This is a genomic window from Streptomyces sp. NPDC043176 (assembly GCF_056436715.1).
The window spans coordinates 1-57,671 of sequence record NZ_JBWKCA010000030.1 but is presented as its reverse complement, the minus strand read 5'-3'; the positions used below and the strand labels follow the sequence as shown (position 1 = coordinate 57,671).

The following is a 57,671-nucleotide window of genomic DNA, read 5'->3' as shown; positions in this document are numbered from 1 at the left end:
ATGGCGTCCTGGCTGTCGGCCCGGGTGCCGGCGGAGGTGATGCTGCCGTTCCCGCCGGTCGTGATCCAGTTCATCCGCTTGCTCGGGCCCAGCTGGAGCACCTTGCCGCCCGAGGTGGCGTGCAGCCACATGTGGTTGTCGGCGCGGTAGGGGCCGCGGGGGTCGGCCGTCAGCGCCGGTGCGGCGGGGACGCCGGGGAGCTTGCGCCAGGTGCGGGTGTCCGGGGACCAGACCTCGCCGGCCCTGTCGCCCGTGGCGCCGCTCCAGGATCCGCCGAGGACGAAGGCCTCGCCGGTGGAGAGCAGGGTCATCGCCTGGTAGCCGCGGGCGATGTTCATGCTGGTGGTCGCGGACCAGGCGTCGGTGGCGGGGTCGTAGATGCTCGCCTTCTCGGCGTTGCTGCCACCGGTGACCAGGACCCGGCCGTCGGCGAGCATCGCTATGCCCGGGCAGAACATGTCGTGGCCGGTGTTGTCGATGCGGCGCTGGGTGACCCTGCCCGTCCTCAGGTCCAGGATCGCGGTCTGGGTGTAGCCGTTGCTGCCGCCGAAGCGGTCGACCGCGTACGCCGACCAGGCCAGGAGTTTGTCGCCCGGCAGGACGGCGGTGGCCACCGGCACCAGCGGGAAGCCGGTGATCCGGCTCCACGAGCCGTGGGTGGCGGGGTCGGCCGGTCCGCTCAGGCGTATCTCGGCGGCGGAGGTCCACGGCCCGCGGTTGCCGGCCTCGCCGGTCACGGTCAGGCGTATGTAGCGGGCGCTGACGACGCGGGTGAAGGTGGCGGTCTTGACGGTGTCGTCGTCGCGCCAGGTGCCCGCGGCGACGGGTGCGCCGAAGGTGGCGCCGTCGGTGCTCGTGGTGACGGTGTACGCGCCCGCGCGCCCGTTGATGCCGTCCTTGCGGGGCTGGTAGACCAGGGCGGAGACGGCTGCCGTGCGGTGCATGTCGACGGTGATGCCGTGCGGCAGCGGAGCCGCGGTCCCCGACCACCTGCTGTGCCACAGGGTGGCGGCGTCGCCGTCGAGGACGTTGGCCGCGCGGCCGTTCTCCTTGAGGGTCTCCTCGTCGCTCGCCGTGGCCGTCCATCCGGTCCGGGGCAGGTCGACGGTGGCCGCCGGGGTTCCGGGGTCGCCGAGGAGGTGGAGCTCCGCGGCGGAGCTCCACGGGCCCCGGTTGCCGGCCTCGGTGACGGCGGTGAGCCGGACGAACCGCGCGCCCTGCGGGGCGAATCCGAGGGTCTTGGCGCTGCCGTCGTCGGCGAGGGTGCCGGTGGCGACCGGACTGCCCCAGTTCAGGCCGTCGGCGCTCAGGCTGATCCGGTACTCGCCCACGCGCCCGTTGGCCCCGCTGACCCGGGGCCTGTACACGAGCGCCGAGACCACCGCCGTGCGGTGCATGTCCACGGTGATGCTGTGCGGCAGGGGCGCTGGGGTCCCCGCCCACCTGCTGTGCCAGATGGTGGCCGTGTCACCGTCCAGGACGTTGGCCGCACGCCCGTTCTCGCCGACGGTCTCCTCGTCGCTCGCCGCGGCGGTCCATCCGGTCCGGTCGAGCACGGGCGCCGTCGGCTCCATGGCGTTCGCCGGGGCCACCCCGTGATGCGGCGACCGCTTCGCCGTCTGCCGCTCGAAAGCCCCCGGTGCCGGCCGGTGCGTCGGGCCGTGGCCCCCCGGCCCCGGGCTCGCCATCCCCAGCCAGGGGGTGAGCCCGACGAGCAGCGAACCCAGGGCGAAGGCTATGAGAAGAGGGGAGCGGCGGAACGCCCCGGCGTACGCGCGGACACGTCTGGGCAGCAATCGGGCCTCCTGGGCGAATCGTGAACCACTACGCGCTCCTAGAAGATAGGTCCGGACGATTCAACTCCGGCGACGAACAGACGAGTTGGCGCGAATCCGGCGGTCGGGGCCGCGGTCGCCGGTCCGACGCGGTGGCCTGAGGCGGTTCTGTCGTCGTCCAGCAGCACGACAAGGCCTCGGCCGTCGCGATCCGCCCGGAGCGACTGCCGTACAGGAAGAGGTGATGTCCAGTGACGGCCCCGGGCCGGGCCGCGGCGTCCCCGCGGCCCCTCGGGAGCGGAGACCCTGTGAGGCGACCCCGACGCGTACGGTGAGCACCGGAGGACCTGGCCGCGGGGAGGTGTTACAACTGGGGTTGTGAGCCCGTCTTGTCCCTCGTGGCCGGCGTACCGGTGCGGTCGAGCCTAGGCAGAAGATTCGGAAGCGTCGCCGGGCAGGTCTTCGTCCTTCAGGTGGCGATCGTGGTGCTGCTCGCCGCCGGGGCCCTGCTGGCCCTGGTGTTGCAGTCGCGGCACGACATCGACCGAGAGGCACGCAACCGGTCGGTCTCCGTGGCGCAGACCTTCGCGAAGTCCCCGGACCTACGGGAAGCGCTGAAGACGCCGGACCCGTCCTCGGTTCTGCAGCCTCTCGCCGAGGAGACCCGCAAGGCCGCAGGAGTGGACTTCATCGTGGTGATGGACACCCACGGCATCCGTTACAGCCACCCTCAGCCCGATCGCATCGGCGAGCGGTTCGTCGGCACGATCGAGCCCTCGCTCGCCGGCCGGGTGCACACCGAGAGCGTGCAGGGGCCGCTCGGCAAGGAGATCCAGGCGATCGTGCCGGTCGACTCGCCCGAAGGCGATGTCGTCGCCCTCGTCTCGGCGGGTCTGACGGTGAAGAGCGTGACCGGCATCGCCAACCGACAGCTTCCGGTCATCCTCCTGTCCATCGCCGGCGGCCTGGCACTGGCCACCGTCGGCACGGCACTGATCAGCCGAAGACTCCGCCGCCAGACCCACGGGCTCGGCACGCAGGAGATGACCCGCATGTACGAGCACCACGACGCGGTGCTCCACGCCGTCCGCGAGGGGGTGCTGATCACCGACGGAGAAGGACGACTGCTCCTGGCGAACGACGAGGCCGGAAGGCTGCTCGACCTGCCGGACGACGCCGAAGGACGCCCCGTCGACGAGGTCGGCATGGACCGCCGGATGGCGGACCTGCTGCTGTCCGGCCGGATCGCCACCGACGAGGTGCTGGAGGCCGGGGACCGGCTGCTCGTCGTCAACCAGCGGCCCACCCGACCCGGGGGCCGCCCGCAGGGCTCGGCGGTCACCATCCGCGACTCCACCGAGATGCGGCTCCTGAGCAGCCGGGCGGAAACGGCCCGCAGACGGCTCAAGCTGCTCTACGACGCCGGGGGTGACATCGGCACCACGCTCGACGTGGTGCGGACCGCCGAGGAACTGGCCGCCGTCGCCGTCCCCCGGTTCGCGGACTTCGTGACGGTCGACCTGGCCGACCCGGTGCTGAACGGCGACGAACCCGGCCCGGGCGCCGACATGCGGCGCACGGCGGTCAACGGCATCCGCTCCGATCACCCGCTGTACCCGCTCGGCAGTCTGATCGACTTCCTGCCGTCCACACCGCAGGCCCGCGGTTACGGCACAGGCGCGGTCGAACTCGTACCCGACCTGCGTGACGCGCCGGGCTGGCACGCCCAGGACCCGCGCCGGACATCGGCGATCGTCGACTACGGGATCCACTCGCTCATCGCCGCTCCGCTGAAGGCCAGGGGCGCCGTGCTCGGGGTGGTCAACTTCTGGCGGTCGCAGAAGCCGGAACCGTTCGACGAGGACGACCTGTCCTTGGCGGAGGAGCTCGTCGGCCGCGCCGCGGTCAGCATGGACAACGCCCGCCGCTACACGCGCGAACACCATCTCGCCGTGACGCTCCAGCGCAGCCTGCTGCCACAGGATCTGCCCGAGCAGAGTGCCGTGGACGTCGCGCATTTCTACCAGCCCGCCCAGTCCGGAGTGGGCGGGGACTGGTTCGACGTGATCCCGCTGCCGGGAAGCCGCGTCGGGCTCGTCGTCGGAGACGTCGTCGGGCACGGCCTGCACGCCGCCGCCACCATGGGACGGCTGCGCACGGCCGTGCACAACTTCTCCTCCCTGGACCTTCCGCCCGACGAACTCCTCGCCCGTCTCGACAACCTCATCCAGCGCATGGACCAGGAAGGCGACAGCACCGCCCCCGAGGGCAGCGTCCTGGGAGCGACCTGCCTGTATGCCGTCTACGACCCGGTCTCCCAGAACTGCACCATGGCACGGGCCGGACACATGCCACCGCTCGTGGTCGCCCCGGACGGCACGACGACGATCTCGGAACTGCCGGCCGGCCCCCCGCTGGGGCTGGGAGGCATGCCGTTCGAGACCATGGAACTGCGCCTGGAGGAGGGCAGTCAGCTCGTCCTGTACACCGACGGGCTGGTCGAGGAGCGGAGCCGGGACATCGCAGAGGGCGTGGAGAGGCTGCGTACGGCACTGAGCCACCCCGACCGGGACCCGGACGCCAGCCTCCGCGCCGTACTCGACGCCCTGCTCCCCAGTCAGCCGTCCGACGACATCGCACTGCTCATCGCCCGCACACGCATCCTGGGGCCCGGCCGGGTCGCCCACTGGGACGTTCCGTTCGACCCGAGCGAGGTCGGCGCCATGCGCAGCCGCGCGGCCGAGCAGCTCGAGGAGTGGGGCCTGGAGGAACTCGCCTTCAGCACGGAACTGATCCTCAGCGAGCTCATCACCAACGCCATAAGGTACGGCGCGGCGCCGGTCCACGTGCGTCTTCTGCGCGATCGCACCCTGACCTGCGAGGTGTGGGACAGCAGCAGTACCGCCCCGCACCTGCGGTACGCGGCCGGCATGGACGAGGGAGGCCGCGGACTGTTCCTGGTGGCACAGATCAGCGAGCACTGGGGCACTCGGTACACGCCGGAAGGCAAGGTCATCTGGGCCGAACAGGTCCTGCCCGCCACCGGCCGGACGCACGAAAAGCCGCCCTCTCACGGATGAGAGAACGGCCTCCGACCTGCGTTTCCGCACAGTCGGGACGACAGGATTTGAACCTGCGACCCCTTGACCCCCAGTCAAGTGCGCTACCAAGCTGCGCCACGTCCCGGTGCCCGTCTTCGTGGGGTTTCCCCCGCGTCGGCGTGCAGGGAAGACATTACCTCACTCGCGGGGGTGGGATGACGCACGGGTAGTCACCGGTCGCGCGGGCGGCCGGTCGGCTCCGCAGGTGGCGGCGAGGGCGGCGGCTCGGGCGAGGGTGGCGGGGTGGCCGGTGGCGTGGCCCAGGTCGAGGCGGGCGAGGGCTTCCTCGTAGCGGGAGGGCGAGGCGGCGAGGTGACCGACGGCCCGGGTCAGGAGGCGTGCGGACTCGGGCGGGTCGGAGAGGAGGGCGAGACAGCGGAGGGCCTCGCCGAGCGCGGTGGAGGAGCCGAGCCGTTCCGCGCGGGCGTACGCCTCCGCGGCGATCCGGGCGGCGCGGTCCGGATCCGTGGGGGCGAGGGCGCGGGCCAGGTCGAAGGGCCACGGCGCCCAGACGACGTGGTGCCGGCCCCGGCCGGTCAGGGCCTCGGCTGCCCCTTCGAGCGTGTCGACCGCCTCCTCGCGGCGGCCCTCGGCGAGCAGCAGCCGCCCGAGGACGCTGGGGCCGTCCGGGAGCACGATCGCGCCCGGCCAGGGCGGGCCGAAGGAGTACCGGTCGGCCACGGCCCGCGCCTCCCCGGTGCGGCCGCGCGCGAGGAGGGTGTCGACGAGGAGGCAGGCGGTGTCCCAGTGCACGGGCAGCCCGTCGCCGACGCGGTCGGCGAGGCGCAGCCCCTCCTCCAGGTACCGCTGCGCGCTGACCAGTCGTCCGCGGCGCCGGTGCACCAAGCCCAGGAGGGCGTGGGCGAAGGCCAGGTGGGCGCCGCTCCACCCGGAGATCTCGAAGGCGCGGACGGCCTCGGTGAACAGGGCCTCGCCCCGGTCGGGCCGGTCCGCGAAGACGTACGCGATGCCGGTGAGGGCCGGAATCTCGAAACCCCAGGTCAGGTCGGTCCAGCCGAGCCCGCGGGCGGGTACGCCGTCGACGAGCGCCCGGTCGCAGAGCCGTACGACCTCGGCCGCCGGCTCACCCCGCAGCATCGCGTCGAAGGCCCGCACGGCGACGAGCGCCCGCTCGGAGTCGTCGGCGCCGGTGAATCCCGCGGTGAGATCGGCGAGGCGGCGGGAGCGGGCCGGGCCGTCCTCCTCCGCCGCCTGGAAGCCCTCGTACATGAAGTGCGCCGCCTGGAGCCGCCGCCGCCCGGTCCCGGGCGGTGTGCGGCGTGCTTCGGCCTCCACGGTCCGCGCCGCCTCCTGGAGCCGGTTGTCGTGGGCGAGCGCCTGCGCCAGCCGGTACGTGGCGTCGATCCTCAACGCGTCGTCGAGGCCGGGCAGGTCGAGCGCCGACCGCAGATGACGCACCGTCGCCCCCGGTGACGTCAGCAGCGACGCGCAGCCGAGCTCGTGGAGGACCCGGGCGTACGTCTCCGGTCGCGGCGGTTCCGCGAGCGCGCGCTCCAGACAGCGCCGCGCCGCGTCCGGCGCCCCCACGGCGAGGTACTCCCCCGCGGCGGCCCGCAGCCGCCGCACGACGTCCTCGTCCTCGTCCGGATGCACCTCCAGGAGGTGGCGTGACACCGCGGCGGCCCCCTGCCCCACTCCGTCGAGCGCCCACGCGGCGCGGCCGTGCAGCGCGGTCCGCACGGCCGCCGGCACCGAACCGTAGACGGCGGTCGCGATGAGGGGATGCGCGAACTCCAGGGGAAGGTGCGGGTCTCCATGGTTTCCCTGGTCGCCCTGGTCGCCCTGGTCTGGCCGGTCTGGCCGGTTGGGCCGGCCGCTGAAGACCGCCGGGGACGCAGGAGGTGCCGGGGGCGCCGGGGGTGCCGGGGGTGTCGGGGGTGCCGGGGGTGTCGGGGGTGCCGGGGGTGTCGGGGGTGCCGGGGTGATGATTCTCGCCCGGCGGAGTCGTGCGGTGTGGGCGGTGACCTCGGCGGTCTTCATGCCGGTGAGGGCGGCGAGGAGGGGCGGGGTGCTGTCGGCGCCGAGGACGGCGATCGCCCAGGCGAGGCGGGTGGGGCCGGGGCCGAGGGCTTCGAGGCGGGCGACGAGGCCGCCGCCCCGGGCGCCGGTGCCGAGGTCGCGGAGGAGCGCGGCGGAGCCGGCGACGGGTTCGAGCATCCGGTCGCGGGCCTTGGCGAGGAGTTCGACCGTCTCGTACGGGTTGCCCGAGGTCACGGTCCACAGTTCGCGGCAGAACGGCTCGTCGGCGTGGCCGCCGAGGGTGTCGCGGGCGAGGGCGGCGGTGGCGCCGGGGGTGAGGGCGTGCAGGCCGAAGGTCAGGACGGCGCGGTCGGCGAGGGCCGCCAGGATCGCCGCCGCCTCCGGCCGGTCGGGCTGCGACGCCCCGGGGTGCTGGGGCTTCGGCGCCGGGAGGCGATCGGGCCGCGGCGCCGGCGGGCGGTGGGCGAGGACGACGAGGACCGGCAGTCGCCGGTCCCGCCCGCCCCTGGTGAACGCGTCCAGCCAGGCCAGGGACTCGGCGTCGGCCCAGTGGGCGTCGTCCACGAGCAGCACCGGCGGCCTGTCCCGCAGCCGGTCCGCGAGGCGGCCGAGGAGTCCGGCCAGGCCGTCCCGCACGCCCTGCGGGTCAGGGGGCGCGGCGGAGGGCGAGACCGGTGGGGCGATGCCGAGTGCCGGGGCCAGGAGGTCGCGGTGATCCCCGAGCAGGTCGCCGACGTCTTCGGGGCCGAACCCGTCGAGGGCGGGCTGGAGCAGTTGCCTGGTGAGGTGGAAGGGGACCGAGGCGAGGGTCTCGCCGCCGCGGGCGGTCAGCACGGTGCAGCGGTCCCCGCGGCGCGGTGGACCGCGGCGAGCAGGGCCGTCTTGCCGATGCCCGGTTCGCCCCGGAAGACGAGTATCCCGCCGCGTCCCGGGCCGTCCGCCGCCGCACCGGCGACGAGTGCGTCGACGGCGTGCGCCGCCGCGGCGAGCTCCGGGTCGCGTTCCAGCAGCACGGCCGGCCGCGGCCCGCCGGGGGCGGAGCGGACCGGGCCCGGCCCGGCGATGTCGGTGAACGGCGTTGCGGGCGGCTGTTGTTCGGGTTCCGACGGCACCGGCGACTCACTCCCCCACACGAACGTCCGGCCTGACACGGCCCGCGCGGTCCACGCGGGCCGGTCCCGTTGCTGGACGGACGAGCCTAGCGTTCCTGATCGTCGCGAGGGCCACAATGGAGGGGTGAACCGGACAGCGAGTGACGACGGCAGGGATCGCGACGCGGCGGGGCGGGCCCGGAGCGCCCGCCCCCGCGACGGACTCGGACGACCGCTGCCGTACGGCGCCCAGGGCGTGCCCCGGCAGCCCGAGGGGGTCGTGCGCGGACCGGCGGAGACCCTCCGCGAGGCGCAGCGGCTCCTGGACGCCGGCATGCCGTTCCACGCGCACGAGGTATTCGAGGACGCCTGGAAGTCGGGCCCCGAGACGGAACGCGACCTCTGGCAGGGTCTGGCCCAGCTCGCCGTGGGCCTGACCCACGCCGCCCGGGGGAACACGGCCGGTGGCGCCCGGCTGCTGCGCCGGGGCGCGGCCCGTCTCGCGGACGCGGCTCCGCGGGCCGACGCTTACGGGATCGACACCGGGGGAATCGTGGCGTGGGCAAGGGAGTTGGCGGCCCGCGCCGAGGCCGGCCCGGCGGGCGCCGACGACACGACGGCTGCCGGCACCCCCGTGCAGGGCGGGTCGGCGGCGGACGCCCCCACGGACGGCGCCGAGACCACGGACGGCGCCGAGACCACGACCGGCACCCCGGCCGCGGGCCTCGACCCCGTCGCCGAGGCACCGCGCCTGCTCCGGGACGGCGGCGAGGCCGCCGGTCGGGGACGGGCCTGACTCCCGGGTGACGCGGGGCCCGCCGGACGGCACCGTGCGGCTGCTCGACGGGCCCGCCGGCGGCCGGGCGCCTTCCGGTCGCCTCACGGACCGGATCGAGACGGCGGCGAGAGGGATCCGGGTGGCCGGTCCGCCGTGAGCGCGCCGAACGCGGCCTAATTCCCCGGGTGTTCGAGCTCTCGCCGGAGTACGGAGGTGTGGCTGAGGGTGGGGTCCTTGGCGGCCGTGAGGAGGGTGACGGTCTCGCGGGAGGCGAGGTCCTTCAGACGGTCGAGGGCGAGCGCGGCGTCGGGGGCGGCGAGTTCGGCCTCGTAGCGGCGGCAGAACTCGTCGTACCGGCCGTCGGGGCCGTGGTACCAGTGGCGGAGCCCGGTGGACGGGGTGAGCGCCTTGGGCCATTCGTCGATGTGGGCGTCGGTCTTGCGGAGCCCGCGTGGCCAGAGGCGGTCGACGAGGACGCGTACGCCGTCGTCGGGCGAGGGCGTGTCGTAGATGCGGCGGACGCGGACGGTGGGGGTGCTTGCGGGCATGGCGCCCAGCGTGCCGGACGGCACGCGGACTCAGCCGGCGACGCGCAGCGCCGGAAGGAGGACGGCGTCGACGAAGGTCCGCATGGTGGAGGTGTCGGCGAAGCGGTCCTCGAAGAGGCGCTCGACGCGGAGCATGCCCATGAAGCAGGGCGCGACGAAGCCGATGGCGGGGTTGTCGGCGGCCACCTCGCCGCGCTCGACGGCCCGCGCCATGACGGCGTCGATGGCCGCGACCTCGGGGGCGATGACGGTCTCGCGGAGTGCGGCGCGCAGGTCGGGGTGCTGGATGAAGGCCTGCGCGACGGCCTCCATGAGCTCGGCGTCGCGCTCGCGGTGGGAGGCGGCGATGCGGGCGGCCTCACGCAGGTCGCCGGCGAGGGTGCCGGTGTCGATGCCGGCGAAGACGGTGCAGCGCCGCCGGGCGAGCGCGGCGGTGACCAGCTGCGGCTTGGTGCCCCACTGCCGGTAGAGGGTGGCCTTGCCGCACTTGGTGCGGGCGGCGACGCCCTCCATGGTCACCGAGTCGTAGCCGCCCTCGCGGAGGAGGCAGAGCACGGCGTCGTACAGCTCCGTCTCGCGCTCCGGCGTGATCTTGCTGCGACGGGCTGCGGCGCTCGCGGCCTGTGTGGACATCGATCCCTCCCGGACACCTCTGTCTCTGCACATACGAGAGTAGGGGGTGCACAATCGAGACGCAAACGTATCGAGACGCTTGCGTCTCGATGAAATCGGATCTAGGCTCACTCCGTTTGTTGCCGAATTGACGGATTAGAGGGCCGCGCGATGGCTGCCGGGTTGAGCGGGATACGAGGACCACGTCCTGCAGGACAGGGGATGACACCCACCCCCGGCCCCGCCAGGCACGACCGGACCGAGGACCGGGAGGACGCGGGCGCCGGGGGCCCGGACGGATCCGGCGGGTCGCGCCCCGGGGCAGGCCCCGCCAGACCTCCGCTGCTGCGCGAGCTCCTGCTCGTCACCGCCCTGTTCCTCGTCTACAAGTTCGGCCGGCTCTTCGCCAACGGCCACGAGGCCCGCGCCTTCCGGAACGCCGACCGCGTCTGGGACGCCGAGCGGGCGCTCCACCTGCCGGGCGAGGAGACACTCCAGCAGCTGCTGCTGCACGGCGAGCCGCTGGTCAAGGCAGCCAACACGTACTACGCGGCCGTGCACTTCCCGGCCACCATCGCCTTCCTCGCCTGGCTGTACTGGCGCCGCCCCGCCCACTACCTGTGGTCGCGCCGCGTGCTGGCGCTCCTCACCGGCGCGGCGCTCGCGCTCCACCTGCTCCTGCCGCTCGCCCCGCCGCGCATGCTCGCCGCGTCCGGGCTCGTCGACACCGCCCGGGTCTACGGGCCGTCCGTGTACGGCGCGACGCCGGAGACGGACTCGATGGCGAACCAGTTCGCGGCCATGCCGTCGCTGCACTTCGGCTGGGCGCTGATGGTCGCCATCGGACTGATCGCCGCCACCCGCTCCCGCCTGCGGGTCCTGTGGCTGCTGCACCCGCTGCTCACCCTGTTCGTCATCGTCGGCACCGCCAACCACTACTGGTTCGACGCGCTCGCCGCCGCCGCGCTCCTCGGCCTCGCGCTCCTGGCCGTCCGCGCCCCCGGCCGGCGGAGCACCGCGCCTCCCCCGCCGGTGAACCGCACACTGGGCCAGGCCGCCCTCACGGCGGGAGCACTCCGATGAGCCCCGCCGCCGGCACCGTGGTCGCGGTGCTCCTCTCCCTCGTCTCCGCCGCCGGGTACGCGCTCGCCGCCGTCGCCCAGTCCCGGCTCGCCGCCTCCTCCGCCGACGACGGACGCGGCGCCCTGCGCGCGCTGCTCGCCCGCGGCCAGTGGTGGTGGGCCGTCGGCCTCAACGCCGCCGGCGCGCTCGCGCACGTCGCCGCCCTGCACTACGGGCCGCTGACCCTCGTCCAGCCGCTCGGCGCGCTCACCCTCGTGGCGGCGCTCCCGCTGGGCGCGCACCTCGCCCACCGCCGGGTCACCAGGACCGAGTGGCGCGGCGCGCTGTGGACCCTGGCCGGCCTCGTCGGCCTGGTCGCGGTGACCGGCCCGGCGGAGCCCGGCGAGGCGCTCAGCCTGCGCGAGTCGCTGTCCGTCGCGGGCGCGACCGCGCTCCTGATCGCCACCCTCGCCTCGGGCCGGCTGTCCGCCCGCGGCGCGTCCGGCAGCGGCGGGCGGTCCGGCCTCGGGCACGCCACGGCCTCCGGCATCGCCTCGGGCGTCGCTTCCGCGCTCACCCAGACCCTCACGGCCGCGCTCGCCCGTGAGCTGCCCGGCGACGAGCCCGTCTGGTGGCGGACGGCGCTGCTCGCCGTCCTCATATCGGCCTTCGCCACGAGCGGCCTCCTCCTCTCCCAGGCCGCCTACCGCGGCGGTCTCGCGGCCCCCCTGGCCGTCGTCAACCTCTCCAACCCGGCCGCGGCCGCCGTCATCGGGGTCGCCCTGCTCGGCGAGACCTTCCGGGCCGGCGCCTGGGGCTGGCTCGTCGCGGCCGCCGCCTCGCTCGTCGCGGCACGCGGCGTGGTGCTCCTGACGAAGGGCGGCGCGACGGACGCGGGCCCGGCGGCGGGGACGTCGACCCCGGTCGCCGCGTCCGGAGCGGGGACCCCGCTCGCGGTCGCCCCCGCGACCGCGAACGACCCCGCCACCCTGGTCGCGGCCACCCCCGCGACCACTATCGGCCCCTCCCCCCTGCTCACGGCCGTCCCCCTGACAGCGCTCGTGCCCCCACCCGTACAGGCAGCCGAGCCCGCCGGGACGCCCGGGCCCGGCCCCTCCGTCATCCCCTCGCCCGCCGTCATCCCCTCGCCCACGCCCGTCCCCGCGCAGGCCCGCCCGTCACCCGTGGCGTGCCGCTGACGCGGACACCTCCGCGGGAGTGACGTCGCAGGACGACCGCCGCCTTTCGTCATCTTGACGACAACCACCGGAACCCCCTATCGTCAAAATGACGACAAGGGGGTTCCATGGCTGACATCACCCGGCGGGCCGGCTGGCGCCATCTGCGCTCAGCGCCCACCGCACACATCCGCCACCAGCGCCGGGGGAAGCTCGTCCACGACGGCGAGGGGCTGAGCTTCTGGTTCCGGCCGCTGACCGCGGCGCTGTCCGAGGTGCCGGTGAACGACCGGGAGCTCGCGATGGCGTTCCACGCGCGGACCGCGGACTTCCAGGACGTCAGCGTGCAGGCCACGGTCACGTACCGGATCGGCGACCCGGGGACGGCCGCCGCGCGGCTCGACTTCTCGATCGACCCCGACACGGGCGCCTGGCGGGGCGCGCCGCTGGAGCAGATCGCCACCCTGCTCACCGAGACCGCGCAGCAGCACGCCCTCGACGTCCTCGCCCGCACCGCGCTGGCGGCGGCACTGGTCGACGGCGTCGCGGCGGTGCGGGACCGCATCACGGCCGGGCTGGCGGCCGAGCCGCGCCTCCCGGCCACCGGCATCGAGGTCGTCGCGGTCCGGGTGGTGGCGATCCGCCCCGAGCCGGAGGTCGAGCGCGCGCTGCGCACCCCGGCCCGCGAGCAGATCCAGCAGGAGGCCGACCGGGCCACGTACGAGCGCCGCGCGGTCGCCGTCGAGCGCGAACGCGCCATCGCCGAGAACGAGCTCGCCAGCAAGATCGAGCTCGCCCGGCAGGAGGAGCGGCTCGTCGAGCAGCGCGGCACCAACGCGCGCCGCGAGGCCGAGGAGAACGCCGCCGCCGACGCCGTGCGGGCCGAGGCCGAGGCCGTGCGGAAGGTCAGGCTCGCCCGGGCCGAGGCCGAGGCGGCCCGGGAGGTCGGCGAGGCGCGCGCCGGAGCGCAGTCCGCGTGGCTGCGGGCGCACTCCGAGGCGACACCGGCCACCCTGCGCGCGCTCGCCGTGCACCGCGCCGCCGAGAACCTCCCCCGGATCGAGCACCTCACGCTCTCCCCCGACGTGCTGACCGGGCTGCTCGCCCGGCTCGGCGAGGGCGGCACGGGGGCCGGGGCCGGGTCGTGAGCCTCGCGCCGCGCGCGGTGCTCGTGCACCGCACCACGGAGTACGAGGAGCTGCTCGCCCGGCACGGCACGCACGGCCAGGCCTCGTTCTTCCTCACCGCGCGCGGCCGCTCGGTCGAGGCGGTGCGGGAGCGGCACGAGCGCGCCCGGCGGGCGCTCGCCGAGGTGGCGGGCGCGGTCCCGCTGACATGGCGCCAGACCCGGGTGGAACGCGCCGACCTGGACCGGTTCCTGTTCGGCCCCGAGGACGTCGTCGTCGTGGTCGGCCAGGACGGACTGGTCGCCAACGCGGCCAAGTACCTGACCGGCCAGCCCGTCGTCGGCATCGACGCCGACCCGGGGCGCAACCCCGGCGTCCTGGTGCGGCACCGCTCGGCACAGGCACGGCGGCTGCTGCCGTACGCGGCGGGGGCCGGCGCGGCCGTCGACGAGCTGACGATGGTCGAGGCCGTCACCGACGACGCGCAGCGGCTCCTGGCCCTCAACGAGATCTACGTCGGCCCGGCCGGCCACCAGACCGCCCGCTACACGCTCGGGCTCGACGGCACCGGCCTGCCGCCGGAGTCCCAGGCCTCGTCAGGCGTCCTGGTCGGCACCGGCACCGGGGCCACGGGCTGGCTCCGGTCCCTGTGGGAGCAGCGGTCCAGCGCGCTCGCCCTGCCCGCGCCCTCGGACGCGCGGCTCGCCTGGTTCGTCCGCGAGGCCTGGCCGTCGCCCACCACCGGCACCACTCGCGTCGAGGGCCTCCTCTCCGCCGGCCAGGGCCTGCGCCTCACCGTCGAGTCCGACCGCCTCGTCGCCTTCGGCGACGGCGTCGAGTCCGACGCCCTCGAACTCACCTGGGGCCAGACCGTCCACGTCACCGTCGCCACCCCTCGCCTCCGCCTGGTCTGCTGACCTCGCCACCGCGCCCGTGCCGTGCGCCAGGTCTTCCCGGCCGTACAGGACGGCGGCCCCGGTCGCCGCCACCACGGTGGAGCGGCCGAGCGGCGCGGGGCGGGGCGGCCGGGCGGCGGCCCGTTCGGCGGGCCCTCACCACCCCCGGCCGAAATCGATCGGCGTCCGGCGGACGACCCCGGGAACGGCGCTATGCTCGGCGCGCTTTGGCCCGTCTCCGCACGTCCGACCGCTCCCCGGCCGCCGAAGGGATCCCATGACCCCCGCCTCCACCGGTTCGCTCTCCGTCGCCCCCGCAACGCTGCGGGACTGGGACCTCGTGCGTTCCTGGGCTGCCGAGGAGGGGTGGAATCCGGGCCTGTCGGACGCGCCGGCGTTCTTCGCGCAGGATCCCGGCGGCTTCTTCCTGGGGCGGGTCGACGGGGAGCCGGTGTCGGCCATCTCGGTGGTGAACTACGACGAGGCGTACGCGTTCCTCGGCTTCTATCTCGTACGGCCCGGGTTCCGCGGCCTGGGCCACGGCCTGACCACCTGGCGGACCGCGCTCGCGCACGCCGGCGGGCGGTCGGTCGGGCTCGACGGGGTGCCGGCGCAGCAGGACAACTACCGCCGCTCGGGGTTCACCACGGCGTACCGCACGGCGCGGTACGTGGGCGAGGTCCCGGCGCCGGGCGGTCCGGTGGCCGGGGTCGTCGCCGCCGAGCTGGTCGATCCCGCCGCCCTCGCCGCGTACGACGCCGCCTGTCACCACGCGGACCGCCCGCGGTTCCTCTCCGCGTGGCTCGGGACGCCGGGCCACCGGGCGCTGGTCCGGGTCGTCGACGGGCGTCCGACGGGTTACGGGGTGGTCCGGCCCGCGCAGGACGAGGCCCGGGTCGGGCCGCTGTTCGCCGACACCGCCGACGACGCGGCCGCCCTGCTCGACGCCCTCGCCGCGGCGGCGCGTGACTTCGGCTCCGACCGGATCGCGGTGGACATGCCGGAGGCGAACCCGGCGGCCTCCCGTCTCGCCCTGGAGCGCGGCCTGGAGCCGACCTTCGAGACGGCCCGGATGTACACCGGCCCCGTCCGTCCCGTCCCGCGGGAGCGCGTCTTCGGGGTCACCACCCTCGAACTGGGCTGACTTCACCAGGGGTGAGCCCCCTCCGGAACGCGCCACCCCGGGGGGCGCGCCCCCGGCGGCCGGTTACCGCCGGGAGCATCACCATCTCCCCAGGAATGCGTACGACTTCCAGCGAATCGCGACAAGTCGTCTCAGCTCACATCAGAACAGGCGCGACCACCCGCCGCGCGAACATGCGGCCAACCGGCCCCGCCACACCGGAAAGAGGGCTCCCGCCCTCCAGGGCCCTCCGAATGAGGGGGCGACCCCGCCGTCGAGCCCCTGGAAGGAAGGCCGTATCGTTCGGGGCGGCGGCACTCCGGAATCAGCGGTTCCGTTGTCCGGTCACGTCGGCGCGCGAACCACCGGGCCGACCGCGCACCCTGCCCCGCCGGAAGCCGGGCCGCCTCCCCTCACCGCACCCCCGCAGCCCCGTGAGGGGTGACAAGGGTTTTCCCCGTATCGGGTTCACCCACCCGTTCCCTACTGTCCTCCGCACCGGCAGATATCATCCCCCCACCGCACCCTGACAGGTGCATGCGGAGGGTGATGTCCGCCGGTGACGGCCTTGACCCGGGCCGTCGCGCCGGTGGCGGCGCACGGGCCCCCCAAGCCCAGGGAACCTCGGACGCGACCCCACTTCGCCCCGTGTGACCCGCGCCGCCGCCACTGCTCCGCAGTTACGTCGTACTCGAAAGGGCCACACCTTGAACGGTTCCAGGCGGAGAGTCATATCCGTGGTCGCGAGCGCCGCGATCCTCGGCGCCGCTGCCACGACCGGGGCGATCGCCGCCGTCCCGAGCGCTGCCACCCCGAAGCCGGCTCCGGCTTCGCAGACGATGCGGGCGCTCCCCAGCGCCCCCGTCGAGAAGGTCATCGTGACCTACAAGAGCCAGGCCGCCGAGGCCGGTTCCAACACCGCCGCGAAGAGCGACACGGCCGAGAAGGCCGCGAAGACGGGCGAGAAGCTCTCCTTCGAGCGCCGCCTCGCCGGCGGTGGCGCCCTGGTCGACCTGGGCGACAGCGCGACCAAGCAGGACGTGACGGAGGTCATGGACGCCTTCCGCGCCGACCCGTCCGTCGCCTCGGTCGAGCCCGACATCCGCGCCTACGCGATGGCGGTCACCCCGAACGACACCGACTACGCCAAGCAGTGGGACCTCTTCGAGGCCACCGGCGGCATGAACGTTCCCGCGGCCTGGGACAAGACGACCGGCTCCGGCGTCACCGTCGCCGTCATCGACACCGGCTACGCCGCCCACACCGACCTGGCGTCCAACGTCGTCGCCGGTTACGACTTCATCTCCACGTCCGCCGACGCCCGCGACGGCAACGGCCGCGACGCGGACGCGAAGGACGAGGGCGACTGGAACGCCACCGACGGCGAGTGCGGCACCGGCTCCAAGGCCTCCAACTCCTCCTGGCACGGCACCCACGTGGCCGGCACCATCGCCGCGACCACGAACAACACCAAGGGCATCGCGGGCATCGCGTACAACGCGAAGATCCAGCCCGTGCGCGTGCTCGGCAAGTGCGGTGGTTCGTCCTCCGACATCGCCGACGCCATCACCTGGGCCTCCGGCGGCACCGTGCCGGGCGTCCCGGCCAACGCGAACCCGGCGAAGGTCATCAACCTGAGCCTGGGCGGGGCCAGCTCCACCTGCCCGAGCGTCTACCAGACCGCCATCAGCGGCGCCGTCTCGCGCGGTACCACCGTCGTCGTCGCCGCGGGCAACAGCAACGCCAACGCCTCCGGCTTCACCCCCGCGAACTGCTCCGGCGTCATCACCGTGGCGTCGACCAGCCGTGAGGGCAACCGGTCGTACTACTCCAACTACGGCACCATCGTGGACGTGTCCGCACCCGGCGGCGAGACCCGCCGCTCGACCGACACCCCGGGTACCGTCACCACCCCCGAGAACGGCATCTACTCCACGCTGAACTCGGGCACGACGACCCAGTCGACCGAGAACTACAAGCCCTACCAGGGCACCTCGATGGCGGCCCCGCACATCGCCGGCCTGGCCGCCCTCCTGAAGTCGGCCAAGAGCACCCTCACCCCGGCCGAGATCGAGTCCGCGATCAAGACCAACGCCCGGCCGCTGCCCGGCACCTGCACCGGCGGCTGCGGCACCGGCATCGCCGACACCGCGAAGTCCGTCGACGCGGTCCTCGGCACCACCCCGCCGAGCGGCAACGTCTTCACCAACGCGACCGACGTGACGATCTCCGACAACACCACCGTGTCGTCCTCGATCGCCGTCACCGGCCGCACCGGCAACGCCCCCGCCGCCCTCAAGGTCGGCGTGGACATCAAGCACACCTGGCGCGGGGACCTGGTCATCGACCTGATCGCCCCCGACGGCACGGTGCGCAATCTGAAGGCGTCCTCCTCCTCGGACAGCGCCGACAACGTCCTGACCACGTACACGGTCGACGCGTCGAGCGAGGTCGCCAACGGCACCTGGAAGCTCCAGGTCCGCGATGTGGCCTCGGGTGACACCGGCTACATCGACTCGTGGAGCCTCACCTTCTGATCCACCGGTGACACACCACTGAACCACCCCCCACAACAGCATCCTTGCTGGTCAGCGACGCGCTCGTGGTCTATACCACGGGCGCGTTCTGGCGTGGGGCGAGCGCGTCGCGGCAGAGCCCTCTGTCCGTATGCCGGACAGAGGGCCTGGACTCTCCCCCCGGGCTCCGTATCCTCTGCGCACGGGGCTCATGGGCCGGGACCCGAGGGCCGGAGGTGGTGGACAGTGACGACAGCACCGCACCGCGCTGCCCCGGTGGGGCGCGAGGAACTCCTCGGCCGGCTCGAACGCGCCCTCCACGCACGCGGCCGCGCCCTGCTCACCGGCCCCGCCGGCGTGGGCAAGACCGAACTCGCCCTGGCCGAGGCCGGCCGCGCCGAGGCGCGCGGCGAGACCGTGCTGTGGCTGGCGCCCCTGCCCTCCGACCGGGACATACCCGGCGCCGCGGCCGCCGCGCTCGTCGCCTCCGTCGCCGCGACGGTCACCTCCGCGACGCCCGGGCCCGCGGTACCCGTCCCCGGGATCCTCGCGTCCGGCGTCTTCGACGAACTGCCCGGTCCGCAGCGCACCGCCGTCGCCATGCTGTGCCGCGAGGCACCGATCGAAGCGGGCGGCTGGGACCCCATCGCGCTGCGCCTCGGCATCGCCCGCATCCTGCGCACCCTGACCTGCCACGGCCCCGTCCTGCTCGTCGTCGACGGGGTGCAGCACGTCGACGCGGACAGCGCCGACCTGCTGCGGTTCGCCCTCCACCTGGCACCCCCGGCGCTGCGCGTGGTGGCCGTGGAGACCCCGGAGCCGTACGGCGAGGCCTACGAGCCCTACCGCGAGCCGTACCGCTCCGAGGACCCGCACGCCACGCACCTGTGGGTGCCGTCCGAGGCCGACGTGCTGCTCGTCCCGCCGCTGGCCGCCGACGAGATCGCCGAACTCCTCATCCACCACCGGCTCCCCTCCCGGATGGCCGGCCGCATCCACCGGGCCAGCGGCGGCAATCCGCGCCTCGCGCTCGCCGTCGGGCGGTCCCTCGCCGACGCGCGGACCCCCGTGCACCACGCCGAGGCCCTGACCCTGTCCGGCCGGGCCCGCGACCTCGCCCGCCAACTGCTGGGCTCCGCGCCCGCCGCCGTACGCGAGACGCTGCTGCTCGCCGCGCTGGCGCTGCGCCCCTCGGCGACCCTGGTCCGCCGGGCCGGGCGGCCCAACGCGGAGGCGGACCTCGCGGCGGCCGAGCGGGCCGGCCTGGTGTCGCTGGCCGAGGACGGGTCGGTCCGGTTCACCGCCGGACTGCTGCCCTCCACGCTCGTGCACGACGCCTGCTGGGCCGAACGGAGCGCCGGACACGCGGCCCTCGCCGAGGTCGTGGACGACCCCGTCGAGGCGGTGCGCCACCGGGCGCTGGCCACCGACTGCCCGGACGAGGAGCTCGCCGCCGAGGTCGCGGCCGCCGCCGAGGTCGCCCGGCGACGCGGCAACAGCGCGCTCGCCGCCGAACTCGCGCTGCTGGCCGCCGAGTCGACACCCGGTCGGCACGGCGGCAAGCGGCTCGCGCGGCTCGTCGACGCCGCCGAGGAGGCCGCCCGCGCGGCCCGCGCCGACCTCGCGATGCGGGCCGCCACCGACCTGCTCGCCCGCGACGCCGTGCCCGCCGACCGGGTGCGGGCGCGGCTCGCCGTGCTCGACACGGCCGGCCAGGGGCTGACCGGCCTCGACGAGATGTACGTGCACGCCATGGAGGACTCGGAGGGGAACACCGCGCTGCGGGCCGCTGTGCAGCTGCGGCTCGCCGTCAAGTACGTACTGGCGGACGGCGATCCGGAGCGCTCGCGGACGGCGGCGGTCGAATCCGCCGCGCTGGCCGCCTCGATGGGCGACCCCCGCACGGCGGCGCAGGCGCTGACCGTCCAGGCGCGGATGGAGCGGGCCCTCGGCTCACCGGACGCGGAGGCCGTGCTCGCCCAGGCCCGCGCCCTGGAACTGGCCGAGCGCCCGCTGGGGATCCGCAACGCCGCCCAGATCCTGACGATCCGTCACGCCCTGTTCGACGGGCGCCTCACGGAGGCCCGTGACGAACTGGGCGCCCTGCTCCCGCTGGTGCAGCGGCGCGGCTCCGTCGAGGACGCCATCGAGCTGCTCAGCACGCTCGCCGAGATCGAGTCCCGGATCGGCCCGTGCGGGGCGGCGCTGGCCCACGCCGGGCAGTCGCTCGCGCTCACCCTGGAGGCCGGCCTCTCCCCCGGCCCCGCCTGGTACGCCCTCGCGCTCGCGGAGACGGCGGGCGGCAGTTTCGCCCGGGCCGCCAGCTACGCGCGCCGCAGCGTCCAGGCCTCGGAGGAGGAGGGCGACCGGGTCTTCCTCTCCCGCAGCCGGTACGCGCTCGGCCGGGTCCAGCTGATCAACGGCGACGTGGCCGCCGCCCTGGAGACGCTGCGGCGCGTCCAGGCCGACGAGCGCGCCCAGTCGACCGTGGACCCGTCGATGCTGCGCTGGCACGAGGAGCTGGCGGAGGCGCTGCTGGCCCAGGACGCGGCGGACGAGGCCTTGGCGCTCCTCGCGGAGGTGCGGCCGGTGGCCGAGCGCCTCGGCCGGTCCACGGTCCTGCTCGGCTGCGACCGGGCGTACGCCCTGTGCCTGGCGGCGGAGGGGCGGACGGACGAGGCGGCGGACCTGCTGACCCGGACGGCGGACAGTTTCGGCCGGGCGGCACTGCCGCTGGAGCGCGGGCGGGCGCTGATCGCGCTGGCCCGGGTGGAGCGGCGCAGGCGGCGCCGGTCGGCGGCGCAGAGCGCCCTCCAGGCCGCGGCGGAGGTCTTCGAGCGGGCCGGGGCGGCGCCGTGGCTGGCGCTGGCGAGCGAGACGCCGGCGGCCGGCGCGGGCGACGGGCCCGGTTCCGCCGCGGGCGCCGAGGAGGCGCTGCCCGCCCTGTCCTCGCTGACGGAGGGTGAGCTGCGGCTCGCCCGGCTCGTGTGCCAGGGCGCCAGCAACCAGGAGGCCGCGGCGAAGCTGTACCTCAGCGTGAAGACGGTCGAGGCGCGGCTGACCCGCATCTACCAGAAGCTCGACGTCCGCTCCCGCGCACAGCTGGCGACGGCGCTGCGGCCGTGAGACGGCAGCCTCGACGGACGCCCCGGCGGCTGCGAGAGGCCACCCTCGGACCCCGCTCAGGCCGTGAGAGGGCGCGCCCCAGGGCAGCCCCGTAGCGGCCTCGGGGCATGCCCCGAGGCCGCTACGGGGCCACGGCTTCCGACGGGCGCTCCGGGCTCGGAGCGCGGCGCCTGAAGCGGCGTGTCCGTGCGCCGTGCCCGGAGCGACGGGCCGGTCCGGTGACTTCGGTCCGGTGGGGCCGGTCCGGTGGGGCCGTGGAACGCCGTCAGATCGTGAACGGCCGCTGGCCGAGGAAGGTCTCGTCGGGCGAGCCGGTCAGGTAGAGGTTCGGGCGCTGCCTCCGGGGCAGCTCCCTCTGGACGGCGGCGTGGAACTCTCGGTAACCGCCCTGGAAGGCGCCGTCGTCCCAGGTCTTGAGCACGGCGGCGGTGAAGGCTCCGTTGACGTCGCCGTCGGCGGCGACCTGGTCGTCCTGGCACGCCGAGAGGAGGAGGGCGTCGGGGCCCCGGCCGGCGGCGGCCGCGGACTTCGCGAGCGAGTCGCGCAGCTCCGTGAGGAACTCGCGGTCGCGCTCGTAGAGCTGCCGCTGCTGCGGCTCGGGCATGTACCGGCCGCGGATGTCCTCGTCCGTGCCGCCGGGCACCTCGATGCTGCTGCCGCTGTGGCAGCAGTCGAAGAAGGCGACGATCCGCACGCCGTCGGCGAAGGCCCGGAAGGCCCGCTGGACCTCGTCGTCGAGGAACTGGCGGTCGTACAGGACGAGGGTCTCGTCGAGCGAGTCCGGTTCGTCGTCCGTGCCGGACTCGTCGGGGACCTGACCGCCGTGTCCGGAGTAGCTGAAGAACAGGATGTCACCCGGCACGAGCCGGGCGGCCGCCTCGCCCAGCACGGCCGTGACGTTGGCGACCGTCCCTTCGGGCGTGAGCAGCGTGGTGGTCTCGAATCCGCCGGCCCGTGCGAGCCGTGCCATGTCGTGGGCGTCGTTCTCGCAGGCGACCAGCGTCCCTTCCCAGCCCTCGTACCGGGCCGGGTCGACGCTGTTCAGTCCGACGTGCACAGAGAGTCCGGTGGCCATGGGGTGCCTCCAGGTGAGATGCGGAGGAGATGCCGAGGAGCGTCTGTTCGGGTGGCCCTGCGCCCCGACGCCGATCACGACCCTCTCCACGCGGTACTTCCATCCTATGAACCCTTCGCAGCCTCCGCTCACTCCGTCCGGTTCCGTCGTCGACGGCGACGGCGTCGGCCGGTCCGCCCTCGCCGACCGCACCGGCTACGACGAGGCCTTCCTCGGCCCCGTCGTCCCGCTGCCGCTCCCGACGCGGGAGTCGGTCCCGACCGTGCTCCTGCCGTACACGCACTTCACCGTGGTGTTCCGCCCCGACAGACGGCTCGCGGCCTCGACGGCCGTGTGCATCGAAGGGCGGGAGCTCCTGGAGAACGTCCCCCGGGACGACGTCTGGGAGTTCGACCCGCGGCTGCCCGAGGAGCACCAGGCGGGCGACGACGTGTACCGGAACAACAGCCTCGACCGGGGTCACCTGGTCCGCCGGCTCGACCCGGTCTGGGGGGCTCCGGCCGTCGCCCACCGGGCCAACACCGACACCTTCCACTTCACCAACGCCGCCCCGCAGGCCGATGTCTTCAACCAGGGGAAACAGCTCTGGCAGGGGCTGGAGAACTACCTCCTCGACCACGCCGCCGAGTACGACCGGAAGCTGACGGTCCTCACCGGCCCGGTGCTCCACGACTCCGACCCGCCGTACCGGGGGATCCAGGTGCCGCTGAGGTTCTGGAAGGTGGCCGCCTTCATGCAGGACGGAGCACTGGCCTCCGCCGCGTACGTCCTGGACCAGAGCCCCGATCTGAGCCGGGACGCCGAGCGGGCCCTGGCGGGCGCGAAGGCCGGCGCGCCGCCGCCGCTGGGCCCCTTCCGCACGTACCAGGTGCCGGTCTCGGACGTCGCGGAGATCACCGAGCTGGAGTTCGGCCCGCTGCCGGACGTGGACGTGCTGCCGCCGGCGCGCGGCCCCGAGGAACGGTGGCGGCGGCTGGAGTCGTACGACGACGTCGTGCTGCACGCCTGACGACGCCGCGGCCCCGCCGGGCAGCGATTGCGGGTGGTCCGGGGCGGTGGAACGATGAAAGGGATCACCTCCGGCGCCGGAGCGACCGGCGCTGCGCGAAGAGCGCCGGGCAGGTGCGGTATGCCGCTCACCGAGACGGAGTGGGGGCTGGTGGCCAGCTGGGTGCGGGACCATCTCCTGAACACCCCTGAGCCACGGGAGACGCTGCTGCGCGCCGGGCTGCCGGCGGACTTCGTGCACTACCTGCCGCTGACGCCGGACGCCGACCGGAACGCGCTGCTGGTGGTGGCGGCGGCCCGGCGGGACATCGCGCACCAGCGGCGGCTGCTGGCCGTGCTCGCCGGTCTCGACGCGCTGGCGGCCATCGACGACCCGCACGCCTTCGAGCAGGGCGCGGAGGCGCGCAACCTGCTCACCCGGCTGCGGGAGGACGAGCGGCTGCGGCGGTCGCCGCGGGACCCGTTCGACAGTCTGCTCCTGAAGCACGGCACGGAGGTGTTCCTGGACCGGAGCGAACTGCGGGAGAAGCTGCGGGGCTTCCTGGCCGATCCGGAGCAGACGGTGCTGGTCGTCGACGGTCCGCCGGACAGCGGGCGGTCGTACACGTACGAGTTCATCCGGCACCTGGGCCAGCACTGCGACTTCCGTCCGGTGCGGGTGACGCTGTCCCGCACGTCCACGGCCGCGCGGCTGATGGAGCGGCTCGCGGCGTTCGTGTCGGGGCCCGGGGCCGGCGAAGTACTGGCGAACCCGACGGGGTTGAACGATCCGCTGCCGTGCTTCGAGGACGCCGCGCACCGGATCGTCGCGCGCGCGACCGCGGCCGAGGACCGGTTCTGGCTGGTGCTGGACGACTGCGACCGGCTGGACCCGCAGTCGGACGTGTGGGACTGCATCGGCGTCCTCGCCCGGGCCGTGTACGAGTACACGCCGGTGCGGGCCCAGACCGTGCCCCGTCTCGTCCTGCTCGGCTACGCGACGACGATGCGCCAGCTCCCTTACGAGATACGCAAGAACGAGTGCCGGGACACGACCCGCCTGGTGGACGAGGGCGATCTGCGCGCCTTCTTCACCGAGTTCTTCGGCGACACGCTGCCCCCGGGGCAGGAGGGCTCCGTCGGCGTGCTGACCGAGACGGCCGTCGCCGAGGTGCTCCGCGCCGTCGAAGCGCCCTCGAACGGCGACAGTTACATGCGCCGGGTCTGCACGGCCGTCGAGGACGTCGTACGGCTCCGCCGGGCGCTGCCACCGGCCCCGGCACCGCTGCCCGGGGCGGCCGGACCACTGCTCCGTGACGCGCTCCGCACCGGTCTCGCCGCGCCCGCCGCCGCCCTGCCCGACCTGCGCAGGTCCTACCGCGAGGCCGCCTGCCTGCTCCAGGAGTTCGACCCGGCACGGCTGCGCCTGCCGGACGAGGAGCTGTCCACCGGGCGGGCCGTCCTGGAACTCGTCGACGACTGCACCGGCCTGCCCTCGCCCGAGGGCGCGCCGGCCACGGTGTGGACGCTCAAGCCGGAGGTCCGCGAGGCGGCGCTGGCGGGCCTCGCGGGGCCGCTCGCCGCCCTGCGCGTCCTGCGGACCAACATCGGCCTGCGCCCGGCGGGCCCCGGCCCGGAGCGCGCCGCCCTGGCCCTGCTCACCGGCGGCCTCCCTCCCGACGCGGAGGCGGCGGGCCATCCGCTCGACGACCTGCCCCCTCCCCCGGTGCAGGACCCGGTCGAGGAGCTCTCCGACACCCTTCAGGCCGTCCTGTGGCTGAGCCGGGTCCCGGGCGTGACCGGCCTGCCGGCCGTCGACGACGTCCAGCACCGGCTGGAGAAGGCCCGGCTGCTCCAGCCGATGCACCGGCTGATCCGGGGGACCTTCCACGGCCGCACCGCCGAACTCGACTCCCTGCACGCCTATCTGGCCCTGCCCGAGGAGCCGGCGGAGCCGCCCGTGCTGCTGTACGGGGTGGGCGGCATCGGCAAGAGCACACTGCTCGCCAAGTTCCTCATCGACGCGCTGGCCGCCTCACCGGACGGATTCCCCTTCGCGTACATCGACTTCGCCCGTCCGACGCTCTCCATCCACGAGCCGGCCACCGTGATCGCGGAGGTGGCACGCCAGCTGGGCGTCCGCTATCCCGCGCTCCGCGCCGAGTTCGACGCGCTCGCGGACGAGTGCGAGCGGACCGCGGCCGTGCAGCGCGGCGAACGCAACGAACTCGACGACCTGCACCAGCTGGCCGGCACGCGCGCCACGATGGGCCGCGACTACTCCGCCGACTTCCATGCCCGGGCCAGCGCCCGTGAGCAGGAACTCGCCCACCGGGCCGCGTCCCTGGTCGCCGAGGCCGTCCGGCCGCCCCCGGGCGGCACGGCCCCGCCGTTCCTCGTCGTCTTCGACTCCTTCGAGGAGGCCCAGTACCGGGGCTCCCCCGTCATCGCGCGCATGTGGGCGATCTGGACCGCGCTGCGCGCGGCCTACTCGCGCCTGCGGTACATCGTCTCCGGCCGCGCGCCGATCGACCATCCGGCCCGGATCCTCACCCCCCGCTCGATGGAGCTCACCGAGCTGGACCACCGGGCTTCGGTGGACCTGCTGATGTCGTCGGGGGTGGACGACGAGCCGCTCGCCGAGGACCTCGCCGACCGGATCGGCGGTCATCCGCTGAGCCTGCGGCTGGCGGCCCGTACGGCGGTCGCGCTCGGCACCGACTCCCGCTCGCTCGGCGAGCTGCTGCGCGGACTGCCGTCCCGGCGGCGGTACTTCGACCGGCAGGTCGACCAGATGCTGATCCAGGGCACGCTGTACGACCGCCTTCTCAAGCACATCGCGGAGGACGACGTGAGGGCGCTCGTCCAGGCCGGTCTCGCGCTCCGGTTCATCACCCCCGACCTGGTCCGTGAGGTGCTGGCGGATCCCGCGGGGCTCCGGGTGGACACCGCGGCGGAGGCGCGGCGGCTCTACGGCCTGCTGACCTCGCGCGTCGACCTGATGGAGTCGGCCGGGCCGGGGGCCATCCGGCACCGGGCCGATCTGCGGGCCATCATGCTGCGTCTCTCGGACCGGGCGCGGACCGATCTGATGCGCACCGTGGACGGCAGGGCGGTCGCCTACTACGCGGCCCGCGAGGGCGCCGGGGCCCGCGCCGAGGAGATCTACCACCGGCTGCGGCTCGGCGAGAACCCCCGTACGGTGGAGGCGCGTTGGGAACCGGGCGTGGCCCCGTACCTGGGCGGGTCGACGCACCGGGAGATGTCGCACCGCTCGGCGGCGTTCCTCCTCGGCCGGATCGGCGGCCACGTGCCCGACCAGATCATGACCGAGGCCGACCAGGAGGACTGGGAGCGGATCGCCGCGCGCGAGGTGGAGGACCTGCTCACCCAGGGGTACGTGGAGGCGGCGGCGCAGCGGCTGGCCGAGCGGCGACCGTGGACGCCGTGCAGCAGGCTGCACGCGCTGCTGGCCGAGACCCTCGCCCGGTCCGGCCGGTCGGCGGAGGCCCGTGAGGGCGCCGAGCGGGCCGTGGACCGGGCGGAGGAGGCGGGCTGCGCGGAGACCCAGCTCGAACTGCTGCAGCTGTCGGCGCGGCTCGCGCAGGACGCGGGGGACTTCGCGGACGCCGACCGCGACCTCCAGGAGGCGGAGGACCTGGCGGCGGGCCTCGGGCTGCGGTACGAGTCCCTGGGCGTCCTGGTCGCCCGTTCGCGGCTCGCGGCGCTGGCCGACGTGGACTCCGCTCCGGCCGAGGAGCGGCTCGCCCGGACCCTGCGGGGGATGCCGGACGCGGACCTGGCACGGCAGCCGTCCCTGGCCCGTACGGCGGCCGCCATGGCCTGCCGGGCGGACCCCAGGCTCCTGGAGCACACGCTGAGGCTGGTGGGGCTCCCGGCGGACGAGGAGGCCGTCATCACGGAGCTCGCCCGCTGGATCGACACCACCCTGACCGACGAGCCGGGGCTGCTCGGGCCGCTGGCCCGGATCCTGGCGTCCGCGGCCGGCGAGGCCGATCCACCCGCGGACGCGGGCCGTCCCGACCTCGAACGGATCGAGCGGTACCTGCGGGAGGCACGGCGGCGCGGCACCCTGGACGCCGTGGCCCGACAGGCGCTGACCCTGCGGGACGGCAGCGGTGACCTGCTGCTCGGGGTCGCCTCCGCGATGGACTCGGGGCCGCACGGCCCGGGCGAGGGCGGCGCGCCGGACGGCGGGCAGCCGCGTCCCCCGGCCGGGCCGCTCCCCCGGTACGGCGGCGCGGGCCTGTGGACGCGGCCGCCGCCGAACGCGGCGGGCGCGGCGCTGCGCAAGGTGCCGTTCCTGGCGCAGTCGGAGCTGGTCCGGGTCCGCAACGCGGTGATGGAGGCGGGTCTGGCCGACCGCGCCCTGCGGCCCGCGCTGCTCAGGGGCATCCCCGGATACTTCACCGCCACCCTCGAACCGATCGACGACCCCCTGGAGCAGGCGCATGCCGACCTGAACGCGATGAACCAGGTCGAGCGGCTGCTCGACGGTCTCGTGCCGCTGGAGATCTGGCTGCACAACGCGATCGAGCACGTCCGCGAGCCGGGCCCGCGGGCCGTCCTGCAGGGCGCGCTCGACGCGGTGGCGCGCGAGATCACGGGCGAGGCGGAGCTGCCGGCCGACCTGATGCCCGGGGAGCTGAAGGAGGAGATCGTCCTCCAGGACGACACCGTGCCGTACGAGTTCCTGCAGGGCGGCATCCGGGCCGGGGCGTCCGTCGCGCTGCTGCGGATCCCGCCGTACGAGTCGGGGGCGCCGCTCCTCCCGTCGTATCCGCACGGCGGCACCGGGTGGATGCTCGCACCGGGGCTGCTGATCACCAACCACCACGTGGTGATGGCCCGTTCGTGGGAGGCGGGCGTGCGGCCCTACGTGAGCGACGAGGACCTGCGGCTCCAGGCGCTGATGTCGCGCTCCCGCTTCGACTTCGTCGAGAACGCGGCAGCCGCCCCCGAGGCGACGGCCGGGGAGCTCGCCGCCTGGGACGAGGCACTCGACTACGCCATCGTGCGGCTCGCGCCCGACGAGGAAGGGCGACCGACGCTGAAGGTCGCGACCCGGCCGCTGCTCGTCCGGGAGCGGCAGCGCGTACCGGTCAACATCATCCAGCACCCGGGGGGCCTTCCGAAGCGGGTCGCGCTGCGCAACAACCTGGTGTACCGGGCCGACGACCACGACCTCCTGTACTTCACCGACACGCGGGGCGGCTCCTCCGGTTCCCCGGTCTGCCTCGACGACTGGACGGTGGTGGGGCTGCACCGCGGGACGCGGAAGGTCGACGAGGTCGAGTTCCAGGGCGGGAAGACCCGGTTCGTGAACGTCGGCACGCAGATGAGCAGCATCCTGGCCCATCTCCGCGAGTTCCGGCCGAAGTTGTACGAGGAGGTCATGGCGGCCCAGTCGGGGCGGCCGGCCCCCGGAGAGCACACGAACGGGAAGCCGAGGTGAGGGAGCATGGCGAACGGACCGAGCAGCGTGTCACCGGTCGCGACGGCCACCGAGCGGATCTTCGGCGATCTGCGGGAGGTCGCGGAGCGCGTGCGCGCCGGCCTGGAGGCGGAGATCGCCGAGTCCGCGCAGGAACTCCCCGCCGAGGTGGCGCCGGCGGCGGAGATCTCGCGCTTCGCCCGTGAGGAGCGGGCCCGCGTCCTGGAGGCCGGGGTCAGCGGCCTGGAGAAGCTGGCGGCGCACCGCGGGGACGAGCTGGAGCCGGACGAGTCGTTCGGGGTGGAGGCGATCGTCCTCCTGGAGGGCCGTCCCGCGATCCTGGTGCAGCGGCAGGACTTCGCCCCGCAGCGGGACGAGTGGTCGGTGCTCGACGGGCACCGGGCCGCGATCCGCGAGTCCCTCCTGCGGGTGGGCCGGGTCGAGGTCTCGGGGCACCCCCGGCTCGACTGGATCGGCACGGCGTTCCTGGTGGGGCCGCGCACGGTCATGACCAACCGCCACGTGGCCGTGGAGTTCAGCCGGCTGGAGGACGGCAACGGCCGGTGGACGTTCGAGTACGGCATGTCGGCGCGGGTCGATCCGGCCGAGGAGCTGCCCGTCGACGGCGTGCCGGACGCGGCCACGGTCCCTTACGAGGTCGTCGAGGTCGTCGGCATCCACCCCGACGTCGACATGGCCCTGCTGCGGATCGAGCCGTCCGCCGACGGCGCCCTGCCCAGTCCGCTCGCGGTGGCGGCGGACGCCCCGGCGAGCGTGCCGGGCCGCCCGGTCTACGTGGTGGGGTATCCGGCCTGGGACGGCCGGCGCAACGAGCCCGAGTCGATGCGCCGGATCTTCATGGACGTCTACAACGTCAAGCGCCTCCAGCCGGGCGCCGCCACCGAGTTCACCCCGGGCGGCCTGGTGATGAAGCACGACTGCTCCACCCTCGGCGGCAACAGCGGCTCCCCGGTCTTCGACCTGACCGACCACCGCGTCCTCGGCCTCCACTTCGGCGGCCGCTACCGCACGGGCAACTTCGCGGTCCCGCTGTGGGAGATGGTGGACGACCCACTGCTGGCGGCGGCCGAGGTCAACTGGGTCTAGGACCTGTCTGACAATTCCCGTCGGGTCCACTCGGACAGGCCCTAAGGGGCGAGGACGTCGGCGAACGTGCCGCGGGCGGTGGTTCCGTCCGGGAGCCGCCACTCGGCGGTGAGGCGGCCGGCGGCCTGGGCGTCGTCGGGGCCGGGGCGCAGGACGCGCCGGAGGCGGAGGGTCGGTTCGGCGGGGGTGGGGGCGCCGGGGGTCCGTACGACGATGTCGGTGCGGTCGGGGCCGTCGGTGACCCGCACCAGTTCGGCGGCGTCGGCTGCCTCGGTGAGCGTGGCGGTGACGGTGGGGTCGGGGGTGTCGTCGACGGACTGGTCCTGTGCGACGGCGCGGCCGGCGATCAGGGCGTACAACTGGGCTACGAGGACCGGGTCGTGGGTGCCGTCGTAGATCCAGCGCGTGCCGAGGACACCGTGCTCGGAGGTGCCGATGAGGGCGTGTTCGGCGCCTTCCAGCGGGGCCCCGCGGTAGGTCATGGGGACCAGGTGGACGACGACGTCGTCCCCGGTGCCGTCGGCGACGGCCATGAACTCGATGCCGACCTCGCCCGCCGGGTCGTCGAGCCGGAATCCGCCCGCCCTGGCCGGCCGCGGCCCGCCGTCGCCCGCGGTGTACCAGGCTCGGGTGGGCAGCCACTCGGTCAGCAGCTCCAGCTTGGTGGGCTGCATCGTCGTGTGGTGGATGACGGCCATCGTGGGCTTCTTCCTCTCGACCAGGACCTGTCCGGCGGATCAGGGCGCGACCCCGGCCATGATCCGCCGGACGCGCCCCGGGGGCAACCGGCGAGGCCGGAGCCCGGGAGGCGTGACGCACCGGCGCGGGTGGCGGCCCGCCCCGCCCCGGTGCCGCGATCCACTGTTAGTCTCGCCATGTCCTTTTCATCACTTTTGTTCGGCACGTCTTCGTGCCGCCCCTGAACGGGAGCAGCAATGACCGGTGGACCCGAACCCATCAGCGCCGCGGCCCGTGAGGCGCTCCGGCAGCAGCTCGCCGATCTGCGCACCGAGCGCGAGACCGTGGCCGCCACCCTCGGCGGGCCCCACGACGAGGTCGGCGACCAGGCGGACCAGGCCGACGAGTTGCGGCGCGCGGACGAGCTCGACCGGCTCGACGACCGCATCGCCGAGATCGACGGCCGGCTTCGCGAGGGATCCGCCGCCGGAGCTCCGGACGCCGTGTCCGTCGGCGTCGGCAGCTCCGTGACGGTGCGCTTCTCGGACGGCACGGAGTCCGCCCTGCACGTCGGCGAGCTCGCCGACGCCGACGACCCTGCGCTGGTGACGGCGGACAGTCCGCTCGGCCGGGCGCTCATGGGCCACCGCGCCGGTGACACCGTGACGTACGCGACGCCCGCGGGGCGGACCACGGCGGTCGTGCTCTCGCTCGGCTGACCGCCCTGCGGGAGGCTCCGTCCTCGGCGTCGTCGTCTCCCGGCTGGTGTGTGCGCGCTGTTCGCCGCGCGCGGCGCGATCCCGCTGGGCGGCGGTCCCGTACGCGGCACGGCACGGCACGACGCCCCCGGCACCGGAGTCAGGCGTCGGAGCCGTCCCCGGCGCGGGGTTCGCCCTCGCGGACGGTGCAGTGGAGCGAGTCGTCCAGGAGGTCGGGCGGGCTTGAGCGTGTGGCCCGCGTCCCTCGCGCCCTCGCCCGTCGCGCCCGCGCCGACGACCGTGTGGAGCTCGTCGATGAAGACGATGATCTCGCCGCTCGCCTTCCGGACGTCCTCGCCGTCCTTCACCGCCTTCCACGTGGGTGTGTCGAGAAGTTCGTACGACGACTCCGTCATGAGCCGCCCGATGGGGACGCTCTGCACCGCCGGGGGCGACGACGCCGGTGACATGCCGAAGAACCTGTTCAGCATGTCGCCGAACGGAGAGTGGCGACCCTGCGGGGGGGGCGAGCCCGCGGAGGGTTGCGACACGCCCGTCCCGCCCGGATGGTCCGCTTTCCCGGCTCGGGGCTCCGCCCCGTCGACGATGGCCTTATGACCTCCGCGATCCCCCCGCAGCCCCCGGACGACCCGAGCACCCCGAACGGTTCGAACGACCGGAGCACCTCGGACGCCCCGGACGACCCGAACAACCCGACCGGCCCGGACAGTCCGAACGACCCGACCGGCCCGGACAGCCCCGACGGCTCGACCGGCTCGGGCGGCCCGGGCGGCCCGGGCGGCCCGGGCGGCCCGGGCCGGCAAGGCGGGCAGGGCATCGGCGTCCGGGCCGGGACGCTGCTGCGGCGCCCCGCGCTCTGGCTCGTCCCGACGCTGCTGAGCGCACTGGTGGCGCTGCTGCTCTCGCTCCTCTACATGGGTGGCATCCTCAACCCGGGCGACCAGCTGCACCGGCTGCCCGTCGCCCTCGTCGACGAGGACCGGGGACGCCCGCTGCCGGGGCAGCGGGAGACCCTCGGGAAGCAGATCACCGACGCGATCGTCTCGGCCTCGCAGGGGAAGGAGAGCGTGGACTGGCGCCTGCTCGACCGCGCGGAGGCCCAGGACGCGCTCGCCTCCGGGAAGGTCTTCGGCGCGCTGGTCGTCCCCGAGGACTTCACGGCGTCCGTCGCCGCCCTGACCACGAACCGGGCGACGGTACGGCCGACGCTCACCGTGCTCACCAACCCCGGTCTCGGCAGCCTGGGCTCCTCCCTCACCGCCCAGATCAACCAGAACGCCGCTCACCAGGCCTCCCTGACCATCGGCAAGCAGCTCGCGGCCACCACCTCCGTCCCCACGACGCGCCTGCTGCTGGCCGACCCGGTGGAGGTCACCACCCGCGTCGGCCATCCGATCGGACGGCACAGCGGCCTGGGCCTGACCGCCTTCTACTACACCCTGCTGCTCGTCCTCGGCGGCTTCATCGGCGGGAACCTGGTCAACACCGGCGTCGACACCGCCCTCGGATACGCCGACAGCGAGCTCGGCCCCTGGCACACCCGCCGGCCGACCGTGCCCGTCGACCGCACCCGGACCCTCATGGTGAAGATGGTCATGACGGCGGGCATCTCGGTCCTGACCACGACGCTCGTGATGGTGGCGACGATCGGGATCCTGGACATGGACGCCTCGCACCTGCCGATGCTGTGGCTCTTCTCCTACTGCGCGACGGTCGCCGTCGGTCTCGGCGTCCAGGCCATCAACGCCGCCTTCGGGGGCATCGGGCAGCTCGTCTCCATGTTCGTCTTCATCGCCCTGGCCCTCCCTTCCTCCGGTGCGACCGTCCCCCTGGAGGCCACCCCCGGCTTCTACCGTTTCCTCGGCGTCTTCGAGCCGATGCACCAGCTCAGCGCCGGTGTCCGGGCGATCCTCTACTTCGACGCGCAGGCCGACGCCGGCCTCGCCCGGGGCTGGATCATGATCGCGATCGGCACGGCGGCCGCCCTGCTCTTCGGCTTCGCCATGACCCGCTACTACGACCGCAGGGGTCTCGCCCGTCTGACCCCGCAGCCGGTCTGACCGCCCGCCCGGCTTGCGGCCGGGCGGCTTACGACCGGGCGGCTTACGACCGGGCGGCTTACGGCCAAGACGCTCCCGGCCACGCGGTGGTGCCCGCTACTCCCATTCGTCCCAGGGCGGCTCGGTCTCGTCCTCGCCGAAGAGCGGCGGCTCGTCGTCGTACGGCGCGGAGGACCGCGCCACCGGAGCGGGCGCCTCGGAGGACCCGGAGGACCCGGAGGACCCGGCGGGCGCTGCGGGCGCTGCGGGCGCGGTCGGTGCGGAGTCCTGACCGGCGGCGGCCGGGGCGGGCGCCGCCGGGTCGGCTGCCGGGGCCTCGCACTCGGCCAGGGCGGCCAGGACTCCGTCGGCGTACTTGGTGAGCTTGGCCTCGCCGACGCCGCCGACGGTGCCGAGCTCCTCGACCGTGCCGGGGAAGAGGGTGGCGATCTCGCGGAGGGTCGCGTCGTGGAAGACGACGTACGCCGGTACGCCCTGCTCGCGCGCGGTCGCGGCCCGCCAGGCGCGGAGGGCCTCGAACACCGGGACGGCGGCGGCCGGCAGGTCGACCGGCACGCGGGCCCCCTTGCCCGAGCGTGCCCCGGGCTCCTTGCGAGCCGGTGCGGCGGGCGCCTTCTCCTTGCGCAGGGAGACGGAGAGGCGGCCGCCGAGGACCTCGCCGCTCCGGTCGGTGAGGACGAGCGTCCCGTAGTCGCCCTCCACCGCGAGCAGTCCCTGTGCGAGGAGCTGGCGGACGACCCCGCGCCACTCGGCGGTGCCGAGGTCGGACCCGACGCCGAAGACCGACAGCGCGTCGTGGTCGAACTGGATGACCTTGGCGGTCTTCTTGCCCTGGAGGATGTCGATGATCTGGCCGGCCCCGAACTTCTGGCGCCTTTCCTTGGCCAGCCGCCACACGGTCGACAGCAGCTTCTGGGCGGCGACCGTCCCGTCCCAGGACTCGGCGGGCGTCAGGCAGGTGTCGCAGTTGCCGCACGGCGTGCCGGACTGCCCGAAGTACGCGAGGAGCCGGACCCGGCGGCAGTCGACCGTCTCGCAGAGCGCGAGCATGGCGTCCAGGTGCATGCCGAGCGCCCGGCGGTGCTGCTCGTCGCCCTCGGAGCCCTCGATGAGCTTGCGCTGCTGGACCACGTCCTGCAGGCCGTACGCCAGCCACGCCGTGGCCGGTTCTCCGTCGCGGCCCGCGCGGCCGGTCTCCTGGTAGTAGCCCTCGACGGACTTCGGCAGGTCCAGGTGGGCCACGAAGCGCACGTCCGGCTTGTCGATGCCCATGCCGAAGGCGATCGTGGCGACCACGACGACGCCGTCCTCCCGCAGGAAGCGGGCCTGGTTGGCCGCCCGCGTGCGGGCGTCCATGCCGGCGTGGTACGGCACGGCGTCGATGCCGTGCTCCACGAGGGCGGCCGCGGTCTTCTCCACCGAGGCCCGCGAGAGGCAGTAGACGACGCCGGCGTCCCCGGCGTGCTCGGTCCTGATCAGGTCGAGCAGCTGCTTGAACGGGTTGTTCTTGGGGACGATGCGGTACTGGATGTTCGGCCGGTCGAAGCCCGCCACGAAGTGCCGGGCTTCCTCCAGCCCCAGACGCGCCGCGATCTCGGCGTGGGTGGCCTCCGTCGCCGTGGCGGTCAGCGCGATCCGCGGCACCTTCGGCCAGCGCTCGTGCAGCATGGAGAGGGCGAGGTAGTCGGGCCGGAAGTCGTGGCCCCACTGGGCGACGCAGTGCGCCTCGTCGATCGCGAAGAGCGACACCTTGCCCCGGTCGAGCAGCCGCTGGGTCCCCTCGGTCCGCAGCCGCTCGGGAGCGAGGTAGAGCAGGTCCAACTCGTCGGCGACGAAGGCCTGCTCGACGGCCTGCCGCTCGTACGGGTCCTGCGTCGAGTTGAGGAAGCCGGCCCGCACCCCGAGCGCCCTGAGCGCGTCCACCTGGTCCTGCATCAGCGCGATGAGGGGCGAGATCACCACGCCCGTGCCGTCTCTGACCAGGGCGGGGATCTGGTAGCAGAGGGACTTGCCGCCGCCGGTCGGCATCAGGACGAGCGCGTCGCCGCCACCGACGACCTGCTCGATGATCTCCTGCTGCTCGCCCCGGAAGGAGCTGTATCCGAAGACGCGCTGGAGCACCCGTGCGGCGTCGGAGATCTCGATGGATTCGTCGGAAAGGACCATCCCCGAAGCCTATCCGCCCCCGCCGACACTCCGGTCCCGTCCGCCGCAACCTGTGGACAACCCCGCCCGCGGTCGCCGCCGGGACCGGCCGACCCGCCTGGACCGGCTTCCGCGGGCAACCTCCCGGGCCGTCCCGGCAACCTCACAGGCCGTCCCGGCAACCTCCCGGGCCGTCCCGGCGTCCTTCCGTGCGGCACGCGTCGGCCGATCCGACGCCCACGGGCCACGTACGGCCCGGGGAACGCGACCAGCCGGCAGCGGACAGGACATGCGATGAGCGACAAGGCCCGGATCCTCTTCGACGCGCTCGACCTCGATCAGGACGGCGCCCTGACGCGGGCCGAGGTCATCAGCGCACTCCGGGCCAAGGGCCCGACGCTCGCCGCGCGGGGCGTCATCCCGGTCTGGGGCGTAGGGGACGACGACGCCGCCTCGGCGCTGTTCGACGAGGCCGACCAGAACGGCGACCGCGTCCTCAGCCTGCAGGAGTTCGCCACCCTGGTGGACCGCCGCTTCGGCTGGTGAGGCGCGCGACGGTCAGGCGGCCGTCGCCACGGCGGCCGTCACGGGCGTGAGGGCGGGGGCCTGGCCGTGCGCGAGGGCGGTGCCGGCGGAGGCGGCCGCGCCGAGGAGTGCGGCGTCCCCGGCGCGGACGGCCTCGCGCGGCATCGCCCGGAGCCCGGCGAAGCGGGCCCGTTCCGTGCTGTCGTACGCGGCGGCCGGCAGGGCCAGGGGGTCGACGCCCCCGCCCGCGTCCTCGGGCCGCGAGCCGAAGCCGAGGATTCGCACCGCCGGCATGCGGCGGCCGAAGTCCTCGATGGCCTCGCCCTGGCGCTGGGCGAACAGCACCGTGCTCCCGTCGAACATGAGGCAGTCGGACGCCGTCTCGGCCCGTACCGCGATCCGCGCGATCTCCTCGTGCGACAGCGGGCACGTCAGGGCGTCCCGTACGGCCGGGACCACGGTGACGCCGGCCCTGATCGCCCGCTCGCCGGCTCCCGCCGCGAGCCGGACCGCGGCGTTCACGGGACCCGGCCGATCGTGTCCGCGTGCCCGGGCTCCGCGGTGCGCACGTCCCCCGACGCCTCAGTGAGGGCGTCCCCCGACGCGGCCTTGTGGACGTCCCCCGACGCCGCCGTGCGTACGCCTCCCGACGCGGCCCTGTGGACGTCCCCCGACGCCGCCGTGCGTATCGCTTCCGTGAGGGGCAGGGCGGCGCCCTCGCGGAACGCGATCGCGTACGAGGAGTCGCCGAGGCCCGCCCGGGCGTCGGCGGCGATGCGGTCCACGTCGGTCCGCTCGGCCTCGGGGAGGGGGGCGCCGGTGCTCCGGCGGGCGGCGTCGGCGGCGCCGAGGAGGAGCGCGGCCCGGGTGAGGCCGGGGATGGTGCCCGTGGCCGCGGCGGCGCCCGCGGTCCCCTCGAAGGAGAGCGCGAGGGCGCGGGGCTCGTCGAGTTCCCGGGCGAAGGCGAGGCCTTGTGCCTGGTACGCGGCGGCCCGTTCGGGCCGGCCGCGGAGTTCGGCGGCGAAGCCGAGCTCCACGTGGATCAGGTGCTTTCCGGCGGTCGACGACGGGTAGCGGTCGCGCAGGGTCCGCAGATGGTCCTCGGCGGCGTCGAGGTCGCCCGAGCGGCGCGCCCCGAGGGCGAGGCCCATGAGCGCGAACACCTCGCCGAACATGTGCCCCTGCTCGGCGGCCGCACGCCGGGCGCGCTCGTGCAGGACGCGGGCCTCCTCCCACTCTCCGGCGAGGAGCGCGAGCCGTCCGAGGCCGGCGAGGCGGGCGGAGACCTCCGCGGCCAGTCCGAGGCCTTCGGCGAGCCGCAGGCCTTCGGTCTGCCGGGCCGTGGCGGCGGCGTGGTCGTCCTCGACCTCGGCGAGCGCGGCGAGGACGGGAACGGCCTGCAACTCGCCCCAGCCGTCGCCGAGTTCCCGGAAGGCCCGGGCTCCGCCGAGGGCTTCGCCGCGTGCGGTGCGCAGGTCGCCCTCGGCGAACGCGGTGTGGGCGCGCAGCACCCGGGTGGCGGCAACGCCCCACGGATCGGCGGTCGCGGTGAACCGTTCGGAGGCACGGGCGTTGACGCGGGCGGCCGCCGCCGGGTCGCCCGCGTGGTACAGGCCGTACGCGTACAGCCAGAGCGCGCGGCCGTGGCGCACGGGGTCGGCGATGTCCGCTTCGGGGCAGTCCGTGTCCGGCGCGTGGCCACCGGTCAGCATGAGGAACGCCCCGTGCAGCAGACGTAGTTCGGCCGATCCTTGGCCGGGGGCGGTCTCCAGGACGGCGGCGAGCGTGCGTCGCGCCTCGTGCAGGCGGCCGCGCAGCAGCCACCACGGGCACAGGGCCGTGGCCAGTCGCTCGGCGCTCGTGGGGTCGCCGGTGCGCAGGGCGTGGTCGAGGGCCGCGCGCGTGTTGGCGGACTCGGCGTCCAGGCGGGCGAGCCCGGCGCGCTGCCCGGCTCCGCGGAGCCGGGCTTCGGTGCGCTCGGCCAGGTCGCGGTGGTAGCGGACGTGGCGAGCCGCCGTGCCGTCCCACTCCCGCGCCTCGTGGAGCCGGTCGCGGGCGTAGGCGGCGACCGATTCGAGCAGTCGGTAGCGCGGCCCGTCGGCGGTCTCGACCGTCATGACGAGGGAGCGGTCGACCAGGCTGCCGATCAGGTCGAGCACGTCCTCGCGGGCTGTGCCGTCGCCCGCGCACACCGTCTCCGCGGCCTCCAGCGAGCAGCTTCCGGCGGGGACGGCCAGTCGGCGCAGCACGGCCTGTTCCGACGGGTCGAGCAGGTCCCAGCTCCAGTCGATGACCGCCCGCAGGGTCTGCTGCCGGGCCGGCAGTCCCCGCCGTCCCGACGCGAGGAGCCGGAACCGGTCGCCGAGGCGCGCCGCCAACTCCCTTACCCCTAAGGCACGTACGCGTGTCGCGGCGAGTTCCAGGGCGAGGGGGAGGCCGTCGAGCCTTCGGCATATCTCCGCGACGGCGTCCCGGGTGGTTCCGAGCCCGGCCCCCGGCCCGTCCCCGTGCCCGCCCTCGTCCTCGGCTTCGGGCGTGAAGCCGGGCGCCGCCGCCACGGCCCGTTCGGTGAAGAGCCGGGCGGCGGCGTCGGGCCCGAGGGGTTGGACGGCGTAGACCGCCTCGCCGGGCAGCCGCAGCGACTCCCGGCTCGTGGCGAGCACGCGCAGCCCCGGAGCGGTGTGCAGGAGCGAGGCGACCAGCTCGGCGGCGGGCTCGATCACGTGCTCGCAGTTGTCCAGGACGAGCAGGGCCTCACGCTCCCCCAGCGCCGCGAGGAGGGCCTCCGCCGGGTCGGCCGCGCCCCGTCCCGGGGACGTCGAGTCGCGTACGCCGAGCGCCACGGCCACCGTCTGGACGAGATCGGCGGCTCCCGCCGTCTCCGCGGGCAGTCCGCCGAACTCGACGAACCACACGCCGTCCGGCGTCCCGCCGTCCGGGTCCACCGCGAGCCGTGCGGCGACGGCCAGGGCGAGCCGGGTCTTGCCCACCCCGCCCGGCCCGGTCAGGGTCACCAGCCGTCCGGCCCCGAGGAGCCGGCCGACCCCCTCCAGGGCCTCCTCCCGCCCGACCAGCGCCGTCGTCGGAACGGGCAGACGCGGACGACGGGGACCAGGACCGGAGGAGACGGAGGCCTCGCAGGCGTACGCGCCCCGGGCGTACGAGTCCCTGGCGTACGCCTCCGGGGCGGGCCCGGCGAGCGCGGTTTCCGGCACCGGGCGGGGCCGCTCCGGGCTCGTACGGCCCGCGGCGGCGGCCGGCCCCTGGTCGGTGGCGCCGGCCGAGGACCGTACGACGGCGACGGACCCCGCGGGCTCGGGGGACGGGTCGAGCCCCGGGTCCTGCCGCAGGATCGCCTCGTACAGCGCCCCGAGTCCGGGGCTCGGGTCGAGGCCCAGTTCGTCGGCGAGCAGGGTGCGGAGTTCGGTGTACGCGGCGACCGCCTCGCTCTGCCGGCCGGCGGCGTACAGGGCCCGCATCCGCACGGCGCGCAGCCGCTCGCGCAACGGGTGGCGGGCGACGAGCCCGGCCGTCTCGCCGAGCAGGGAGGGGTCGCCGAACCCCAGCCGCGCCTCGGCCTGTTCCTCGACGACGACGAGCCGCTCCTCGGCGAGGCGTCGGGCCGTGGGGCGCGCGAACTCCTCGTCGGCGAAATCCGCGTAGGCGGGCCCGCGCCACAGCTCCAGGGCCTCCGCGAACAGGGCCGCCCTGTCGCGCGGTGCGGCGACGAGGCGGGCCCGGGCCGCGAGCGCGCGGAAGCGCTCCGCGTCGACCTCGGTCGCGCTGTCGTCGAGGCGCAGCCGGTACCCGGCGGGCTGGTGGGAGACGCGGTCGCGGCCGATGACGCGGCGGAGCTGGGAGACCTTGGCCTGCAGCGCGTTGGCGGGGTTGCCCGGGACGGCGTCCCCCCAGATGTCGTCGACGAGGCGGTCCGTCGAGACCGGACGTCCCTCGTGCGCGAGGAGGTCGGCGAGGAGCGCCCGCACCTTGGTCTCGGGCACCCGCAGCGGTGCGCCGTCGGCGTCCCACACCGCCACCGGACCGAGCACCCCGAACCTCATGGCAGAAACCCTACACATCCATGATCGTCCCGCCCTCGGTGGACCGTCAGCGGACCGTCAGCGTTCCCGAAGCGGCCTGCGCGACCTTCGGTCCAGCGGGGCTCGCCGCCCCGACGGGAACCAGGACGAGGGAGCACGACCATGACCACGACCACGACCACGACCGCCACTGCCATCACGCCCGGGACCAACCTCGGGGTCCACGAGGCCTCCCCGTTGTTCCAGCCGGCCCGCCTCGGCGCGCTGCGGCTGAGGAACCGGCTGGTCATGGCGCCGATGACGCGGAACCGGGCGGGCGCGACCGGCGTTCCGGAGCCGATCATGGCCACGTACTACGCACAGCGCGCCTCGGCCGGGCTGATCATCGCGGAGGCCGCGACGCCCAACGCGGTGGGTGCGACGTACCCCAACATCCCCGCGATCCACGACGACACGCACGTGGCCGGGTGGCGGCGGGTGACGGAGGCGGTGCGGGAGGCCGGCGGGCAGATGTTCCTGCAGTTGCAGCACGGCGGAAGGGTCGGGCACCCGGAGACCACCGGCCTCCATCCGCTGGCCCCGTCGCCGGTCCCGCTCCCCGGCACGGTCTTCACCCCCTCCGGGCACCAGGAGGCCGTGGTGCCACAGGAGATGACGAGGGCTCAGATCGACTCGACGGTCGCCGACTTCGCCGAGGCCGCGCGCCGGGCGGTGGAGGCCGGTTTCGCCGGGGTCGAGGTGCACTCCGCCAACGGCTACCTGCTGCACCAGTTCCTGTCCGGCGCCACCAACCGGCGTACCGACGGCTACGGCGGTCCCGTCGCGCACCGCATCCGCTTCACGGTGGAGGTCGTCCGCGCGGTCGCCGAGGCGATCGGCCCCGAGCGGGTGGGGGTGCGCATCGCCCCCGGCGTCACCGCCAACGGCATGACGGAGGACGACGTCGAGGCGGTCTACCCGGCGCTCCTCGAAGCCCTGCGCGACCTGGGCCTCGCCTATCTGCACGTCGTGTTCGCCGACCCCGGCCAGCCGCTGTTCCACACGCTCCGCGCGGCCTGGCCGGGCACGCTCGTCGCGAACCCGGCCCTGCCCTGGCCCGGCCCCCTGCCCGCCGACGGCGGGCGCGGCGCCGGCGAGCGCCTCCTCGCGGCCGGCGCGGACCTGGTCTCCCTCGGCCGCTCCTTCCTCGCCAATCCCGACCTGGTCGCCCGGATGCGCGCCGGCGCGCCCCTCAATCCGATCCGCGACGCCCATCTGATGTACGTGGGCGGCGAGACCGGCTACACCGACTACCCGACGCTCACCTGAAACGCCCCTGCCGGGTCGGCGGCTGCACCCGCTTCAGATGGGCCCGCCACGGGCCGTCCGCCATCTCGAACTGCACCACGAGCGGCCCCTCGGGCAGCGGGACGGTCTCACGGCGCTTGCCGATCTCGTTGACCACGTTGTCGTCCTCGGGCAGGGCGGTGTGGTCGTCGTGCCCGTAGAGCTCGAAGACGTTGACGATGAGGTTCTCGACTCCCCGGTAGTGGATGGCGAGGTCCGCCACTCCCCCCGTGTGCAGCAGCACCTCGGGGCCGCGGAAGTCGGCCTCCTCCTCCGTCAGGCGAGGGGCGGCCGCCAGCGGCGACACCTCCACCCGCCACGGCCCCTCCGCCTCCAGCCGCATCCGCAGGGTCCCGTTCTTGGGCACCGTGGCGAGCACCCGTCCCCGGAAGTCGTCCTCGGTGCTGTTGACGAGGTTGTCCGTCTCCTTGTTGCGCCAGTTGAGGACCGAGAGCCCCGTGTACCCGTCGCCCTCGACGTCGAGCCGGACGACGACCGGCCCCGGCGGGAGCCCGTCGACCGTGATCACGTCGTTGTCCCGGCCGGTCTGCGTGTACGGCTCGAAGACGGGTCCGTACGACCACAGGCCCGGCCCTCCCGGGGCGGCGGGACCGGCCGGACCGACCGGCGGAACCTGCGTCCCCGGCGTGGCCGCCGCGGGCGCCGCCGGAGGCGCGAACCCCTGGGGCGCCGGAACTGCCGGCGGAATGAGGCCCGGCGCCTTCGAGGCCGCGGGGCCCGGGTCCTGCGGTGATCCGAAGCCCTGCGCCGGCGGCGGACCGAAGGCGGGCGGGGGCGCGAACCCCGGCGCGGGAGCGGGAGCGGATGGAATCGCCGGAGTCGGCGGGGGCGCGAAACCCGGCGCGGCCGGGGGCCCGAATCCCGGCGCGGGCGGAGCGGTGAAGCCCGAGGCGGGCGGCGGAGCGGGAGCCGGGGCCGGGGCGGGAGCGGCGGGCTGAGTCGTGAACCCCGACGCGGGCGGCGGGGCAGGAACCGGAGCGGGAGCCGCGACCGGCGTGGCACCCGGTCCCGGCGGGGTGGACATCGCCGGAGCCGGGCCCGGGGACGCGCTCGGCGTGGGCGACGCGCCGGTGCCGGAGGCCGTACGGCCGGGGGCCGGGTCCGCCACGTCCACGCCGTGGTCGGTGGCGAGGCCGGCGAGGCCGTTCGCGTATCCCTGGCCGACGGCCCGGAACTTCCAGCCGCCGGCGCGCCGGTACAGCTCGGCGATCACCATCGCGGTCTCGCCGGCGGCGTCCGTCACGTCGTAGCGCGCGACGGACGTGCCGTCGGGCGCGAAGGCCTCGACCGCGAGGCCGGCGACGTCCCGGAGGACGCCGGTGTCGGTCGAACCGATCACCAGGACGCGGGTGATCCGCTCCTCGACGGCCGTGAGGCCGATGTCCAGCCAGGCCGTCCCGCCGCCCGCCGCCGTGAGCCGGACGGCGCCCGACGGGTGCACGGGCGCGCCGTGGAAGACGACGTCCCCGTCCCCCCGGACCACGCCGCCCTCGGTGAGCAGCAACGCCATCGCGTCCAGGCCGCCGTGTACGGCGATCCGCAGCGGCACGGTCGGCACGTAGCCGTTGCCGCCCTTGGTCATCTCCCCCACGACGTACCGGTCCTTCCCCTCGTGGTCCCACCCTCGTCGTTCACGGAACGATCTTGCAGCGGCGGGCGGCCGCGGACAAGGCCGCAGGAACGGGGAGGCCCGGGGGCCGGGGCGGGTGTCGTACCGCCCCGGCCCCCGGGAGTCGTGCCGCGACGACGGCCGGGCCGGTTCGTCGTCGGGGACGGTCAGGAGTGCTCGTCCTCGGGGACGCTGACCAGCCAGCGGGTGTCCTTGCGGGGCCGCAGGTAGAGGGCCCAGTAGAGGGTGGCGACCGCCGTGATGCCCCCGGTCCACAGCAGGTACTGGGTCTCCTGCATGGAGAGCACGTAGGCCAGGACGCCGATGAGGAGCACCGGGACGGCCGGCCACAGCGGCATGCGCCACGCGGCGACCTCGCGGTGCGCGCCCCGGCGGCTGAACAGTGCCGCCACGGCGACGAGCAGGTACATGCCGGTGACGGAGACGCCGGTGACGCCGTAGAGGGTGTCGAGGTTGACGAAGCACAGGCCGGCGCCGGGGACGCCGACAAGCAGGGTGGCGACCCACGGGGAGCCGAACCGGCCCAGCCGGGACAGGGCGTTGTTGACGGGCTCGGGCCAGGCCTTGTCGCGGGCGGAGGCGAACAGCACGCGGGAGTTCTGGATGACCATGACGATGCCGGCGTTGACGATGGCCAGCGCGACGCAGAGGCTGATGAAGGTGCCGACGGCGGAGTTGGACCAGGCGGCGATCATGCCGCTGATGTCGCCGCCGGTGAGGGTCTCCAGGTCGCCGGCGCCGAGGGTGATGGCCACGACGGGCACCAGGATCACGACGGTGGAGATGGCCAGGGTGGCGAGGACGGTGCGGGCCACGCTCTTGCGCGGGTTCTCCAGTTCCTCGGAGAGGTAGACGGCGGTCGAGAAGCCCTGGGTGATGAAGAGGGCGATGGCGAGGCCGGAGACCACCATGGCGCCGGTGACGAGCGAGTGGGTGCCGCCCTCGCCGGCGACCTGGCCGTGGACGAGTGCGCCGACGCCCCGCTCCGAGTGGGAGAAGCCGAGGACGGCGACGATGCCGGCGGCGACGACCTCGAGGACGAGGAAGACGCCGGTGATCCAGGCGTTGGCGCGCAGGTCGAGCAGGCCCGCGAGGGTGGCGAGGAGCATCACGCCGGCGCCGGCGAGCGGGGCGGGGACGTGGACCAGGGGCGCCAGGTAGTCGGCGGTCCCCATGGCGATCACCGGTGGCACGATCATCACCACGAGCAGCGACAGGACGAAGACGAGCCATCCGGCCAGACGGCCCGCGAGGGTGGAGACGATGGCGTACTCGCCGCCCGCGCTCGGGATCAGGGTGCCCAGTTCGGAGTAGCAGAACGCCACGCCGATACAGAGCAGCGAGCCGATGGCGATGGTCAGCGCGGCGAAGGTGCCCACTCCGCCGAACAGGTCCGGTACGACGACGAACAGGGTGGAGGCGGGTGTCACGCACGACAGCGTGAGCAGGGTTCCCCCCACGACACCGATGGAGCGCTTGAGCTTCTGCGGCACGGGGCCGGTCTGCGGGGCCAACGCGTGCGGCGCGCTGAGGGTGTCGGTCATCAGACGGTTCCGATCGGTGAGCTGGGTGTGTCCGAGGGGGAGCGGTATCGCCTCCGGGGCGGCCGGTGAAAAGGGTGGGTCCGTGGCTCCCGGGCTGAATGGAAGCCTGGGCAGAACCGCAGGTCAATGGCTTGGAAGCTGCGGAATCCGTTGTTCCGACAGCCCCCGGGGGACCCTGGGGGCGTCAAGGTCGCGTCAAGAAGGCGAAAACGCCCCGTGCGGGAACCGCACCCCGCCCGCCTCGACTTTTCCCGCCCTTTACCGCCGCTGTCCGGCCTTCGGACACCCCGGCCGCGGCGGCACCGCTCCTACCGGCGAGTAGGGCCCCCGGTCGTCGCGGCGGCACCGTTTCCACCGACGAGTACGGCGCCGCCGGCCGTCGCGCCGGCCCCTCCACCGGCTGACGCCCCGCGCTCGCCCCGTGTCAGGGGGTGACGGTGACGGGCGGCGGTGTCCAGCGGCGGGTGCGGGGCGGGCCGGACGGCACGCCGTAGTCCTTCCTGAGGTGCTCGGGGATGGCGTAGTGCATCACGCGGCCGCGGGTGAGGGAGGACAGTTCGAGGACGGTGGTGAGGTGGCCGAGGCGGTCCAGGGCCCAGGCGCCGAGCGGGGAGTGGTCCTCGATGCTCTCCAGGACGCCGAGGAGGTGCGGGACGGCCTTGACGACCGTGTCCCAGCGGGTGCGGGGCACCTCGAGCCAGTCGGCGCAGGTGTCGCCGACGAGGTAGCGGATGAGCGACGAGACGATCGGGTCGAAGAGGGTGCCGGGCACCACCTCCTCGTACAGGTCGATCAGCTGCCGGGTCAGGTGGGCCCCCTCGGGTGAAGGACCCATGTGGCGCACCATGTACAGGTCGAGGAACCGGCGCGCCTCGTCGAGCGACTTCGGCACGGCCTCCTGGTCGACGCCGAGCATGGCGCCGACGACGCGCCAGGCGTAGGAGTACGCCTCCGCCCCCTCCGTCGACATGTGGATGCCGAGACGGTGCAGGCTGTCGAGGACGAGCATCGAGAAGAACATCTGCCCGCCGATCATGTCCTCCTGACAGATCGGCACCCCCAGCGAGGCGGTGTCCCAGCGGTTCTCGCGCTTGAGGTGGTGGCGGATGGAGGCGTGCAGCAGGCGGACCTTCTGCGCGGCGGGGATGAAGCGGCTGCCGGCCTCGAAGGCGTCGGGCTGCATGAGGTGGACGGTGAACTGGCCGGTCTCCGCCATGCGTTTGGACGGGTACTCGAGGCCGTGCGTCGCCGACAGCAGCTTCGCCACGTGCGGGACGACGTAGCAGGCGGGCATGGAGGCGAAGGAGAGGGCGGTGGAGATGTGCACGTTGTTGTCGATGAAGAACAGCCGGGCCTTCTCCATCTCGCCCCAGTCCACCCAGGCCGGCGGGGTGGCGGTGGCTTCGAGGTACTCGCGGGCGACGTCGGGCAGCCCGTCGGGCAGCGGGGACCCCGCGGTGGAGACGTACCGCATCAGGGTGTTGAACGTGCCGACCTCGCCGCGCTCGAAGAGCGTGGCGACGGTGGCGTCGGCGAGTTCGTCGCCGGTCTGCCGCAGGGCGTCCATCGACGCCTCGGTGTGGATCACGAGAACTCCTGGGGGTCGGTCCGTCAGTACCGGCGGACGGCCGCCGAGTGCGCCAGGGCGGTGAGCGCGGCGGCGGAAGCGGGTGGCAGGTTCAGCTCGTCGAGCGCGCGCAGGGATTCGTCGACCCGTGCGGTGATCATGGCCTCGACCCGTTCGGGGGCCTTCAGGCGCCGCATCACCTCGCGTACGGCCTCCGACGCGTCCCCGTCCGGGCCGGACCGGCCGAGCAGGTCGCGCAGCCGGTCGCGCTCCTCGTCCCCGGCGAGCCGCCAGGTCTCCGCGAGCAGGGCCGTCGGGCGGCGGCCGCGCACGTCGTCGGCGCCGGACTTCCCGGTGGTCGCCTCGTCGCCGAACAGGCCGAGCAGGTCGTCCCGCAGCTGGAACGCCTCTCCCAGCGGGAGGCCGTACGCGGAGTACCCCTCGCGCAGCCTCCCGCCCGCCCCGGCCAGGGCGCCGCCGATCAACAGCGGTTGCTCGACGGTGTACTTGGCGGTCTTGTAGCGGATCACCTTCAGCGAGGCGGTCGTGTCCGGGGCGGCTCCGGTGTGCAGGATCTCCAGGCACTCGCCCGCGATCAGGTCACGGGCGAGCGCGGCCCAGAGCGGACGGGCCCGGCCGAGGTGGGCGGCGGGCAGACCGCTGGTGACGAACAGCTGCCCGGCGAGCGACATGAGCAGGTCGCCGACGAGCATCGCGAGGGACCGGGCGCCCGCGGAGACCCGCGGGTGGTGCGTCACGGCGTCGCGCAGCGCCATGTGCACGGTGGGGCGGCCGTGACGCAGGGGGCTGTCGTCGATCAGGTCGTCGTGGACGACCGCCGCCGCGTGCACCAGCTCCATGGAGGCCGCCGCGCGCAGCATCGCCTCGCTGTCCGGCTGCCCGACCGCTCGCCAGCCCCAGTGGCAGAACGCCGCCCGCAGCCGCTTGCCGTCCGCGACGGCCGCCTCCACCTGCTCGGCCACCGGCCCCAGCGCGGGGTCGACCTCCACCAGCCGGTCGGCCTCCTCGGCCGCGTACCGCCGCAGCACCGCGTCCACGCGCGCCTTGAAGGCGGCGGCGTCCCACCGGTCAGGCACCGTCGCCGGCCCGTCGGGCGATCGCGTGCCGGGCGAGCACCTCCAGGTGCGGCGGGGGCGCCGACGCGTACCGGTCGAGCACGAGCCGACCGCGCGCCTCCAGGTCCCGCTCGGCGTCGGCCGCGACCTCGGCGGCGTCCGACCGTCTCAGCAGCCCCCGTACGATCCCGATCCCCGTGCCGACCGCCTCCACCGCCAGGTCGGCGAGACCCGCCGCCACCAGCACCACGCGCTCGTCCAGCCCCTCGCGGGATCCCGTTTCTCGCGTCACGCCCACTCCCCCACCCGCGGTCCGGCCGCGGTGTCGACATCAGTCCCCTCCAGGGTCGCGGCGGGGCGGCGACGGGCGCGGCGGAACTCACCAACGAGTGATCGACTCGTCGGCGCGTACGAGCGCCGACGCGCGCCCGCGCGTGGGCACGCGCGGGCGGAGTGCGCCCGCGCGTTCGGCGGGACCAATTCGGAAGGCCCTCTTGCCCGTTGGAACCTTCCTTCTAAGAATGCTCATGACAACCGAAGGATTTTCGGTTGCACGGTCCTCAGAGGGGAACCCCCACATGAACAAGCCTCTCGCCGGCGCCCTGCTCGCCCTGCTCCTGGCAGGCGCGACAGCGACCCCGGCCGCGGCCTCCATACCCCAGGAGACGGCCGCACAGGCTCCCGCCCCCACCACCCGGGTCCAGGCACCGGCCCCCGCGACGCAGGCCGCGGCCACCGTCGACTTCGCGGGCACGGTCGCGCTCAGCAACTGCTCCGGCTCCCTCGTCCGCGCGCCCGGCTCCCTGCCGAGCGACCCCGCGCTCGTCCTCTCCAACGGCCACTGCCTGGAGACCGGCTTCCCCGGGCCCGGCGAGGTCGTCAAGGACCAGCGGTCGAGCCGCTCGTTCTCCCTGCTCAACTCGGCCGGAACGAAGGTCGCGACGCTGCGGGCGAGCAAGATCGCCTACGCCACCATGACCGACACGGACATGTCGGTCTACCAGGTGACCAAGACCTACGCGCAGATCCAGAGCCAGTACGGCATCAGCCCCCTGACCCTCAACGACGCGCACCCCGTGCAGGGGACGTCGATCAAGGTGGTCTCCGGCTACTGGAAGCGGATCTACAGCTGTGACGTCGACGGCTTCGTCTACCGCCTCAAGGAGGGCGACTGGACCTGGAAGGACTCGGTCCGCTACACCTCCTCCTGCAACACCATCGGCGGCACCTCCGGCTCGCCCGTGATCGACACCACCACCGGCAAGGTCGTCGCCGTCAACAACACGGGCAACGAGAGCGGTGAGAGCTGCACCGTGAACAACCCGTGCGAGGTCGACCAGAACGGCCTCGTGACGGTCCGCCAGGGCATCAACTACGCCCAGCAGACCTACACGCTCGTCCCCTGCATCGGCCCCGGCAACGTGATCGACCTCAACCGCGCCGGCTGCGCGCTGCCCAAGCCGTGACGCCACCGCCCCGCCGGCCGCCGTCCGACGGCGGCGGCCGGCGGGGCGGCCCGCGCGATGCCCCGGCACCACTCACGTCCGGGTGAGTACGCGTACTCATCACGGGCGCCTCCCTCGCGGCGAGACTGTGCCCACCAGCGAGAGAGGCCGACGAACCATGCAGCAGACCCGACGCCCCCGACCGTTCCGTCCCCCGGCCGGCGAGACGTCCACCCGCCCCATCGCCCTCCCCGCACTCGTCGCCGGTGCCCTGGCGGCGGCCCTCCTCCTGACGGGCTGCGCGGGCCGGGAACGCGTCTGCGGCTCCGGCCACCACCCGGTCAAGGCGGTCGGCAACACCGACGGCCAGGACTGCGTCGCCGACGGCCAGGAGCCCCCGGAGGGCTATGTCCGCTACCCCGCCGGCATGGTCCCCGAACACGTCGGCGACAAGTGGGACCGCCACTGGGGCACGGTCGTCGTGGACGCCGAGGGCCGCCCGACACGGCCCTGACGCGCCGACGGGGCGTCCCGCCCGTCGGAGCGAGACCCTCGCTCCAAGGGGGAGGGGGCGGTCTCCGTCCCCCCGCGCCAAGCTACCTTGAACCCCGACGGCCATCACAAGTAGCCGCCAGAGCAAGGGGGTTGGGCACATGGTGTGGGATGCGGCGGATACGGCGCCCGTCAGCGGTGACGGGTTCGGGGACTACTACCGGGCGCATGCGGGGTCGCTCGTCGCCCTGTCGCTGCTGCGGGGCGCGGACCTGCTGGAGGCGGCACGGCGCGCCCAGGACTCCATGACGGTGGCCCGGCGATGGACGGACCTGCTGGACGCGAACGCGGCCGGGGCCGCGAAGGACACCAGGACCCCCGTGGTCACCGCGCAGGCGCTGCGGGCCTGGACGTGCCGGATGACCGTCGGCGGCGGCTGCGGAGCGTTCCGTCCGGCGCACGGGGCGGTGCCCGCACTCCTGGGGAGGGGCAGCACCGACGCCCTGGTACAGGTCCGGACGGTCGTGGCGCTCGCCCCGCTCAGCGAGTTGAACGAGCGTCAACTCGACGTCGTCACCTTTCGTCTGGCCGGGTGCGCGCCGGGAGCGATCGGGTACGAGCTTGGCCTGTCGATGCCCAAGGTGCACCGCACCCTGCGCCACGTCGGCAAGCTGCTCGCGGCGGAGCGGGAAGCATGGCAGGCCACGGGTGCCGAGGCGCCGGCGGAGCCCGAGGGGCCCGGGACGGCCCAGGGGTCCGGCGAGGCGGACGCCAGGTTCGCGGAACTGCTGGGCGAGCTGGCCGCCGCCCTGGATCCCGTCCTCGACCTGCGGGCCGGGCTGGACGAGGTCAGCGGCTCCACGGGCGCCGACGGGGCCACCGCTCGCCGCGCCCCCCTACCGCTGTGGAACCTCGGCACCCCGCTCCCCGTGCCACCCTTCGGCGCACCCGTGCCGCACTCGTTCGCCGCGCCCGTGCCCTCGGGGGTACGGGCGTACGCCGCCGGCCTCGCCCGGTGCGACGCGCAGGGCCGCGAGGCCGCGCTCGACGGGCTTCCCGCGGTCGAGCTGGCGGCCGTACGGCTCGGAGCGGTGTTCGCCCTTCAGGTGGAGCGGTTCCGGCGAAAGGCCGAGAGGTCCGGGACACGGACCGCCGGAGACGAGTTCCGGCGGGAGGACGCCCGGGCGTTCGCGGTCGCCCTGGCCCAGGACGCCGCGCTCGCCGCGCCGATGTTCGACGCGGTGAAGGACCTGGACGTCCCGCGCCGCGTCGGCTTCCTGGCGTCGGGCCTCGCCCATGACGACCCCTGGACGAACGAGGTCTCCTACGACGGGATCGAAGCCTCCCTCGCCCTGGCCCAGTTCCGGCGCGCGGCGGTGCGGACGGCGCTGCGCGCGTCGCACCGGCCGGGTGCGGCCACCTCCCCGCAGTCCGGCGGTCCGCTCGCCGAGGCCCTCACGCAGTCCCTGAGCGACACCCACCGGATGATCCGGCAGCTCGACGAACTGAACGGCGACCTCTCGCGTGCCGAGTCGACCCTGCCGGACGGCTACCCCGTCGACATGACCCGGGACTTCGACCTCCACGAGAGCTTCCACGCGGACCTGGCCCTCGGCATCGACGCCGTCCGGGAGGCCCTGGGGGGTGTCCTGCCCGGCTCCACTTCCCCTGCAGGCCCCGGGACCCCCTAGCCGACGCTCCCCCGCGTGTCAGTCCGCAATGTTCCGGGGTCTCCCGGACCCCGTCGCGTTGCTAGCGTCCAGGCCTGCCGGACGCACCGTCACGCATGCGACCTGGAGGTCACGTTGAGCGCGCAGCACCCCACCCGCAGGAACATCCTCAAGGCCGCCGGAGGCCTGTCGGCCGCGATGGCCGTGGGCGCCGGAGGCGTCCTCGGGGCGGCGGCCCCCGCGTCCGCCGCCGGCGACGGCTTCGGCCTGCGGATCGTCGACCGCAACGAGGCGGACCACCGCATGTGGTACTACCGGTTCCAGACGGACGCGATCGGCTGGAACCCCGGCGTCAACGTGCTCCTGCCCGACGACTACCACTGGAGCGGACGCAGGTACCCGGTGCTCTACCTGTTCCACGGCGGCGGGACCGACCAGGACTTCATCACCTTCGACCGCGAGGGCGTCCGCGACTGGACCGCGGGAAAGCCGATCATCGTCGTCATGCCCGACGGCGGACACGCGGGCTGGTACTCCAACCCCGTGAGCTCCAACGTCGGCCCGCGGAACTGGGAGCACTTCCACATCGCGCAGCTGCTGCCGTGGATCGAGGCGAACTTCCGCACGTACGCCGAGTACGACGGCCGTGCCGTGGCCGGCTTCTCCATGGGCGGCTTCGGCGCGCTGAAGTACGCCGCCAAGTACTACGGGCACTTCGCCTCGGTGAGCGCCCACTCCGGCCCCGCGAGCCTGCGCCGCGACAACGGCCTCGTCGGCCACTGGGCCAACGCCAGCGCGGCGGCCCTGGACCTGAACGGCGGCACGATCTACGGTGCTCCGTTCTGGGACGAGGCCCGGGTCAGCGCCGACAACCCGGTGCAGCGGATCGAGAGCTACCGCCACAAGCGCGTCTTCCTGGTGGCCGGCACCAGCCCGGACCCGATCAACTGGTTCGACACCGCGAACGAGACCCAGGTCCTCGCGGGCCAGCGCGAGTTCCGGTCCCTCCTGGGCAACGCGGGGATCCCGCACGAGTGGTACGAGCTGCCGGGCGGCCACTTCATCCGCCACGACATGATGCGGCGCGACATCGACGGCATCATCGGCCGGCTCCGCAAGGCGTGAGCGGCGCGCCCCGCAAGTCCCGTCCGTCCCGAGACGATCGAGGGGAGGAGCGTCCCGTGCCACCCGGACTCTCCCGCCGCGTGCTGGGCCGCGTCCTCGCGGCGGCAGCCGTACTCCTGCCGGCACTGGTGGCCGCGGCCCCGGCCACCGCCGGGACCTCCGCGGCCACCGGCCCCGTCCTCGCGTGCCCGACCGCGGGTTTCGTGAGCCAGCCCTTCCACGCGGGCCACAACGGCGTCGACATCGCCAACGACGTCGGGACGCCCATTTACGCCGTCGCCGACGGCGAGGTGACCATCTCCGGGTACACCGGCGACTACGGCCAGTGGATCCGCGTGCGGCACCCGGACGGCCGGACCTCCGAGTACGGGCACATGTCCCGGCGGGACGTCGTGGTCGGCGACCGCGTGGTGGCCGGCCGGCAGATCGCCCTGATGGGCGCCGAGGGAAACTCGGACGGCCCCCACCTGCACCTGCGGATCTGGGGTGACCCGTCCCTCTCGTACGGCATCGACCCCGAGGTCTATCTGGCGGAGGGCGGCGTGGTCCTGCCCTGCGTCCCGGGCAGCGGTCCGCGGCCCGTGCCGCCGGTGTACCCGGCGGAGTCGGGGCGGGTGGTGGCGGCGCGGTCCGCTGACGGCCGCCTGGAGGTTTTCTCCGCCGGAGCGGACGGGGTCCACCACGCCTGGCAGCGGGAGGCGAACCGCGACTGGTCGGAGTGGGAGGCACTCGGCGGGCCCCGTGACGCCTCACTGGCCATCGCGCCCGACGCGGACGGCCGTCTGGAGATGTTCGCGATCGACGGGAGCGCCTTCCGGCACCGCTACCAGCTCTCCCCGTCGGGCGCCTGGTCGGGCTGGGAGGACTTCGGCGGCGGCGGCCACGACATCGCGGCCGGTGCGAACGCCGACGGCCGCATCGAGGTCTTCGCCTCGGGACCGGCCGGCGTGTTCCACCGGTACCAACTCGCTCCCAACGGCGGCTGGTCCGCCTGGGAGGCGACGGGCGGCGGTCCCGCCGACAGCCGTGTCGAGATGGAGAAGTCGCCCGACGGCCGTCTCGAGGTGTTCGCGCTCAACGGCCGCTCCTTCCAGCACCTTTACCAGACCGCGCCGAGCGGCGGCTGGTCCGCCTGGGGCGACTTCGGCGGCGGTGGTCACGACCTCACCGTCGATCACACCGCCGACGGCCGGATCGAGGTGTTCGCCTCCGGACCGATCGGGATCTTCCACAAGTACCAGACGAGTCGTACGAGTTGGTCGGGCTGGGAAGAGACGGGCGGCCCCGCGGACGCGCAGCTCAGCAGCGAGCGCACGGCCGACGGCCGCGTCGAGGTCTTCGCCATGAACGGCCATACGGCCGTGCACGCCTGGCAGACCGGGGTGAACGCGTCCTACGGCGCGTGGGAACCCTTCGGCGGGGGCGGCACCGAGGTCACCGCCGCCTCCAATGCCGACGGCCGCATCGAGGTCTTCGGCACCAACCCCACCGGCACGTTCCACAGCTGGCAGACCGGCTTCGCGGCCTGGTCCCCCTGGGGCTGGGTCAACAGCACCGCGGGGCCCGGCCTCGGCTGACGGGATCCCCGGCCCTGGCCTCGACTGAGGGGATCCCGGGCCCCGGCCTCGCGTGCCGGGCCCGGGTGCCCCCACCCTCGGTCCCCGGCCTCAGCCCTGGGTCCCCGGCCCCGACCCTGGCCCCCGGCCGCCGGCACCCCGGCCCCGGCCCCCTGCTTCCTGGAGGGACTCATGCTTCCGATCAGCAGAAGGAACCTGCTCCGGGGCGCCGCCGGCGCGGGCGCGCTCTCGGTCGCCGGAGCCGCCCGCGCGGTGGCCGTCGGCACCGTCCCGCCCCCGCGATGGGTCGGCGCGGGCCCGTTCGCCCGCGTGTACGACCCGTCCACCGTCGGGGGACCGCGCTACCTCAACGACCACACGCTGATCAGGGCCCAGGGCCGCTGGCACCTGTTCGGCATCGTCGGGGACGCCGCACCGCCCGGCGAGGCACCGGACAGCGCGGCGGAGATCTCCTTCGCCCACGCCTCGGCGCCGGCCCCGTACGGTCCCTGGACCACCCACGCCGACGCGCTGACCGTCGATCCGTCGTACTTCGGCGAGGAGCACCTCTGGGCGCCGCACGTCATCGAGGCGGGCGGCGGGTTCCTGATGTTCTACGCCGCGGGGGGCGCGAGCGGCGCCGCGATCAACCTGGCCACGTCGACCGACCTGTTCACCTGGACCCGCGAGCCGTCGGGGCCGCTGTTCCGGGGGCTCGCGGCCCGTGACCCCATGGTCGTGCGGGTCGGCGGCGAGTGGGTCATGTACTACACCGAGCTGTCGGGCGCGGGCGGTCACCACGTCGTGGCGTACCGCAGGTCCGCCGATCTGGTGCGCTGGAGCGAGCCGGGCGTGGCCTTCACCGACGCGAGCACCGACGCGACCGTCTCGGTCACGGAGTCCGCGTACGTCGTCGAACGGGACGGCTGGTACTACCTGTTCATCGGCCCGCGCAACGGCTACGAGGGCACCGACGTCCTGGTCTCGCGCGACCCGTTCCACTTCGACCTCACCGGCCGCTCGGGGCACGTCCCCGGGCACGCGGTGGAGGTGTTCGCCGACGGGGAGGCCTGGTACGCGAGCGCCGCGGGCTGGTTCGAGCAGGGCCTGCACCTCGCTCCCCTCCAGTGGCGGGACACGCCACCGCCCTGGCAGAGCCCGGACAATCCGGTGGCGGGCCTCGACGTGGCGGGCCGGCTCACGGTGTTCGCGCTCGACGCCGCCGACCGCTCGATGCTGCGGCGCGTCCAACTGGCCCCGGACACCGACGCCTGGTCGGAGTGGGAGGCCTTCGGAGGGCCGGCCGGCGCGGTTCCCACGCTGGGACGGAACGCCGACGGCCGCCTGGAGGTGTTCTCGCTCGCCCCGGGCGGCGTGAACCTGCACCACCGCGCCCAGCGGCCGGACGGCGGCTGGTACGGCTGGGAGGAGTTCGGCGGTCCGGCCGGCGCCGCCCCCGCCGTGGCCCGCGGCGCCGAGGGGCGTCTGGAGGTCTTCGCGTCGAGCCCCGGCGCCTCCTCGTTCGCGCGGCGGCGCCAGCGGTCGCCCGGCTCGACGGCCTGGGACGCGTGGGAGCCGGGCTTCGGCGGAGCCGCGGGCGCGCCGCCGGTGGCGGCGGCCAACGCGGACGGCCGGTTGGAGGTGTTCGTCCTGGCCTCCGGCGGCGCCGGGGTCCGTCACCGCTGGCAGGAGTCCCCCGGCGGCGCCTGGACCGGCGCGTGGCACGCCTTCGGCACGGCTGCCGGGGCCGCGCCGCGGGCGGCCCGGGACGGCAGCGGCCGGCTCACCGTCGCCGCGATCGGCCCGTCCGGCGTGGGGACGTTCGCACGGCGCCAGAGCGTGCCGAGCGGCGGCTGGGACGGATGGCAGCCGCTGTTCGACTGGAGTGCCGCCGCCCCGGCGTTCGCCGCCGACGCGGACGGCCGTCTGGAGGCGTTCTCCCTCAGCCCCGGCGGGGCCCGGCTCGTGCACCGCCGGCAGAACTCGCCGGGCGGCGGCTGGGATCCCGTCGCCGAGTTCGGCGAATCCGGCGTCAGGCTCGCGGCCGCCCCGTCGGCCGCCCTCGACTCCACCGGGCGGATCCACGTCTTCGCCGTCACGCCGGGGGGCCTGGTGCGGACCCGGGTCCAGGCGTGGCCCAGCGGCGGCTGGCGTCCGTGGGCGGCCTTCGGTGACCGTCCGGTCGTGCCCGTCGTGTCGGGGAGTCCCGCACTCTGAGTGCGCGCGGCGCGGCGCTCCGTACGGATCGCGCCAAGTAGGAGGAGCGAAGAGGAGGTTCGCCGCCCTCACGAACCTCCCCGGATCGCCCCTTACCGCCCTGCGGACGTGGTGACCTTGCCCACCTTGTGCGGGGGCGTCCGTCCGTCCGCGCCCGCGGCCCGGGGGTGCGCGGCAGCGGCTCACGGTCGGGGACCGCGCCGGGCCGCCCTGCCGCGCCGCACACCGGGGGGCGGGGGGCGCCGGTGGTCGCAGACGGCGGCAATCGACACCAAATCGCCGTCGTCGCACGGCGATGGGGTGGCCTGGGTCACAAGCCGGTGCTACCCCTCGGTAGGCGAGGTCGCGGGTCCCGTGGAGGGCGTCGGGGAAGTGTTGCGCTCCCCGGGGCGGAGGCCCGCCGGCGACCCCGGCGGCACCCGGCCGAAGTGGCCGAAGCACGCCGGTGAACTCCCCTGACCCGTCAGTATCGTTCCTCGTCCGACAACCGTGACGGGACGAAGAGGGGGAAGGACCGCGATGACGCCGCGCGACGCCGGCGACACCACGGAGCACGACCGCACGGCCCTGCTCCCGCCCGGCTACCGGGTGGGCGACTGGGTGGTCACCGAGCTGATCGGCGCCGGAGGCTGGTCCACGGTGTACGCGGCACGGGCGGCCGAGGCCGCTGGGAGCCGTCCGGTCCGGGACCGGGCGGGCCGGTCGCCGGGGAGCGACGACGTGGCGCTCAAGGTCATGCCGACGGCCGGGCTGGCACCCCGGCAGGCGCGCAGGATCGTGGAGTCCGCCCGGCGCGAGGTCGAACTCGGGCGCAGGGCCGGTCATCCCCGGCTGATCGGCCTGCGGGAGTCCTTCGTCCTCTCCGCGCCGGACCTGCCCGCGGTGGACGGCGCGATCGTGCTGGTCATGGAGCGGGCCGCCGGCTCCCTGCGCGAACTCCTCGACGCGGGGGTGTCCGAGGGCGAGCGCGGCGGCCTCGTCGCGGGGATCTGCGAGGGGCTCGCCCACCTCCACCGGTCGGGCTGGGTGCACGCCGACCTCAAGCCGGAGAACGTGCTGCTCGGCCGGGACGGTTCCGTGCGGCTCTCGGACTTCGGCCTCGCCACCGAACTGACCGGGACGCACGGGTACGTGCCTCCCCTCGGCACTCTGGACTACCTCCCGCCCGAGCGCTGGCGGGCGCCGCTCGGGGAGCTCGGCGTGGAGGTCCGCCCGAGTGCGGACATCTGGGCGCTGGGTGTCGTCATCCACGAGGTGTTCGCCGGCGGTGCCTCGCCGTTTCCCGGCGCTACGCCGCTGGCCCGGGGCGCCGCCGTGCAGGAGTACGGCGAGGGGCGGGCGCCGCTGCGCATGGACCTCGCGGTGCCGCCGTTCTGGCGCGCGCTGGCCGCCGACTGCCTGGCGCCGACGCACGCGGCGCGCGCCCCGCACACGGCCGAGAGCCTGCTCGCCCGCATCGCCGCGCACGAGGGGACGCGCGGCACCCGGGTGCGAGGGGCGCGGAGCCGGGCCCGGAGCGCGGTCCTCGCCGGACTGCTCTGCGCGGGCGTCGGCGCGACCCTGTGGTCGGACGCGGTACGGGAGGGCGGGCCGCCGGGTCCGGGCCGTGCGGGCGCGACCGCCGGCACGGTCCGGGTGTTCAACGCGGAGCGGGGCTGCCAGGACCGGGCCGACCGGGACCCGCAGTGCAGTCTGGGGCTGGCGATCGATCCGCTGCGGCCGTACGCCGTGGGAAACGTCGTACCGACGCGGGTGTGGCACGGCGACGAGCTCACGGCCGACTGCCGGCTGTCCGACGGCCAGCCGGTCATCGACGAGGAGGACCTCCAGTCCACCCTCTGGTTCCGCGTCCGTCTCCCCCGGGGTTCGGCGTACCCCGCCGCCTGGCTCCCCGCCGTGCGCACGAAGGACCGGCCGGCGCTGCCGGGGTGCCCCCGTCCCAGGTCCGCGCGCTGACGGCCCCCGGTGAGCGGCGTACCGGTCACCGGGGGCGTCGCGGACCCTGGGCGGACGGGCCCGCGGGGTCTTTTCCTAGTCGATCGCCGGGCCCGGGCCGTTCAGCCAGCCCCAGTTCGCCCAGGTGGAGAAGCCGGTCTGCCAGCGGTGGTAGACGCCGGCGTGGCTGGTGCCGAAGACCTCGATGCGGCCGTCGGCGTTGTGGGCCGCGCCGATCTCGGTGCCACCGCCGCCGAAGTCCTCCCAGGCGGTGTACGGGGCGTTGGGGCCGGTCTGCCAGGCGTGGCTCGCGGTGGTGGCGTTGATCGCGAAGACCTCGAC

The 57,671-nt window shown here is 74.6% G+C and carries 38 protein-coding genes, 1 tRNA gene and 1 pseudogene (1 of these 40 running past the window's edge); 23 read left to right on the top strand and 17 right to left on the bottom strand.

The features are described 5' to 3' along the window. Window positions 1-1,796, bottom strand: partial view of a discoidin domain-containing protein gene (locus AC067A_RS33380; RefSeq protein WP_479246800.1) — the 5' portion only. Its footprint begins 757 nt before the window's first position; only the first 1,796 of its 2,553 coding nucleotides appear in the window; it begins with the start codon at window positions 1,794-1,796; the stop codon falls past the left edge of the window. A gap of 452 nt (window positions 1,797-2,248) precedes the next feature. On the opposite strand from AC067A_RS33380, the gene AC067A_RS33375 reads away from it, so the two are divergent. Further along, the gene (locus AC067A_RS33375; RefSeq protein WP_479246798.1) at window positions 2,249-4,855 is read left to right on the top strand and encodes a SpoIIE family protein phosphatase; all 2,607 of its coding nucleotides are present in this window, start codon (window positions 2,249-2,251) and stop codon (window positions 4,853-4,855) included. Between the two features lie 32 nt (window positions 4,856-4,887). Here the strand turns inward: AC067A_RS33375 and AC067A_RS33370 are convergent. From AC067A_RS33370 to AC067A_RS33360, 3 genes are all read right to left on the bottom strand, one after another. Next, a tRNA-Pro gene (locus tag AC067A_RS33370) sits at window positions 4,888-4,961 on the bottom strand. A 53-nt stretch (window positions 4,962-5,014) separates the two neighbouring features. Further along, complete coding sequence (locus AC067A_RS33365) at window positions 5,015-7,711, bottom strand: ATP-binding protein (RefSeq protein ID WP_479246796.1); 2,697 nt, start codon at window positions 7,709-7,711, stop codon at window positions 5,015-5,017. Then, window positions 7,705-7,989, bottom strand: coding sequence for a hypothetical protein (locus AC067A_RS33360; RefSeq protein WP_479246794.1), 285 nt, complete (start codon window positions 7,987-7,989; stop codon window positions 7,705-7,707). Before AC067A_RS33360 ends, AC067A_RS33365 begins: the two co-directional genes overlap by 7 nt. 124 nt (window positions 7,990-8,113) lie before the next feature. Between AC067A_RS33360 and AC067A_RS33355 the strand changes: the two are divergent. Continuing rightward, a pseudogene (locus tag AC067A_RS33355) lies at window positions 8,114-8,566 on the top strand (DUF309 domain-containing protein); the annotation flags it as partial. 353 nt (window positions 8,567-8,919) lie between these two features. On the opposite strand, the gene AC067A_RS33350 reads toward AC067A_RS33355, so the two are convergent. Continuing rightward, the gene (locus tag AC067A_RS33350; RefSeq protein WP_479246793.1) at window positions 8,920-9,294 is read right to left on the bottom strand and encodes a DUF488 domain-containing protein; all 375 of its coding nucleotides are present in this window, start codon (window positions 9,292-9,294) and stop codon (window positions 8,920-8,922) included. A 30-nt stretch (window positions 9,295-9,324) separates the two neighbouring features. Continuing rightward, window positions 9,325-9,927 carry a TetR/AcrR family transcriptional regulator gene (locus AC067A_RS33345; protein WP_479246791.1) on the bottom strand — a complete coding sequence of 201 codons (603 nt, stop codon included), beginning with the start codon at window positions 9,925-9,927 and terminating at the stop codon, window positions 9,325-9,327. Window positions 9,928-10,128: 201 nt separating this feature from the next. On the opposite strand from AC067A_RS33345, the gene AC067A_RS33340 reads away from it, so the two are divergent. The 7 genes from AC067A_RS33340 (at window position 10,129) to AC067A_RS33310 (ending at window position 20,934) form a co-directional block, all read left to right on the top strand. Next, complete coding sequence (locus AC067A_RS33340) at window positions 10,129-10,989, top strand: phosphatase PAP2 family protein (protein WP_479246789.1); 861 nt, start codon at window positions 10,129-10,131, stop codon at window positions 10,987-10,989. Next, window positions 10,986-12,167 (top strand): DMT family transporter, encoded by a 1,182-nt coding sequence (locus AC067A_RS33335; RefSeq protein WP_479246787.1) that lies wholly within the window; start codon window positions 10,986-10,988, stop codon window positions 12,165-12,167. Before AC067A_RS33340 ends, AC067A_RS33335 begins: the two co-directional genes overlap by 4 nt. 107 nt (window positions 12,168-12,274) lie before the next feature. Beyond that, window positions 12,275-13,294: an SPFH domain-containing protein gene (locus AC067A_RS33330; protein WP_479246784.1), complete on the top strand. Its 1,020-nt coding sequence runs from the start codon at window positions 12,275-12,277 to the stop codon at window positions 13,292-13,294. Then, complete coding sequence (locus tag AC067A_RS33325; RefSeq protein ID WP_479246782.1) at window positions 13,291-14,190, top strand: hypothetical protein; 900 nt, start codon at window positions 13,291-13,293, stop codon at window positions 14,188-14,190. The genes AC067A_RS33330 and AC067A_RS33325 overlap by 4 nt, the downstream gene beginning before the upstream one ends. A 256-nt stretch (window positions 14,191-14,446) precedes the next feature. After that, complete coding sequence (locus AC067A_RS33320; RefSeq protein WP_479246781.1) at window positions 14,447-15,313, top strand: GNAT family N-acetyltransferase; 867 nt, start codon at window positions 14,447-14,449, stop codon at window positions 15,311-15,313. An 818-nt stretch (window positions 15,314-16,131) separates the two neighbouring features. After that, a complete protein-coding gene (locus tag AC067A_RS33315) occupies window positions 16,132-17,829 on the top strand; it encodes a S8 family serine peptidase (RefSeq protein WP_479246827.1) in 1,698 nt (565 codons plus the stop codon). Window positions 17,830-18,054: 225 nt separating this feature from the next. Beyond that, window positions 18,055-20,934: a helix-turn-helix transcriptional regulator gene (locus AC067A_RS33310; protein WP_479246779.1), complete on the top strand. Its 2,880-nt coding sequence runs from the start codon at window positions 18,055-18,057 to the stop codon at window positions 20,932-20,934. A 265-nt stretch (window positions 20,935-21,199) separates the two neighbouring features. Here AC067A_RS33310 and AC067A_RS33305 read toward each other — a convergent pair whose 3' ends face one another. Then, window positions 21,200-22,009: a caspase family protein gene (locus tag AC067A_RS33305; protein ID WP_479246777.1), complete on the bottom strand. Its 810-nt coding sequence runs from the start codon at window positions 22,007-22,009 to the stop codon at window positions 21,200-21,202. Window positions 22,010-22,115: 106 nt separating this feature from the next. On the opposite strand from AC067A_RS33305, the gene AC067A_RS33300 reads away from it, so the two are divergent. The 3 genes from AC067A_RS33300 to AC067A_RS33290 all read left to right on the top strand — a co-directional run bounded on the left by AC067A_RS33300 (window position 22,116) and on the right by AC067A_RS33290 (window position 29,558). Next, on the top strand, window positions 22,116-23,018 hold the full coding sequence (locus AC067A_RS33300) for a DNA/RNA non-specific endonuclease (RefSeq protein WP_479246775.1): 903 nt from the start codon (window positions 22,116-22,118) through the stop codon (window positions 23,016-23,018). A gap of 120 nt (window positions 23,019-23,138) precedes the next feature. After that, entirely contained in the window at window positions 23,139-28,472 is a 5,334-nt protein-coding gene (locus AC067A_RS33295; RefSeq protein ID WP_479246772.1) for a trypsin-like peptidase domain-containing protein, read from the top strand. Window positions 28,473-28,478: 6 nt separating this feature from the next. Next, on the top strand, window positions 28,479-29,558 hold the full coding sequence (locus tag AC067A_RS33290) for a trypsin-like serine peptidase (RefSeq protein WP_479246771.1): 1,080 nt from the start codon (window positions 28,479-28,481) through the stop codon (window positions 29,556-29,558). Between the two features lie 41 nt (window positions 29,559-29,599). Here AC067A_RS33290 and AC067A_RS33285 read toward each other — a convergent pair whose 3' ends face one another. Then, the gene (locus tag AC067A_RS33285; protein ID WP_479246769.1) at window positions 29,600-30,256 is read right to left on the bottom strand and encodes a maltokinase N-terminal cap-like domain-containing protein; all 657 of its coding nucleotides are present in this window, start codon (window positions 30,254-30,256) and stop codon (window positions 29,600-29,602) included. A 237-nt stretch (window positions 30,257-30,493) separates the two neighbouring features. Between AC067A_RS33285 and AC067A_RS33280 the strand changes: the two genes are divergently transcribed. Continuing rightward, window positions 30,494-30,955: a GreA/GreB family elongation factor gene (locus tag AC067A_RS33280; protein ID WP_479246768.1), complete on the top strand. Its 462-nt coding sequence runs from the start codon at window positions 30,494-30,496 to the stop codon at window positions 30,953-30,955. 593 nt (window positions 30,956-31,548) lie between these two features. Next, window positions 31,549-33,015 (top strand): YhgE/Pip domain-containing protein, encoded by a 1,467-nt coding sequence (locus AC067A_RS33275; protein WP_479246767.1) that lies wholly within the window; start codon window positions 31,549-31,551, stop codon window positions 33,013-33,015. A gap of 96 nt (window positions 33,016-33,111) precedes the next feature. Here the strand turns inward: AC067A_RS33275 and recQ are convergent, their stop codons facing one another. Then, window positions 33,112-35,181 (bottom strand): DNA helicase RecQ, encoded by a 2,070-nt coding sequence (recQ, locus tag AC067A_RS33270; protein WP_479246765.1) that lies wholly within the window; start codon window positions 35,179-35,181, stop codon window positions 33,112-33,114. Window positions 35,182-35,454: 273 nt separating this feature from the next. Here recQ and AC067A_RS33265 point away from each other — a divergent pair, with 273 nt between their 5' ends. Beyond that, window positions 35,455-35,706 (top strand): EF-hand domain-containing protein, encoded by a 252-nt coding sequence (locus tag AC067A_RS33265; protein ID WP_479246763.1) that lies wholly within the window; start codon window positions 35,455-35,457, stop codon window positions 35,704-35,706. A gap of 12 nt (window positions 35,707-35,718) precedes the next feature. On the opposite strand, the gene AC067A_RS33260 is transcribed toward AC067A_RS33265, so the two are convergent. Continuing rightward, window positions 35,719-36,207: a hypothetical protein gene (locus tag AC067A_RS33260; protein WP_479246762.1), complete on the bottom strand. Its 489-nt coding sequence runs from the start codon at window positions 36,205-36,207 to the stop codon at window positions 35,719-35,721. Continuing rightward, window positions 36,204-39,746 carry an AfsR/SARP family transcriptional regulator gene (locus AC067A_RS33255; RefSeq protein WP_479246759.1) on the bottom strand — a complete coding sequence of 1,181 codons (3,543 nt, stop codon included), beginning with the start codon at window positions 39,744-39,746 and terminating at the stop codon, window positions 36,204-36,206. Before AC067A_RS33255 ends, AC067A_RS33260 begins: the two co-directional genes overlap by 4 nt. Window positions 39,747-39,887: 141 nt before the next feature. Here AC067A_RS33255 and AC067A_RS33250 point away from each other — a divergent pair, with 141 nt between their 5' ends. After that, on the top strand, window positions 39,888-41,033 hold the full coding sequence (locus AC067A_RS33250) for an alkene reductase (protein ID WP_479246757.1): 1,146 nt from the start codon (window positions 39,888-39,890) through the stop codon (window positions 41,031-41,033). Here AC067A_RS33250 and AC067A_RS33245 read toward each other — a convergent pair. The 5 genes from AC067A_RS33245 to AC067A_RS33225 all read right to left on the bottom strand — a co-directional run bounded on the left by AC067A_RS33245 (window position 41,026) and on the right by AC067A_RS33225 (window position 47,181). Then, window positions 41,026-42,654: a TerD family protein gene (locus AC067A_RS33245; protein ID WP_479246825.1), complete on the bottom strand. Its 1,629-nt coding sequence runs from the start codon at window positions 42,652-42,654 to the stop codon at window positions 41,026-41,028. The genes AC067A_RS33250 and AC067A_RS33245 overlap by 8 nt on opposite strands. Window positions 42,655-42,848: 194 nt before the next feature. Further along, a complete protein-coding gene (locus AC067A_RS33240; RefSeq protein ID WP_479246755.1) occupies window positions 42,849-44,246 on the bottom strand; it encodes an APC family permease in 1,398 nt (465 codons plus the stop codon). 424 nt (window positions 44,247-44,670) lie between these two features. Further along, complete coding sequence (locus AC067A_RS33235; RefSeq protein WP_479246753.1) at window positions 44,671-45,834, bottom strand: oxygenase MpaB family protein; 1,164 nt, start codon at window positions 45,832-45,834, stop codon at window positions 44,671-44,673. Between the two features lie 23 nt (window positions 45,835-45,857). Further along, the gene (locus tag AC067A_RS33230; RefSeq protein WP_479246752.1) at window positions 45,858-46,910 is read right to left on the bottom strand and encodes a polyprenyl synthetase family protein; all 1,053 of its coding nucleotides are present in this window, start codon (window positions 46,908-46,910) and stop codon (window positions 45,858-45,860) included. Continuing rightward, complete coding sequence (locus AC067A_RS33225) at window positions 46,903-47,181, bottom strand: polyprenyl synthetase (RefSeq protein ID WP_479246751.1); 279 nt, start codon at window positions 47,179-47,181, stop codon at window positions 46,903-46,905. Before AC067A_RS33225 ends, AC067A_RS33230 begins: the two co-directional genes overlap by 8 nt. A gap of 286 nt (window positions 47,182-47,467) precedes the next feature. Here AC067A_RS33225 and AC067A_RS33220 point away from each other — a divergent pair, with 286 nt between their 5' ends. The 7 genes from AC067A_RS33220 to AC067A_RS33190 all read left to right on the top strand — a co-directional run bounded on the left by AC067A_RS33220 (window position 47,468) and on the right by AC067A_RS33190 (window position 57,350). Then, window positions 47,468-48,355, top strand: a complete 888-nt coding sequence (locus AC067A_RS33220; RefSeq protein WP_479246749.1) for a S1 family peptidase — start codon at window positions 47,468-47,470, stop codon at window positions 48,353-48,355. Between the two features lie 157 nt (window positions 48,356-48,512). Beyond that, window positions 48,513-48,848 carry an SCO0607 family lipoprotein gene (locus tag AC067A_RS33215; RefSeq protein ID WP_479246748.1) on the top strand — a complete coding sequence of 112 codons (336 nt, stop codon included), beginning with the start codon at window positions 48,513-48,515 and terminating at the stop codon, window positions 48,846-48,848. 139 nt (window positions 48,849-48,987) lie between these two features. Beyond that, on the top strand, window positions 48,988-50,517 hold the full coding sequence (locus AC067A_RS33210) for a hypothetical protein (protein WP_479246747.1): 1,530 nt from the start codon (window positions 48,988-48,990) through the stop codon (window positions 50,515-50,517). A 114-nt stretch (window positions 50,518-50,631) separates the two neighbouring features. Beyond that, the gene (locus AC067A_RS33205) at window positions 50,632-51,621 is read left to right on the top strand and encodes an alpha/beta hydrolase (protein WP_479246745.1); all 990 of its coding nucleotides are present in this window, start codon (window positions 50,632-50,634) and stop codon (window positions 51,619-51,621) included. 56 nt (window positions 51,622-51,677) lie between these two features. Then, window positions 51,678-53,198, top strand: coding sequence for a DUF8189 domain-containing protein (locus AC067A_RS33200; protein WP_479246743.1), 1,521 nt, complete (start codon window positions 51,678-51,680; stop codon window positions 53,196-53,198). A 171-nt stretch (window positions 53,199-53,369) separates the two neighbouring features. After that, window positions 53,370-55,394 carry a DUF8189 domain-containing protein gene (locus AC067A_RS33195; RefSeq protein WP_479246741.1) on the top strand — a complete coding sequence of 675 codons (2,025 nt, stop codon included), beginning with the start codon at window positions 53,370-53,372 and terminating at the stop codon, window positions 55,392-55,394. Between the two features lie 519 nt (window positions 55,395-55,913). Then, entirely contained in the window at window positions 55,914-57,350 is a 1,437-nt protein-coding gene (locus AC067A_RS33190; RefSeq protein WP_479246739.1) for a serine/threonine-protein kinase, read from the top strand. Between the two features lie 75 nt (window positions 57,351-57,425). Here the strand turns inward: AC067A_RS33190 and AC067A_RS33185 are convergent. Further along, a partial coding sequence (locus tag AC067A_RS33185; RefSeq protein WP_479246737.1) for a DUF8189 domain-containing protein occupies window positions 57,426-57,671 on the bottom strand: 246 nt, incomplete at its 5' end.

Coding starts and splice junctions, on each gene's coding strand:
- AC067A_RS33320 (WP_479246781.1), top strand. CDS start 14,447: ATGACCCCCGCCTCCACCGGTTCGCTCTCCGTCGCCCCCGCAACGCTG.
- AC067A_RS33315 (WP_479246827.1), top strand. CDS start 16,132: ATGCGGGCGCTCCCCAGCGCCCCCGTCGAGAAGGTCATCGTGACCTAC.
- AC067A_RS33300 (WP_479246775.1), top strand. CDS start 22,116: ATGAACCCTTCGCAGCCTCCGCTCACTCCGTCCGGTTCCGTCGTCGAC.
- AC067A_RS33255 (WP_479246759.1), bottom strand. CDS start 39,746: ATGAGGTTCGGGGTGCTCGGTCCGGTGGCGGTGTGGGACGCCGACGGC.
- AC067A_RS33215 (WP_479246748.1), top strand. CDS start 48,513: ATGCAGCAGACCCGACGCCCCCGACCGTTCCGTCCCCCGGCCGGCGAG.
- AC067A_RS33290 (WP_479246771.1), top strand. CDS start 28,479: ATGGCGAACGGACCGAGCAGCGTGTCACCGGTCGCGACGGCCACCGAG.
- AC067A_RS33340 (WP_479246789.1), top strand. CDS start 10,129: ATGACACCCACCCCCGGCCCCGCCAGGCACGACCGGACCGAGGACCGG.
- AC067A_RS33275 (WP_479246767.1), top strand. CDS start 31,549: ATGACCTCCGCGATCCCCCCGCAGCCCCCGGACGACCCGAGCACCCCG.
- AC067A_RS33335 (WP_479246787.1), top strand. CDS start 10,986: ATGAGCCCCGCCGCCGGCACCGTGGTCGCGGTGCTCCTCTCCCTCGTC.
- AC067A_RS33295 (WP_479246772.1), top strand. CDS start 23,139: ATGCCGCTCACCGAGACGGAGTGGGGGCTGGTGGCCAGCTGGGTGCGG.
- AC067A_RS33210 (WP_479246747.1), top strand. CDS start 48,988: ATGGTGTGGGATGCGGCGGATACGGCGCCCGTCAGCGGTGACGGGTTC.
- AC067A_RS33245 (WP_479246825.1), bottom strand. CDS start 42,654: ATGACCAAGGGCGGCAACGGCTACGTGCCGACCGTGCCGCTGCGGATC.
- AC067A_RS33265 (WP_479246763.1), top strand. CDS start 35,455: ATGAGCGACAAGGCCCGGATCCTCTTCGACGCGCTCGACCTCGATCAG.
- recQ (WP_479246765.1), bottom strand. CDS start 35,181: ATGGTCCTTTCCGACGAATCCATCGAGATCTCCGACGCCGCACGGGTG.
- AC067A_RS33350 (WP_479246793.1), bottom strand. CDS start 9,294: ATGCCCGCAAGCACCCCCACCGTCCGCGTCCGCCGCATCTACGACACG.
- AC067A_RS33195 (WP_479246741.1), top strand. CDS start 53,370: ATGCTTCCGATCAGCAGAAGGAACCTGCTCCGGGGCGCCGCCGGCGCG.
- AC067A_RS33305 (WP_479246777.1), bottom strand. CDS start 22,009: ATGGCCACCGGACTCTCTGTGCACGTCGGACTGAACAGCGTCGACCCG.
- AC067A_RS33280 (WP_479246768.1), top strand. CDS start 30,494: ATGACCGGTGGACCCGAACCCATCAGCGCCGCGGCCCGTGAGGCGCTC.
- AC067A_RS33345 (WP_479246791.1), bottom strand. CDS start 9,927: ATGTCCACACAGGCCGCGAGCGCCGCAGCCCGTCGCAGCAAGATCACG.
- AC067A_RS33190 (WP_479246739.1), top strand. CDS start 55,914: ATGACGCCGCGCGACGCCGGCGACACCACGGAGCACGACCGCACGGCC.
- AC067A_RS33220 (WP_479246749.1), top strand. CDS start 47,468: ATGAACAAGCCTCTCGCCGGCGCCCTGCTCGCCCTGCTCCTGGCAGGC.
- AC067A_RS33285 (WP_479246769.1), bottom strand. CDS start 30,256: ATGGCCGTCATCCACCACACGACGATGCAGCCCACCAAGCTGGAGCTG.
- AC067A_RS33250 (WP_479246757.1), top strand. CDS start 39,888: ATGACCACGACCACGACCACGACCGCCACTGCCATCACGCCCGGGACC.
- AC067A_RS33240 (WP_479246755.1), bottom strand. CDS start 44,246: ATGACCGACACCCTCAGCGCGCCGCACGCGTTGGCCCCGCAGACCGGC.
- AC067A_RS33330 (WP_479246784.1), top strand. CDS start 12,275: ATGGCTGACATCACCCGGCGGGCCGGCTGGCGCCATCTGCGCTCAGCG.